Source organism: Castellaniella denitrificans (genome assembly GCF_042653765.1).
Lineage (GTDB): Bacteria > Pseudomonadota > Gammaproteobacteria > Burkholderiales > Burkholderiaceae_B > Castellaniella > Castellaniella denitrificans.
Genome location: NZ_JBHSEZ010000006.1, coordinates 167,096 through 221,377, shown reverse-complemented (window position 1 = coordinate 221,377; position 54,282 = coordinate 167,096). Strand labels below are relative to the sequence as shown.

Genomic DNA, 54,282 nt, shown 5'->3' with positions numbered 1-54,282 from the left:
GGTTCGAAGGCCATCAGGGGCGGGCTCCTTCGGATTCGGTCCGGGACGGGCCCTGGAAGTCCGGGGCGAAGTCGTCCACGGCGATCACGCGGTCGCGCAGCGCGTTGCGCGCGCGGATGCGGTCCAGCTCGTCGTCGGTGATGCCGCCGGCCGCGTGGATGGCCTCGGCCATGTCGCGCACGTTGGCGCGCGGGTCGGCGGCCGGTACCCGGCCGGCCTTTTCGAATTCGCGCATGCGGGTCTCGATGGCCTGCGTCTCCAGCACGGCGGCGAAGGCGGCCTCGATGGCGCCGACGGGTTCGTCCGGATCCCGGGGAACGTAAGTGCCCTGCGTCAGGCGGTCGCGCGCGCCGCCGGGCTGGCTGATCGCGTCGGCCACGGCCGCGGAGAGCCGGTCGGACGGCGCGGCGAACGGCCGGCCCCAGGGGAACAGCAGTGCGCGCAAGGCCCAGGCCAGGGGGCGGTTGGGGAAGTTGGCCAGCACGCCGGCGAAGGCGTCCTGGGCGCGGCAGAACGCGTCCTGGATCGCCCAATGCGCCAGCGGCGCGTCGGCGGCCTGGCGGCCTTCGTCCTGGTAGCGCTTCAGCGTGGCGGAGATCAGGTAGAGCTGCGACAGGATGTCGCCCAGGCGGGCGGAGATCGATTCGCGCCGCTTCAGCGAGCCGCCCAGTGTCAGCATGGAGACGTCGGCCAGGGTGGCGAAGGCCGCCGAGAAGCGCGTCAGCTGCTGGTAGTAGCGGGCCATTTCCGGGGCCACGGCGGTGTCGGGGCGGGCCAGCAGGGCGTTCGTGAAGCCGTGGCCGACGGCGCGCAGCGCATTGGCCGCGGTGTGGCGCGCGTGGCCCCAGAAGGCGCGGTCGAAGTCCGGCAGCCCCTGTTCGGGATCGGCGGCCTGGGCGGCGCGCATCTCGTCCAGCACGTAGGGATGGCAGCGGATCGCCCCTTGGCCGAAGATGATCAGGCTGCGCGTGAGGATGTTGGCGCCCTCGACCGTGATGCCCACCGGGATCTGCTGGTAGGCGCGGCCCAGGAAGTTCTGCGGTCCCAGGCAGATGCCCTTGCCGCCGATGACGTCCATGCCGTCGTTGACCACGATGCGGCCGCGTTCGGTGACGTGGTATTTGACGATGGCCGAGACCACGGCGGGCTTTTCGCCCAGGTCCACGGCGCCGGCCGTCATGACGCGGGCCGCGTCCATCAGGTAGGTGTGGCCGCCGATGCGCGCCAGGGCCTCGGCGATGCCCTCGAACTTGTGGATGCGGGTGCGGAACTGGTCGCGCACGACGGTGTAGGCGCCCACGGCGCGCGCGGTGAGCTTGGCCATGCCGGTATAGGACGAGGGCAGCGAGATCGAGCGCCCCGCCGCCAGGCATTCCATCAGCATGCGCCAGCCCTGGCCGGCCATGGCCGGCCCGCCGATGATGAAGTCCAGCGGCATGAACACGTCCCGCCCGCGCGTGGGGCCGTTCATGAACATGGCGTCCAGCGGGAAATGGCGGCGGCCGGTTTCCACGCCGGGGTGGTCGGACGGCACCAGGGCGCAGGTGATCCCCAGGTCGGGCGTGTCGCCCAGCAGGCCGTCGGGGTCGTACAGGCGGAAGGCCAGGCCCAGGAGGGTGCAGACGGGGCCCAGCGTGATGTAGCGCTTGTCCCAGGTGACGCGCATGCCCAGGACTTCGCGGCCCTGCCATTCGCCGGTGCACACGATGCCGTGGTCGGGGATGGCGGCGGCGTCCGAGCCGGCCCAGGGGCTGGTCAGGGCGAAGGCCGGGATGTCCTCGCCGCGTGCCAGGCGCGGCAGGTAGTGGTTCTTCTGTTCGTCGGTGCCGTAGTGCAGCAGCAGTTCGGCCGGCCCCAGGGAATTGGGCACCATGACGGTGACCGACAGTGCGGAGCAGCGCGTGGACAGCTTGGCGACCACGGCGGAATGCGCCAGCGCCGAGAAGCCCAGTCCGCCGTATTCCTTCGGGATGATCATGCCGAAGAATCGGTGGGTCTTGATGTATTCCCAGGCGTCGGCGGGGATGTCCAGATCCCGCCGGGTGACCTGCCAGTCGTTCACCATCGCGCAGACGGTCTCGACCTCATTGTCGAGGAAGTCCTGTTCGGCATCGGTCAGGCGCGGGGCGGGGATGGCATGCAGGGCGCGCGCGCTGGGGCGGCCGCGGAAGAGTTCGCCTTCCCACCAGACGGTGCCCGCTTCCAGGGCCTCGCGTTCGGTGTCCGACATGCGCGGCAGGATGCGGCGGAAGGTCCGATACAGGGGGCGGCTGAGGTGCCGGATGCGCAGATCGCGGCTGGACAGCACGAAGACGGCGGCCCCCAGCAGCAGGACGAGAATGATCAGCAGGAACGTCATGAGGGGGCTCCCGGTAGTGGCGCGCCGGTCGACAGCGGGGCGCGCAGGCCGCCCAGCAGGAAGGCCATCAGGCGGCCGAGCAGGGCCTGGGCGTCGATGTTGCTGGTGTCGCCGGGCAGGTTCATGGCCCGGCTGGAGCTTTCGGCGCCCATGATGGCGTAGGCCGTGGCGCCCAGCATGAAGTGGAAGCGCCAGACGATCTCGGCTTCCGGCACGCCCGGCAGCGAGGCCAGCAGCGCGCGGGTGAAGCGGTGCGCGACCGCCGAGCGTTCGGCGGCGAACAGGGCGCTGATGGCGCCGTTCGGGTCGGACATGGTGCTGGACTGCAGCGGCATGAAGGCGCGCCGTTCGGCGCCAGCGCTGCAGGCGTGGCGCACCAGGGGGCCGAAGTAGGCCTCGACGATGGCGGAAGGCTTGAGGGGCTGGCCGCCGGCCTTGGCCTCGAGGTCGTCCAGGATGCGCAGGCGTTCGTCGTTCAGCGCGTCCAGGCGGCGCTGGAACACGGCTTCGACCAGGGCGTCCTTGGAGCCGAAGTGGTAGTTCACGGCGGACAGGTTCACCCCCGCCGCCTGCGTGATCTGGCGCATGGACGTGTTGTCGTGCCCGTGCTCGGCGAACAGGCGTTCGGCGGCATCGAGGATGGCATCGCGGGTGAGGGTGGAGCGGGAGGTGGCCATGGATTAATTCAAACGTTTGTTTTAAAACTATACACAAGCTGCCTGGATTGGGTATCCGTGTTACCCCTTAGAACACTGGGAAGCAGATGTGCGCCGGTGATTGTTTCTTGGGGAAATGCCGCGTCCAGGATACACTTTCAAGGATTCGTTTCCATAAGTTCCTAAAGGGTGCGCGATGGCTTCCGTGCGACAGCTGCTGGTGATTTCGTCCCTGGTCATCGCCTGCATCCTCGCCGGCATGCTGGCGATGGGCACCAGCCTGATGGAGCGCCGGCTCGACGCCCAGTTGCAGACCGACGGCGAAAACGCCGCCGCCACGCTGGCCCTGCTGGTCGGCGCCCAGCCCGACGCCGCCGCCCGCGCGCGGGTGCTGGACGCGGCCTTCCAGCAGGGGCGCTTCGCCGACCTGGGCTTCACGCCCGATGATCCGGCGGCCCCCGTCTTCCAGTCCCGCCGCCCGGGGCGGTCCGCCGGGGATGCGCCGGACTGGTTCGACGCCCTGGCCGACATCCAGCCCCACCCGGCTTCCCGGCAGGTGGCTGGCGCCGGTTCGCTGCGACTGACCCTGGATCCGGGGCCCGCGCGCGACGCGCTCTGGACGCACGTGCTGCAATGGACCTGGCTGGCCCTGGGGCTGGCGGCTTTCTGGGCCTTGTTCGTCATCGCGCTGTCGGCCCGGGTGCGGCGCGAGCTGTCCGCCGCGGCGGTGGAAGCGCCCGAAATCAAGATCAAGCGCACCGAGCCGGTCGAGGACGCCGAGCTCATGGACGACGTCCGCGAACGCGTCGCGCCCACCATGGACGAGCAGATGGCGCGCATCGAGCGGCTGGAGATCGAGCTCAACCGCGATCCGGTGACCGGCCTGGCCAACCGCAGCTATTTCCTCAACGAGCTCAAGCGCATGCTGCGCGACGATTCCCGCCAGGGCGCGGTCAGCGGCTACGTGCTGCTGGTGCGCAGCCGCGACATGGCGCGCCTGCAGAACCAGACCGAACGCCAGGAACTGGACGACTGGCTGCGGCTGCTGGGGCGGCGCATCATCGAGCTGCTGAACGAGACCCCGCAGGCGCGGGCGCTGCCCGCCCGGCTGACCGGCAGCGACTTCGTGGTGCTGTTTCCCGTGGGCGGCGGCCCCGAGGTCATGCGCCCGGTGCAGAGACTGCGCGAGCTGCTCGAGACCCTGCGGGTCAAGCTCGACAGCCACAACCTGTCGCGCTGGGCCTACGCCCTGACGGACTACACCGTGCAGTGCACTCCCAAGGAAGTCCTGACGCGTCTGGACCAGGCCCTGATGTGCGCCGAGAGCGCCGGCCACGAGGAAATCGAATTCCTGTCCTACGCCGACCACGAGGACGGCGAGCTGCTCATGGGCGAGGCGTCCTGGCGCACCCTGATCTCCCAGGCGCTGGACCACGACCGCCTGTCGCTGGACGTGCGCCGCGTCCGGTACGAGGGCGACGACATCGCCGATCGCTACGAGGCCGCGCTGGCCCTGCAGGAGGACGACCCCGACCAGCCGCTCATGTCCGGCTTCCTGTTCATGCCGGCCGCCGCGCGCCTGGGCCTGTCCCCGGCCTGCGACATGCGCGCGCTGTGCCTGGCGCTGAACTGGCTGGGCGAGCACGACGGCGTCCTGGTCATCCGCATGTCGATCGCCTCGATCCTGGACACGCAGTACCTGGACGAGATCCGCCAGATCTGCGGCAACGCCGATCCCGAACTGCTGCACCGCCTGGTGGTGGAACTGGACGCCTACGGACTGAGCCGCCACCTGGAAGCCTTCCGGGCCTTCGCACGGGGCGTCATCGAGGCCGGCATGCACGTCGGGCTGCGCGGCCTGGACCAGCAGCCAGACGCCCTGCGCCAGATCCACGAGGTCGATTTCGCCTATGTGAAGCTGGGCGGAAATTTCGTGCGCGAACTGCTGGCCAGCCCGGGCGGCGTGCAGATGATGGTGGCCGTCACCGAGACCGCGATCGGCATGGGCATGCGCGTCTACGTGGACGACGCGGAGGATCCGGGCACGCGCCGGATGGTGATGGAGTACGGCGCCCTGCCGCGCGCCGCGTGACGCTTGTCTGTTTTTTGTGGAAAGGGCTTGCAAAGCCCCCATCGGCATCCTATAATGGCCGTCTTGCCCTATAGGGTGCGGTTTGCCATAGGCCATGCTTTGCGCGTGGCTATATGTGGTTTGCGGCCGGATCCTGGCTTGGGGCAATGGAAGTTATCGAATTTCAACCCAGGGCGTACTTGGCCAACCCAATTGGCGAACCCAAGCGGCTGTCAAGTATGCCTGACGGGACCAAAACTGGCTGCGTGGCCGGGGATTCATGCCCTGGGCTTCGTTGTTAAGTTGGAACAGGAAAAATCATGATCCAAATGCAGACCACGCTGGACGTGGCCGACAACACGGGTGCGCGTTCTGTGATGTGCATCAAGGTGTTGGGCGGCTCCAAGCGCCGTTATGCCGCCATCGGCGACGTCATCAAGGTGTCCGTCAAGGAAGCGGCCCCCCGCGGGCGCGTCAAGAAGGGCGAAATCTACAACGCCGTGGTGGTGCGTACCGCCAAGGGCGTCCGCCGCAAGGACGGCTCGCTGATCCGCTTCGGCGGCAATGCGGCCGTGTTGCTCAACGCCAAGCTCGAGCCCATCGGCACGCGCATCTTCGGACCGGTCACGCGCGAACTGCGCACCGAGAAGTTCATGAAGATCGTGTCCCTGGCGCCCGAAGTGCTGTAAGGAGCCGATCATGCAAAACATTCGCAAAGGCGACGAAGTCATCGTGCTGTCCGGCCGCGACCGCAGCCGCCGGGGCACCGTGGTGGCCCGCGTCGACGCCGACCACGTGCTGGTCGAAGGCATCAACGTCGTGAAGAAGCACGCCAAGGGCAATCCCATGGCGGGCACGCCCGGCGGCATCGTCGACAAGACCCTGCCCATCCACATCTCGAACGTGGCGATCTACAACCCCGAAACCGGCAAGGGCGACCGCGTCGGCGTCAAGGTCGTGGACGGCGCCAAGGTTCGCATTTTCCGCTCCAACGGCGCCGTCGTTGGCGCGAAGGCATAAGGGGCGCGCACAAAATGGCTCGTTTACAAGATTTCTACCGCTCCAAGGTCGCTGCCGACCTGCAGGCGAAATTCGGCTACCAGTCGGTGATGCAGGTTCCCCGCATCACCAAGATCACCCTGAACATGGGCGTGTCCGAAGCCGTCGCCGACAAGAAGGTCATCGAGAACGCCGTGGGCGACATGACCAAGATCGCCGGCCAGAAGCCCGTGGTCACCAAGACCCGCAAGGCCATCGCCGGCTTCAAGATCCGCGAGGACTACCCGATCGGCTGCATGGTCACCCTGCGCGGCCAGCGCATGTACGAATTCCTGGATCGCCTGATCTCGATCGCCCTGCCCCGCGTGCGCGACTTCCGCGGCGTGTCGGGTCGCGCCTTCGATGGTCGCGGCAATTACAACATCGGTGTGAAAGAACAGATCATCTTCCCGGAAATCGAGTACGACAAGATCGATGCCGTGCGCGGGATGAACATCAGCATCACCACCACCGCAAAGACCGACGAGGAAGCCAAGGCGCTGTTGAGCGCATTCAGCTTCCCCTTCCGCAACTAAGGGGCTGACGTGGCAAAACTTTCCCTCATCAATCGCGACATCAAGCGCGCCAAGCTGGCCGAGAAGTTCGCCGCCAAGCGCGCCGCGCTGAAGGCGATCATCGCCGACCAGTCGAAAACCGACGAAGAACGCTATCAGGCTCGCCTGGCGCTGCAACAGCTGCCGCGCAATGCCAACCCCACCCGCCAGCGCAACCGCTGCGTGGTGACGGGCCGCCCCCGCGGCGTGTTCAGCAAGTTCGGGCTGACCCGCCACAAACTGCGTGAAATGACCATGCGCGGCGAAGTGCCTGGCATGACCAAGGCCAGCTGGTAGGAGAATCACACATGAGCATGAGCGATCCCATCGCCGATATGCTGACCCGCGTGCGCAACGCGCAGATGGTCAACAAGACGTCGGTTTCCATGCCCTCCTCCAAGCTGAAGGCGGCCATTGCCGCCGTGCTGAAGGACGAAGGCTACATCGAGGATTTCCGTATCGGCGGCGAACAAGCCAAGCCGGTGCTGGAAATCACCCTGAAATACTATGCCGGCCGCCCGGTGATCGAGCGCATCGACCGCGTCTCGCGTCCCGGCCTGCGCATCTACAAGAGCAGCACCGCCATTCCCCAGGTCATGAACGGCCTGGGCGTGGCGATCGTCTCGACCCCCCGTGGCGTCATGACGGACCGCAAGGCCCGCGCCAACGGCGTCGGCGGCGAAGTGCTCTGCTACGTGGCATAAGGAGCTCAACATGTCGCGTATCGCCAAATACCCCGTCGCGCTGCCGAAAGGCGTCGAAGCCACCATCAGCGCCGGGCAGATCGTCGTCAAGGGCCCGCTGGGCACCCTGACCCAGGCCCTGGACGGCAACGTCCGGGTTTCCCAGGAAGACGGCCAGCTCACCTTCGCCGTCGCCAACGATTCCCGCCAGGCCAATGCCATGTCGGGCACCGTGCGCGCGCTGGTGAACAACATGGTCACGGGCGTCAGCACCGGCTTCGAACGCCGCCTGACCCTGGTCGGCGTGGGCTTCCGCGCGCAACTCCAGGGCAATGCCCTGAAGCTGCAGCTGGGCTTCTCGCACGACATCCTGCACGACATCCCCCAAGGGATCAAGATCGAGTGCCCCAGCCAGACCGAAATCGTGGTCAAGGGCTCCGACAAGCAGGTCGTCGGCCAGGTCGCCGCCGAAATCCGCGCCTACCGCGAACCCGAACCCTACAAGGGCAAGGGCGTGCGCTATGCGGATGAACGCGTGATCCTGAAAGAAACCAAGAAGAAGTAAGCACGCAGGCAAGGACGAATCATGGACAAGAAAACTTCCCGTTTGCGTCGTGCCGCGGCCACCCGCCGCAAGATTCACGAACTGCGTGTGCATCGCCTGGCGGTGCATCGCACGAATCTGCACATCTACGCCAACATCATTTCGCCGGAAGGCGACCGCGTGCTCGTCAGCGCCTCGACGCTCGAGCCCGAGGTCCGCAAGGAACTCGCCAGCCAGAAGGCCAACGGGGGCAACGCCGCCGCCGCCAGCCTGGTCGGCAAGCGCGTGGCCGAGAAAGCCAAGGCTGCCGGCATCGAACTCGTCGCCTTCGACCGTTCGGGCTTCCGTTACCATGGCCGCGTCAAGGCGCTGGCCGAAGCCGCGCGTGAAGCCGGCTTGAAGTTCTAAGGGAATCACATGGCTAAAGCACAAGGCAAGCACGCCCCGGAGCAAGAGCGCGACGATGGCATGCGTGAAAAGATGATCGCGGTCAACCGCGTCAGCAAGGTCGTCAAGGGCGGCCGCACCATGAGCTTCGCCGCGCTGACCGTGGTCGGCGACGGCGACGGCCGCATTGGCATGGGCAAGGGCAAGGCCCGCGAAGTGCCGGTCGCCGTCCAGAAGGCCATGGAACAGGCCCGCCGCGGCCTGCTCAAGGTGGCCCTGAAGAACGGCACGCTGCATCACACTGTGGTCGGCAAGCACGGCGCCTCGACGGTGCTGATCTCGCCCGCCGCCGAAGGGACCGGCGTGATCGCCGGCGGCCCGATGCGCGCGATCTTCGAAGTCATGGGCGTGCGCAACGTCGTGGCCAAGAGCCTCGGTTCGAGCAACCCGTACAACATGGTCCGTGCGACCCTCAACGGCCTGCGCGCCTGCTCCACGCCCGCGGAAATCGCGGCCAAGCGCGGCAAGACGGTCGAAGAGATCCTGGGGTAAGACATGGCACAGAAGCAAATCAAAGTCACGCTCGTGCGCTCTGTCATCGGCACGCACAAGTCCCACCGCGCCACCGTGCGCGGCCTGGGTCTGGGCAAGGTGAACAGCAGCCGCGTCCTGGTCGATACGCCCGAGGTGCGTGGGATGATCCGCAAGGTGGATTATCTGGTCACCGTCTCGGAAGCCTAAAGGAATTCAGATGTCCGTCACTCAACTGAACACGCTCGCCCCCGCCGAAGGCGCCAAGCGCCCCCGCCGCCGCGTGGGCCGAGGCATCGGTTCCGGCCTGGGCAAGACCGCCGGCCGCGGCCACAAGGGCCAGAAGTCCCGCGCGGGCGGTTTCCACAAGGTCGGTTTCGAAGGCGGCCAGATGCCGCTGCAGCGCCGCCTGCCCAAGCGCGGCTTCACGCCGATGGGCCGCCACCTGTTCGCCGAAATCCGTCTGTCGGATCTCCAGGCGCTGCCGGTCGACGAGATCGACCTGCAGGTCCTGAAGGCCGCCGGCCTGGTGGGCGATCTGGTCCGCACCGTCAAGGTCATCAAGACCGGCGAACTGTCCCGCAAGGTCACGCTGCGCGGAATCAATGCGACGGCCGGCGCTCGCGCCGCGATCGAAGCGGCCGGCGGATCGCTGGCGTAAGGGGCGGCTGTGGCCAAAGCTCAGGCACATAAGCCCAGCGCGGGATACGGCGACCTCAAGCGCCGTATCCTGTTCCTCGTGCTCGCCCTGATCGTCTATCGCCTGGGGACCCACATCCCTGTGCCCGGTATCAATCCGGACGCGCTCGCCGACCTGTTCCAGCAGAACCAGGGCGGCATCCTGGGCCTGTTCAACATGTTCTCCGGCGGCGCCCTGGAGCGCTTCTCCGTGCTGGCGCTGGGGATCATGCCGTACATCTCGGCGTCCATCATCATGCAGCTGCTGGCGGTGGTCGTGCCCTCGCTGGAAGCCATCAAGAAGGAAGGCCAGTCCGGCCAGCGCAAGATCACCCAGTACACCCGCTACGGCACGGTGTTCCTGGCGACCTTCCAGGCGATCGGCATCTCGGTGGCGCTGGAATCCCAGCCCGGCCTGGTCATCGATCCGGGCCTGCTGTTCCGCTTCACCACGATCGTGACGCTGGTCACCGGCAGCATGTTCATCATGTGGCTGGGCGAGCAGATCACCGAGCGCGGCCTGGGCAACGGCATCTCGCTGCTGATCTTCGCCGGGATCGTCGCCGGCCTGCCCGGCGCGCTGGGCGGCATGCTGGACCTGGTGCGCACGGACTCGATGTCCATCCTGTCGGCGCTGTTCATCCTGGCCCTGGTGGTCGCGGTGACCTATTTCGTGGTCTTCGTCGAACGCGGCCAGCGCCGCATCACGGTGAACTACGCCAAGCGCCAGGTGGGCAACAAGCTCTACGGCGGCCAGTCCTCGCACCTGCCGCTGAAGCTGAACATGTCCGGCGTGATCCCGCCGATCTTCGCCTCGTCGATCATCCTGCTGCCCGCGACGGTCACCAGCTGGTTCTCCAGCAACCCGAACATGCGCTGGCTGGGCGATCTGGCGGCGGCCCTGTCGCCGCAGCAGCCGCTGTACGTGACGCTGTATTCCGGCCTGATCATCTTCTTCTGCTTCTTCTACACGGCGCTGGTGTTCAACAGCCGCGAGACGGCGGACAACCTGAAGAAGAGCGGCGCCTTCGTGCCCGGGATCCGTCCCGGCGAGCAGACCGCCCGCTACATCGACAAGATCCTCATGCGGCTGACGCTGTCGGGCGCGATCTATGTCACGCTGGTCTGCCTGCTGCCCGAACTGATGCAGATGCGCTGGAACGTGCCCTTCTACTTCGGTGGCACGTCCCTGCTGATCATCGTCGTCGTCGCGATGGATTTCATGGCGCAGGCGCAGGCTTACATGATGTCCCAACAGTACGACTCGTTGCTCCGAAAGGCGAACTTCAAGGGCGCCGCGGGCTTACCCATGCGCTGAACAACATGTCCAAGGACGACGTCATCCAGATGCAAGGGGAGGTCATCGAAAACCTTCCCAACGCAACGTTCCGCGTCAAGCTGGAAAATGGCCACATGGTGCTGGGCCACATTTCGGGCAAGATGCGTATGCACTACATCCGGATCCTTCCGGGTGACAAGGTCACAGTGGAGCTCACGCCCTATGACCTGTCGCGCGCCAGGATTGTTTTCCGCTCCAAATAAGGTAGCGGCCGGTCAAGAACCAGGAGATCACCATGAAGGTAATGGCATCGGTAAAGCGGATCTGCCGCAACTGCAAAATCATCAAACGTCACGGCGTGGTGCGCGTCATCTGCACCGACCCGCGTCACAAGCAACGCCAAGGCTAAGGCCGGGCATAACGGATTTCACGAGGAACAGTCATGGCCCGTATTGCTGGCATCAATATTCCGCCGCACCAACACGCCGAGATCGGTCTGACCGCCATCTTCGGCATCGGCCGCACCCGCGCCCGCAAGATTTGCGAAGCGACCGGCATCGAGTACTCGAAGAAGATCAAGGATCTGACCGACGAGGAACTGGAAAAGATCCGTGAACAGATCAACGGCTACACGATCGAAGGCGACCTGCGCCGCGAAGTGCAGCTGTCGATCAAGCGTCTGATCGACCTGGGCACGTACCGTGGCATGCGCCACAAGCGCGGTCTGCCGGTGCGCGGCCAGCGCACCCGCACCAACGCGCGCACCCGCAAGGGCCCGCGTCGCGCCGCAGCGTCCCTGAAGAAATAACCTGAGGAAAGAACATGGCGAAAGCTCAGAGCGGCGCCTCGCGCGTCCGCAAGAAAGTCAAGAAGAACGTGTCCGACGGGATTGCCCACGTCCACGCGTCCTTCAACAACACCATCATCACCATCACCGACCGTCAGGGCAACGCCCTGTCGTGGGCGACCTCCGGCGGCGCCGGTTTCAAGGGTTCGCGCAAGTCGACGCCGTTCGCCGCCCAGGTGGCCGCCGAATCCGCCGGCCGGGTGGCCCAGGAATACGGCATCAAGACGCTGGAAGTCCGCATCAAGGGCCCCGGCCCCGGCCGCGAATCCTCCGTGCGCGCCCTGAATGCTCTGGGGATCAAGATCTCCAGCATTTCGGACATCACGCCGGTGCCGCACAACGGCTGCCGTCCGCCCAAGCGTCGTCGTATCTAAGGGGAACATCTTGGCTCGTTACACTGGACCCAAATGCAAGCTTTCGCGTCGCGAAGGCACCGACCTGTTCCTGAAGAGCGCCCGCCGTTCGCTGGACTCCAAGTGCAAGCTCGAATCCAAGCCCGGCCAGCACGGCCGCATCTCGGGTTCGCGCACGTCGGATTTCGGCCTGCAGCTGCGTGAAAAGCAGAAGCTCAAGCGCATGTACGGCGTGCTGGAAAAGCAGTTCCGCAAGTACTTCGCCGAAGCCGAGCGCCGCCGTGGCAACACCGGCGAAACGCTGATCCAGCTGCTCGAATCGCGCCTGGACAACGTCGTCTACCGCATGGGCTTCGGTTCCACCCGCGCCGAAGCGCGCCAGCTGGTGAACCACCGCGCCATCGAACTGAACGGCCACACCGCCGACATCGCTTCGATGCTGGTCAAGGCCGGCGACGTGGTCGCCGTGCGCGAAAAGGCGAAGAACCAGTCCCGCATCAAGGAAGCCCTGGAACTGGCGACCGGCAACGGCCTGCCCCAGTGGGTCGAGGTCGACGCCGGCAAGCTGTCGGGCGTGTTCAAGCAGGCCCCGGATCGCGCCGACGTCGCCCACGACGTCAACGAATCCATGGTCGTGGAACTGTATTCCCGCTGATCCCCCGGGATCGGCGGCATGCGCCGCCCGCCGTCCCTCGGGGCGGCGGTTGCCGGAACCGGCCCGCGGGCCGGGGCGTCCGGCGGTTTTCCTGGAAGGGACGAGCGTCCCTTCCTTCTTGTTTTCCGTCAGCCTTATCGGTGTAACGAGCCGAGGGTATTGAAAAGGAACATCCATGTCCGCACAAGGTTTTCTGAAACCCCGCACCATCTCCGTCGAAACCCTGGGCGCCCATCACGCCAAGGTCGTGATGGAGCCCTTCGAGCGCGGCTACGGCCACACGCTGGGCAACGCCCTGCGCCGCATCCTGCTGTCCTCCATGGCGGGCTACGCCCCCACCGAAGTCCAGATCAGCGGGGTCGTGCACGAATACTCCACGATCGCCGGGGTGCGCGAGGACGTCGTCGACATCCTCCTGAACCTCAAGGGCGTGGTGTTCAAGCTCCACAACCGCGACGAAGTCACGCTGCAGCTCAACAAGCAAGGTCCCGGCGAAGTCCGCGCCCGCGACATCGAACTGCCGCACGACGTCGAGATCATCAACCCGGATCACCTGATCGCCACCCTGACGGACAACGGCCGCCTGGAAATGCAGGTCAAGGTCGAGCAGGGCCGCGGCTACGTGCCGGGCAATGTGCGCGCCCTGGTCGACGACCGTTCGGCCACCATCGGCCAGATCGTGCTGGACGCTTCCTTCAGCCCCGTGCGCCGCGTCAGCTACGCCGTGGAAAATGCCCGCGTCGAGCAGCGTACCGACCTGGACAAGCTGGTGCTGGACGTGCAGACCAACGGCGTCATCAGCCCGGAAGAAGCCGTGCGCCAGTCGGCCCGCATCCTGATGGACCAGATCTCCGTGTTCGTGTCGCTGGCCGACAAGGACGCCGGCCAGCTGACCACCAGCCTGCCGGTGGGCGGCCAGTCGGCCCCGATCGATCCGGTGCTGCTGCGCCCGGTCGACGACCTGGAGCTGACGGTGCGTTCGGCCAACTGCCTGAAGGCCGAGAACATCTACTACATCGGCGATCTGATCCAGCGCACGGAAAACGAGCTGCTCAAGACCCCGAACCTGGGTCGCAAGTCGCTCAACGAGATCAAGGAAGTCCTGGCCGCGCGCGGCCTGACCCTGGGCATGAAGCTGGAAAACTGGCCGCCCGTCGGCCTCGAGCGTCCCTGATCGCAGCACCGGCGCGCGGGAGGCCATCCAGGCCGTGCGCGTGCTAATATCCCGCCCTGGCCGTTTCGGCGGCCGGGATCCAACCCCACCCGGGCCGCGGCTCGTCCGATAGAAGATCCGGGTTCCATAGATTCAAAAGGAAATCGAAATGCGCCATCGTCACGGCCTTCGCAAACTGAACCGCACCAGCAGCCACCGTCTGGCCATGTTCCGCAACATGGCGGTGTCCCTGCTGACCCACGAAGCCATCAAGACCACCCTGCCCAAGGCCAAGGAACTGCGTCGCGTGGTCGAGCCCCTGATCACCCTGGGCAAGAACCCCACGCTGGCCAACCGCCGCCTGGCCTTCGCCCGCCTGCGCGACCGCGACGTCGTCACCAAGCTGTTCAACGACATCGGACCGCGCTTCGCCGCGCGCAACGGCGGCTACACCCGCGTGCTGAAGATGGGTTTCCGCCAGGGCGACAACGCCCCCATGGCCTACATGGAACTGGTCGACCGTCCGGAAGCCGAAGCGCCGGCCGGCGAATAAGCGCTCCGGCACGCCGCCTTCCGGGCGGCGGCGCGACGCGGCGGGCCCCTCGGGGCCCGTTTTGCATTGCGGCCCGCCAGGACGCCGCGCGGCCCGCCCGTCCCCGGGCATGACGGGGATCAATGCGCCCGGGCATGCGGCGCCGCCGGATGCCGCGTCCGGCGCGCGCCGCGGGTACAATGAGCCCAATACCCACACTGCCCGAAAGCCATGAAAGATCAGACACCTGGCGGCGATCCCGCCCTGGTCGTGCGCCAGGCCGGCGCACCGACCGACACCGTGGTGGTGCTCAGCACGGCGCCCGACGAACTGCTGGCCAAGCGCATCGCGCACGTGCTGGTCGAGGAGTCGCTGGTGGCCTGTGCCCAGGTGGGGCCGGCCATCGTCTCCATGTACCTGTGGCAGGGGGAGCTCGAAGGCACGGACGAGGTCCAGCTCCTGTTCAAGACCACGGCGGACACGCTGCCCGCGCTGTACGAGCGGCTGTGCGTGCTGCACCCCTACGAGATCCCCGAGTTCATGGTGCTGGGCGTGCCGGCGGGCAGCCGCGCCTACCTGGATTGGGTCGCCCAGTCCACCCGGGCCGCCATCCAGGCCGCCACCCGGGACGCCTGACGCGCGCCGCCGTCTCCGCATTCAAGTTCGAGGAAGCCGTTGATGCCGCATCCGTCGGTCCTTAACCCATGCCTGCTCGCGCGCGCGCGCGGCCTGCCGCGCCGGGCCGCGGCCCTGCTGGGCATTCTGCTGCTGGCGCTGTGCGGGCTGCTGGGTTCGGCCCGGGCGGCCGACGACTTCCTGGAACCCGAGCGGGCCTTCGCCGACACGGCGGCCATGGCCGATCCCCTGACCCTGGACATCCACTGGGAGATCGCGCCGGGCTATTACATGTACCAGGACCGCTTCGAGGTGCGCATCGAGGACGCCCAGGGGCGGCTGCTGGTGTTCCGACGCTCCGACCTGACCCCGGAGGACGCCGAGACGCGCGCGCCGGCCTGGGGCGATGCCCTGCGCTTGCCGCACGGGCAGGTCAAGTACGACCCCACGTTCGAGAAGGACATGGAGGTCTTCCACGGGGGCGTGACGCTGCGGGCGGCCCTGCGGCCCGGCGCCGAGGGACCCTTGCAGGTCGCCGTCACCGGCCAGGGCTGCGCCGACGAGGGCCTGTGCTACCCGCCCATGACGAAGACCTTCGTCCTGCAGGCCGACGGCGGCGGCTACCGCGCGGTCGGCGAGCAGGTCCGCGACCGGGTGCCGCCGCCGCGCGACGAGACGCCCGCCTCCGCCGCCCCGGGCCGGACACCCGGCGGGGCCACCGGCCTGTCGGCGGCCCTGCGCGGCGGCGACGGGGCCGGGCCGGTTGCGTCGGGTTCGGCCCCGGCTTCGGCCGCGTCCGTTTCCTCGCCCGCGGCCGGCGGGCCGGACGGAGAATCCTGGCTGGACCTGGGCGACGTAGGCATGGCGGCCTGGCTGCACCAGGCGCCGTTGTGGCAGATCCTGGCGCTGAGCCTGGCGCTGGGCGCCCTGCTGTCCCTGACGCCTTGCGTGCTGCCCATGGTGCCCATCCTGCTGGCCGTGATTTCGGGCGGTGGCGCCGCGGTCGGCCGGGCGCGCGGCCTGGGGCTGGCGGCGATCTACGTGCTGGGCATGTCCCTGGTCTACACCGCGCTGGGCGTGGCGGCCGGCCTGCTGGGCGCCGGCCTGGCGGCCTGGCTGCAATCGCCCTGGGTGCTGGGCACCTTCGCCGTGCTGCTGGCGCTGTTCGCCCTGGCGATGCTGGACGTCTTCACTCTGCAGGCCCCGGTGGGCCTGCAGTCGGCCATGCAGGAACGCCTGCGGCGCCTGCCGGGCGGCCATGCGGGCGGTGTGTTCGTGATGGGCCTGCTGTCGGCCCTGATCGTCGGGCCGTGCGTGGCCGCGCCGCTGGCCGGCGTCCTGCTGTTCATCTCGCAGACCGGCGACGTGGTGGTGGGCGGCGCCGCGCTGTTCGCCCTGGCCTGGGGCGAAGGCCTGCTGCTGCTGGCCGTGGGCGCGGGCGCCGGCGCCCTGATGCCGCGCGCCGGGGCCTGGATGACGCCGCTGAAGGCGGGCTTCGGCCTGCTGCTGCTGGCCACCGCCTGGTGGATGGCGCGGCCGCTGCTGGCCGACGGGCTGTACGTCGGCGGCTGGGTGCTGCTGGCGCTGTGGGCCGCCCTGCTGGCCTGGTCGGCCGCCGCGCCGGGCAAGGGCGAGGCCGGGCCGCTGCGGCTGCTGACGCGCGCCCTGGCCCTGATGCTGGCCTTGTGGGGGCTGGCGCAGGGCGCCGGGCTGCTGGCGGGCGGGCGCGACATGCTGCGTCCCCTGGCGCCGTTCAGCGCCGGCATGGCCGGTACGGGCGGCGCGGCCGTGGCCGCCGCCGATCCCGCCGCCATCCGCGCCCGTTTCACGCGCGTGTCGTCCCTGGCGGACCTGGATGCGCGGCTGGCGGCCGCCGACCGGCCCGTGATGCTGGATTTCTACGCCGACTGGTGCGTGTCCTGCCTGGAGATGGAGAAATTCACCTTCAGCGATCCGGCCGTGGCCGAGCGCATGGGCCGCATGCTGCTGCTGCAGGCGGACGTGACCCGCATGACGGACGAGGACCGCGCCCTGCTGGCGCGCTTCGACCTGTTCGGCCCGCCGGGCATCCTGTTCTTCGACGCCCGCGGACGGATCATTCCCGAGGCCCGGGTGGTGGGGTTCCGGAAGGCGGATGCCTTCCGCAAGGTGCAGGACCGGGTGCTGGGCCAGGAAGGGGCGTGAGGGGTTGAAAAGCCCGCCCGGCGCAGCCGGCCCGCGATGGTGGCCGGCGGGCCCCGCGTGCTACACTCCCGGCGTCATCGGGGAGTAGCCGCTCTTCTCCCGAAGAGGCCGACGTCAACATGCTTGACCCACGGGTCATGGCGCCGGCAGTTCTCGAACCTGGCAAGACCTTTGACCACGACGCTTCCGACTTGGCCGGGGGCGCGTCGTGGTCGATCGTCCGCATCCGGCCAGGGAACTTTCATGGAATCTCTCCTCGTCTCGACCGGGGTCGTCGCGCTCGCTGAAATCGGTGACAAGACCCAGCTTCTGGCCTTCATCCTCGCGGCCCGCTTCAAGAAGCCCGTGCCGATCATCCTCGGCATCTTCGCCGCGACGATCGTGAACCACGGACTGGCGGGCGCCCTGGGCGCCTGGATCACCGGCGCCGTGAGCCCCGGGATTCTGCGCTGGGTGCTTGGCGCGTCATTCATCGGCATGGCGGTCTGGACCATGATCCCGGACAAGATCGAAGAGGAGGAAACCCAGGTGGCCAGGCGTTTCGGCGTCTTTGGCGCCACGCTGATCACCTTCTTCCTGGCCGAGATGGGCGACAAGACGCAGGTCGCGACCGTTGCGATGGCCGCCCACTACGCATCGCCCCTGCTGGTGGTGATCGGCACGACCCTCGGCATGCTCATCGCCGACGTGCCCGCGGTGTTCGTCGGTGACAAGCTGGCCAGCAGGATTCCGATGAAACTGGTGCACTCGATCGCGGCGGGCGTTTTCGCCGTGCTGGGCGTGGCCACCTTGCTGGGCGCGGGCGCCGGACTGGGTCTTTGAGCCGGTTCCTTCGAAGGAGGGCGGGGGAGATGGGCGCCTACGCGCCGGTGCCGTCCTGCGTGCGGTCATCGCTCGCCTGGACCGCCGTTTCCGCGGCGTCGGCCTCGTCCTCGGGCGCCGGCTTGCGCTTTTCGATGGCGGCGGCGGCCAGGATGCCGATTTCGTACAGCAGGCACAGCGGCGCGGCCAGCAGGATCTGGCTGAGCACGTCGGGCGGCGTCACCACGGCGGCCAGCACGAAGGCGCCGACGACCACGTAGCCGCGCACTTCGCGCAGTTTCTTCACCGTGACCATGCCGGTCTTGACCAGCAGGATGACCGCGATCGGGACCTCGAAGGTCACGCCGAAGGCGATGAACATGGTGAGCACGAAATTGACGTAGGCCTCGATGTCCGGCGCCGGGGTGATGGATTGCGGCGCGAAGTGGGCGATGAAGTTGAAGACCGTGTGGAAGACCACGAAATAGCAGAACGCCATGCCCAGCAGGAACAGCAGGGTGCTGGAGATGATCAGGGGCAGCGCCAGGCGCTGTTCGTGGCGGTACAGGCCCGGGGCGACGAAGGCCCAGGCCTGGTACAGGACCACCGGCAGGGCCAGCACGAAGGACGCCAGCAGGGTGACCTTGATCGGCACCATGAAGGGTGTGATGACGCCGGTGGCGATCATGCGCGTGCCCTGGGGCAGCGAAGCCAGCATGGGCTGGGCCAGGATGTCGTAGATCATCGACGGTCCCGGATAGATGAACAGCACGATGAAGATGCCCAGCACGGCCATCACGGCCCGCAGCAGGCGCGTGCGCAGTTCGATCAGGTGGGAGATGAACGTGTCCTGGGACGAGGCGTCGGAAGCGTCTGTCATGCCGTGCTTCAGTGGCTGGTATCGGTGGGGGCCGGCGCGGTCTGGCGAACGGGCGCGGGTTCGGGGGCGGGCTGTCCGGCCGGTTCCGGCGCCGTGATCGCGGGCGGCGCGCCGGCGTCGCGGCCGGCCGGGGCGGCGTCGGGTGTCGCGGCCGGCGGCAGCGGATCGAGCGCCTGGCGGGCCTGGTCCAGGGTGTCCTTGATGGCCTGCGAGGGCTGGGTGACGGCGGCCTTCAGGTCGTCCACCGAGGAGGTCATGGAAGACTGCACGGAACGGGCGGCGTCTTCCATCTGGTGTTTGATGTCGCCGATTTCCTTCAGGTCCATTTCCTTCTGGATGTCGGACTTGACCTCGTTGACGTAGCGCTGGGCGCGGCCGAGCAAATGCCCGACCGTGCGGGCGACCTTGGGCAGGCGTTCGGGGCCGATGACGATCAGCGCGATCACGCCGATCAGCATCAGTTCGCTGAAGCTGACATCAAACATGGCGGGTCCGGGGCGCGGCGGTCGGGATCAGGCGTCGGTCTTTTCGCGGGCCTGGACGTCCACCGTGTCGGCGTCGCGGGTCTGCTGGGTGACGGCCGGCGTGGCGGCGGATTCGTCCTGGGCATCCTTCATGCCCTTCTTGAAGCCCTTGACGGCGCCGCCGAGGTCTTCGCCGATGTTGCGCAGTTTCTTCGTGCCGAAGATCAGGGCGACGATGACCAGAACGATCAGCCAGTGCCAGATGCTGAAGCTACCCATGAGAACTCCTTAGGCGGCGGGGGCCGCGCGGTTTGACCAGGGGCGTTCGCCCCCCAGGATGTGGAAATGCAGGTGATCGATTTCCTGGCCGCCTTCGGTGCCGGTGTTGGACACCAGGCGGAAGCCTCCGGCGGGCATGGGATTGCAGCCGTTGGCGAAGGCGATCTTGGGCGCCAGGCGCAGCATGCGGGCCAGCCAGCCGTCGTCGTCGGCGCCGATGTCGGCCAGCGAGGCCACGTGGTGCTTCGGGATCAGCAGCAGATGCACGGGAGCCGCCGGGTTGATGTCGTGGAATGCGAGGAATTCGTCGTCTTCGTGGACAATGCGGGCAGGGATCTCGTGCCGGGCGATTTTACAGAACAGGCAATCGTGGCTCATGAGGATCTACGAGGCGGGGTCGGATATCGACCCGATCAATCCCGTATGTTGCCACATTTTCGTGGGAGCCGGTTTGACCGGGAGGGATGAGATCGGGCATGAAACGGTCCTGGCGCGGTTGAATGAGCCACACAAGGCCCTAGTCCTTCGGGCGGGACGCCTTTTCCTCCAGCCCCGACAGGCCCTCGCGGCGGGCCAGCTCGGCCAGCACGTCCTCGGGGCGCAGGTCGAAGTGCGTCAGGGCGACCAGGCAGTGGAACCACAGGTCGGCGGTCTCGGCGACGATGCGCTCGCGGACGCCGTCCTTGGCGGCCATGACCAGTTCGGTGGCTTCCTCGCCGATCTTCTTCAGGAAGGCGTCCGGACCGCGCGACAGCAGCTTGGCGGTGTAGGACGTTTGCGGATCGCCGCCGCGGTCGGGCCGGCGCGTCGCCAGGGTGTCGGCCAGCCGGGCCAGGGTATCGGCGGTGGAGGGAGTCGTCATGAGGAGGGATCCGTGATCGAAAGAAGTCCGGGCCGGGCACGGCCGGCCCGCAGCGCATGCGTTCAGTGGCCGTGCGGGTGGCCGTAGATGGACTCGGGGTCCTTCAGCACCGGATCCTGGGCGACCCAGGCCGGCCGGGCGCCGCCCAGGTCCAGGCCGCGGTAGAAGCAGCGCGCGCGCCCGGTATGGCAGGCGATGCCGCCGACCTGGGTGATCTTGAGCAGCAGCACGTCGCCGTCGCAGTCCAGGCGGATGTCGTGGACCTGCTGGACGTGGCCGGATTCCTCGCCCTTGCGCCACAGGCGCGCGCGCGAGCGCGAGAAATACACGGCGCGCCCGGTGCGCACGGTTTCGCGGACGGCTTCGGCGTTCATCCAGGCCATCATCAGCACGGTGCCGGTCTGCGCGTCCTGGGCGATGGCGGGGATCAGGCCCTGGTCGTCGAAGCGCAGGGCGTCCAGCCAGTCCTCCGCCGCGCCGGGGGCGGGTTGCGCGGGCGCCGTCATGCGGCCACCCGCGCGGGAGCGGGCCGCACCGGGATGCCCTGGGCGGCCAGGTAGGCCTTGGCTTCGGCCAGGGTGTGCTGGCCGAAGTGGAAGATGCTGGCGGCCAGCACGGCGCTGGCGTGGCCCAGGGTGACGCCGTCGGCCAGGTGCTGCAGGGTGCCGACGCCGCCCGAGGCGATCACCGGCACCGGCACGGCGTCCGAGACCGTCCGGGTCAGTTCCAGGTCGAAGCCGGATTTGGTGCCGTCGCGGTCCATGCTGGTCAGCAGCAGTTCGCCGGCGCCCAGGTCGGCCATGCGGCACGCCCACTGCACGGCGTCCAGGCCGGTGGCGCGGCGGCCGCCGTGGGTGAAGATTTCCCAGCGCGGCGCCTCGTCCGCGCCGGAGACGCGGCGGGCGTCGAGCGCCACGACGATGCATTGCGAGCCGTGGTGGCGGGCGGCCTCGGCCACGAGTTCGGGGCGGGCGACCGCCGCGCTGTTGATCGAGACCTTGTCGGCACCCGCGTCCAGCAGGCGCTGCACGTCGGCCACCTGGCGCACGCCGCCGCCGACCGTCAGGGGGATGAAGACCTGGCGCGCCACGGCTTCGATGATGGGCAGGATCAGGTCGCGGTCGTCGGACGTGGCCGTGATGTCCAGGAAGGTGATCTCGTCGGCGCCCTGCTCGTCGTAGCGGCGGGCGATCTCCACCGGGTCGCCGGCGTCGGTCAGGTTGACGAAGTTCACGCCCTTGACTACCCGCCCGGCGTTGACGTCCAGGCAGGGGATGATGCGGCGGCACAGGCCGGACAGGCCCGGCGCGCCGGCTGGCGTGTCGGACCGGATCATGCGTCGGCGTCCTGGCCGCCCGGGGCTTCGTCCGGAGGGCCGACCAGCTCGTCGGCGAGGGCCTGGGCGGCGGCGAAGTCCAGGGTGCCTTCGTACAGGCTGCGGCCCAGGATGGCGCCGTCGACGCCTTCGTGAGCCACGTCGCACAGGGCGCGGATGTCGTCCAGCGAGGCGACGCCGCCCGAGGCGATGACGGGGATGCGGACGTGCTGCGCCAGGCGCACGGTGGCTTCGATGTTGACGCCCGAGAGCATGCCGTCGCGGCCGATGTCGGTGTAGATGATGGACTCGCAGCCGTAGTCCTCGAATTTCCGGGCCAGGTCCAGCACGTCGTGGCGGGTCAGCTTCGACCAGCCGTCGGTGGCGATCTTGCCGTCGCGCGCGTCCAGGCCGACGATGATGTGGCCGGGGAAGGCAGAGCAGGCGTCGCTGAGGAAGCCGGGGTCCTTGACCGCCGCCGTGCCGATGATGACGTAGGAGATGCCGTTGTCCAGGTAGTATTCGACCGTGTCCAGGTCGCGGATGCCGCCGCCGATCTGCACGGGGATGGCGTCGTCGACGGTGTCCACGATGGCCTGGATGGCGGCGCGGTTGCGCGGCTTGCCGGCCACGGCGCCGTTCAGGTCCACCAGGTGCAGGCGGCGTGCGCCCTGGGCGGCCCATTGGGCGGCCATGGCGGCGGGGTCTTCGGAAAACACGGTGGCCTTGTCCAGGTCGCCCTGGCGCAGGCGCACGCAATGCCCGTCTTTGAGGTCGATGGCGGGGATGAGCAGCATGGTCGTCGTGGTCGGTGCGGAAAGGGAGCGGTGCCGGGAGCCGGGCGGCTCAGGGCTGCCAGCGGGTGAAGTTGCGGTACATCCGCAGCCCTGGGGCTGCGCTCTTTTCTGGGTGAAACTGTACGGCAAAAATATTGCCGTCCGCAATGGCGCAGCAGAACGGCAGGCCGTGGTGGCTGATCCCGGCCGTGAGCTGCGGGTCGGCGGGCTCGGCGTAGTAGCTGTGGACGAAGTAGAACGGCGTGTCCTGGGCGATGCCGTCCCAGAGCGGGTGGGCGCGGGTCTGGGTGACGGCGTTCCAGCCCATGTGGGGAACCTTCAGCCGCGCGCCGCCGTCGACGGCATGGTCGAAGGCCGGTCCCTGGAAGCGGCGCACGCGGCCGGCGAACAGGCCCAGGCCGGGGGTGTCGCCCTCGTCGCTGGCCTCGAACAGCATCTGCTCGCCCACGCACACGCCCAGCAGCGGTTTTTCGCGGGCGGCCCGCAGCACCGCGTCGCGCAGGCCGGACGTGTCCAGCGTGCGCATGCAGTCGGGCATGGCGCCCTGGCCCGGGAACACGATGCGGTCGGCGGCGTGGATCTCGTCGGCGTGGCGGGCGATGCGGATGTCGTGGTCGGGGGCGGCGGCTTGCAGGGCGCGGGCGACGGAATGGAAGTTGCCCATGCCGTAGTCGACGATGGCGATGCGGGTCACGATGCGGGAGTCCTGGGGCGGTCTATGAATCTGCGGTGGATCTGCGGCACTGGGAACGGGGCGGCGGCGCGCCCTAGAGCGAGCCCTTGGTCGAGGGGATGGCGCCGCCGGCGCGCGAGTCGACCTCGGCGGCCATGCGCAGCGCGCGGCCGAAGGCCTTGAAGATGGTCTCGCACTGGTGGTGGGCGTTTTCCCCGCGCAGATTGTCGATGTGCACGGTCGCCAGGGCGTGGTTGACGAAGCCCTGGAAGAATTCGCGCGCCAGGTCGACGTCGAAGGCGCCGATGCGCGCCCGGGCGTAGTCCACGTGGTAGAACAGGCCGGGGCGCCCGGACAGGTCCACCACCACGCGCGACAGGGATTCGTCCAGCGGCACGTAGGCGTGGCCGTAGCGGCGCAGGCCGGCCTTGTCGCCCGCCGCGGCGGCGAAGGCCTGGCCCAGGGTGATGCCGACGTCTTCCACGCTGTGGTGGTCGTCGATGTGGGTGTCGCCGTCACAGTGGATGTCCAGGTCGAACAGGCCGTGGCGGGCGATCTGGTCCAGCATGTGGTCCAGGAAGGGCACGCCGGTGTTCAGGCTGCGGGTGCCGGTGCCGTCCAGGTTCAGGCTGACGCGGATGCGGGTTTCCTGGGTGTTGCGTTCGATGGTGGCGGTGCGCATGGGCGATGGGCGGGTCGGTCGGGGTGGAGCCGCGCGGCGCCGGTGGGGCCGCGCGGGCGGATTCAGGGCTGCGCGTCCAGGCGCAGCGAGGCGCTGGCGGCGTGGGCGTGCAGGCCTTCGCCGGTGGCCAGGGTGGCGGCGATGCGGCCCAGGGTCTGGGCGCCGGCGCGCGAGACCTGGATCAGGCTGCTGCGCTTCTGGAAATCATACACGCCCAGCGGCGAAGAGAAACGCGCGGTGCGCGCGGTGGGCAGGACGTGGTTCGGCCCGGCGCAGTAGTCGCCCAGGGATTCGGAGCTATAGGCCCCCAGGAAGATCGCGCCGGCGTGGCGGACCAGGGGCAGCAGGGCCTGCGGGTCGCGGACCGAGATTTCCAGGTGTTCCGGCGCGATGCGGTTGACGATGTCGCAGGCCTGTTCGAGGCTGTCGGTGCGGATCAGCGCGCCCCGGTTGGCCAGGCTGACGCGCAGGATGTCGGCGCGCGGCTGGGACGGCAGCAGGCGTTCGATGGCGGCCTGGACGGCGTCCAGGTAGCCGCCGTCCGGGCACAGCAGGATGGCCTGGGCGAGTTCGTCGTGCTCGGCCTGGGAGAACAGGTCGATGGCCAGCCATTCGGCCGGCGTGGAGCCGTCGGCCAGGATCAGGATTTCGGACGGGCCGGCGATCATGTCGATGCCCACCGTGCCGAACACGCGGCGCTTGGCCGCCGCGACGTAGGCGTTGCCCGGGCCGACGATCTTGTCCACGGCGGGCAGCGTGCGCGTGCCGTAGGCCAGGCCGCCCACGGCCTGGGCCCCGCCGATGGCGAACACGCGGTCCGCCCCGCCCAGCGCGGCGGCGGCCAGCACCATGGGGTTGCGCGCGCCGCCGGGCGTGGGCGTGACCATGATGAGTTCGGGCACGCCGGCGACCTTGGCCGGGATGGCGTTCATCAGCACCGAGGACGGGTAGGCGGCCTTGCCGCCCGGCACGTACAGGCCGACGCGGTCCAGCGGGGTGACCTGCTGGCCCAGCATCGTGCCGTCGGGCTCGGTGTAGGTCCAGGTTTCGGCGCGCTGGTGCTCGTGGTAGCGGCGCACGCGGTCGGCCGCGGCCTCCAGCGCCGCGCGCTGGTCGGCGGGCAGGCCGTCCAGGGCCGCCAGCCAGTCTGCGCGGGGGATTTCCAGGGCTTCGAGACGGTCGGCGTGGACGCGGTCGAAGCGCGCCGTGTAATCCAGGATGGCCGCGTCGCCGCGCGCCTGCACGTCGCGCAGGATGTCGCGCACGGCGGTCTCGATGGCCTCGTCCTGGGAGGCGTCGTAGGCCAGCAGCCGGGCCAGCGCCGCGTCGAAATCGGGAGAACGGGCATCCAGGCGGTGAATCAGGGACATGATGGAAATCGGGTCGGAATCGGGGGGGCGGTGCGCGGGCCGTTCGCGGCGGCCGCGCCGGGTCTATCTTAGCCGGAATTCCCGCCGTCCGAGCGGAGGGCGGACGTGGGCGGTGGCCGCGCGGGTCCCGGCGGCCTTCAGGCCATCGCGACCGAGGCCCGGGCGAAGGCGGCCAGGAAGGGCTGCAGGCGCTCGCCCTTCATCTTGAGCGCGGCCTGGTTGACGATCAGGCGCGAGGAGATCTGGCGGATTTCCTCGACCTCGACCAGCCGGTTGGCGCGCAGCGTGCCGCCCGAGGACACCAGGTCGACGATGGCGTCGGCCAGGCCCACCAGCGGTGCCAGTTCCATCGAGCCGTAGAGCTTGATGATGTCTACGTGCACGCCCTTGGCGGCGAAGTGCTCGCGCGCGGCGCGCACGTACTTGGTGGCGATGCGCAGGCGCGAGCCCTGGCGCACGGCGGCCTGGTAGTCGAAGCCTTCGGGGGCGGCCACGCACAGGCGGCAGCGGGCGATGTTCAGGTCGATGGGCTGGTACAGCCCGCCGGGGTGCTGCGCCATGTGTTCGTGCAGCACGTCCTTGCCGGCGATGCCGAAGTCGGCCGCGCCGTACTGGACGTAGGTGGGCACGTCCGAGGCGCGCACGATGATGATGCGCAGTTCGTCCGAGTCCGTGGGCAGGATCAGCTTGCGCGAGGATTCCGGGTTTTCCGGCACGCCCACGCCGGCGGCGGCCAGCAGCGGCAGGGTTTCTTCGAAGATGCGGCCTTTGGACAGGGCCAGGGTCAGGGGGGATTGAGCCATGTCGTCTTATTGGATGCGTTGGATGTCCGCGCCCAGCGCCTGGAGCTTGTGTTCCATGCGTTCGTAGCCGCGGTCCAGGTGGTAGATGCGTTCCACCGTGGTCTGGCCGCTGGCCGCCAGGCCGGCGATCACCAGGCTGGCCGAGGCGCGCAGGTCGGTGGCCATGACGGTGGCCCCCAGCAGTCGTTCGACGCCCTGGACCACGGCGGTGTGGCCGTCGATCTCGATGTCCGCGCCCATGCGGTGCAGTTCCTGCACGTGCATGTAGCGGTTCTCGAAGATGTTCTCGGTGATGACGGCGGTGCCTTCGGCCAGGGTGTTCAGGGCCATCAGCTGGGCCTGCATGTCGGTCGGGAAGCCCGGGTATTCGCTGGTGCGAAAGCCCGTCGCGCGCGGCCGGCCGGCCATGCGGGCGCGTATCCAGTCCGGCCCGGTGGTGATTTCCAGCCCGGCGTCGCGCAGCTTGTCCAGCACCGCGCCCAGCGTGTCGGGGGCCGCGTGGCGCAGGGTGATGTCGCCGCCCGTGGCCGCCACGGCGCACAGGAAGGTGCCGGCCTCGATGCGGTCGGGCACGATGCGGTGGGCGGCGCCGCGCAGGCGCTCCACGCCCTCGATGACGATGCGGTCGGTGCCGTGGCCCTCGATGTGCGCGCCCATGGCGATCAGGACTTTCGCCAGGTCGACGACTTCCGGCTCGCAGGCGGCGTTTTCCAGCACGGTGCGGCCTTCGGCCAGGGCGGCGGCCATCATCAGGTTTTCCGTGCCGGTCACGGTGACCATGTCGGTCAGGATGCTGGCGCCGCGCAGGCGTTCGGCCTCGGCCACGACGAAGCCGTGCTCGATGCGGATGCGCGCGCCCATGGCGGCCAGGCCCTTGATGTGCTGGTCCACCGGCCGCTGGCCGATGGCGCAGCCGCCCGGCAGGCTGACCCGGGCGCGGCCGAAGCGCGCCACCAGCGGTCCCAGCACCAGGATGGAGGCCCGCATGGTCTTGACCAGTTCGTAGGGGGCTTCCTGGCTGGACACCTGGTCGGCCTGGAGGGTGACACGGTTCTCGTTGCCGCGTTCCGCGCGCACGCCCATGCGCTGCAGCAGGGTCAGGGTGGTGCCGATGTCGCGCAGGTCCGGGACGTTGTCCAGCTCCAGCGGTTCGGCGGTCAGCAGCGCCGCGCAGAGGATCGGCAGGGCGGCGTTCTTGGCCCCCGAGATGGCCACTTCGCCTTGCAGGGGTCGGCCGCCCTGGATCAGCAGCTTATCCATTGTTCTTCGCGGTCTCGTATTCGGCCGGCGTCAGGGTGCGCATCGACAGGGCGTGGATTTCCGCGCGCATGCGCTCGCCCAGGGCCTGGTAGACCACCTGGTGGCGGGCCAGCGTGCGCTTGCCTTCGAAGACGGAACTGACGATCAGGGCCTCGAAGTGGGCGCCGTCGCCGTAGACTTCGAGGTGCTCGCAGGGCAGGTTGTCGGCGATGTACTGGCGGACGTGGTCGGGGGTGGGAGACATGGTTCAGCTCCGTAATTTGTAGCCGCGCGCCAGCAGGCGCAGGGCGAACAGGCTCAGGGCCACGGCGACGGCCAGCACGATGGCCAGGCCGCGCCAGGGGGAAATGTCGGACGCCGCGAAGAATCCGTAGCGGAAGCCGTCGATCATGTAGAAGACCGGATTCCAGCGCGAGACTTCCTGCCAGAAGGGCGGCAGGCTGTGGATCGAGTAGAACACACCCGACAGGAAGGTGGCGGGCATGATCAGGAAGTTCTGGAAAGCCGCCAGCTGGTCGAATTTTTCCGACCACAGGCCGGCGATCAGGCCCAGCACGCCCAGGATCCAGCACGACAGCACCGCGAAGACCAGCAGCCACAGGGGGGCCGCGACCGGCAGGCGCGTGAAGAACAGCGCCACCAGCCAGACACAGGCGCCCACGGTCAGCCCGCGCGCGACCGCCGCCAGGATGTAGGCGGCGAAGATCTGGCGGTGGGAGAACGGCGGCAGCAGCACGAAGATCAGGTTGCCGGTGATGCGGCTCTGGATCAGGGACGAGGACGGATTGGCGAAGCTGTTCTGCAGCATGCTCATCATCATCAGCCCGGGGATCAGGAAGGCGGTGTAGGAGATCGCGTCGTACACCCGGACGCGGTCCTCCAGCACGTGGGAGAAGATCAGCAGGTACAGCAGCGCCGTCACCACCGGGGCGGCGATGGTCTGCAGGCCGACCTTCCAGAAGCGCATCAGTTCCTTGTGCAGCAGGGTCGGGAAGCCCGAGCCCATCGCGGGGCGGGCCTGGGAGACGGGGCGGATCACAGCTCGGCCTCCAGCACGGAGTCGTCGTGCATGATGCGCACGAAGGCGTCTTCCAGGTCGGCGCCGCCGACCCGCGCCATCAGCGCCTGGGTGGTGTCCAGCGCCACGACCTGGCCTGATTTCAGCATCGCCACGCGCCCGCACAGGGATTCGGCTTCTTCCAGGTAGTGGGTGGTGAGCAGGATCGTGTGGCCGGCCTGGTTCAGGCGCGTGATGAAGTCCCACAGCGTGCGGCGCAGGTCCACGTCCACCCCGGCGGTGGGTTCGTCCAGGATGATCACGGGCGGACGGTGCACCAGGGCCTGCGCCACCAGCACGCGGCGCTTCATGCCGCCCGACAGTTCGCGCATGTTGGCCTCGGCCTTGTCCAGCAATCCCAGGTTGTCCAGGATCTCGTCGATCCAGTCGTCGTTGTCGCGCAGGCCGAAGTACCCCGACTGCAGCCGCAGGGTCTCGCGCACGGTGAAGAAGGGGTCGTAGACGATTTCCTGGGGCACGACGCCCAGCGACTGGCGCGCGCGGCGGAAGTCGCCGACCACGTCGTGGCCACAGACCCGGGCGCTGCCCCGGGTGGCGCGGGCCAGTCCGGCCAGGATGGAGATCAGCGTGGTCTTGCCCGCCCCGTTGGGGCCCAGCAGGCCGAAGAATTCGCCGTGCTCGACCGTCAGGTTGACGTCGCGCAGGGCCTGGAAGCCCGCGGACGCGGGGCGGCCGCTCAGGCGGTCGCGCCAGGATCGCTGGCGCGGGGCATAGACTTTGGAGACGTGTTGCAGATCGAGGGCGGGCATGGGCAGGCAATGCGCCCTGGAATGGGCGCCATCAGACATTATAAGCGGTCGTGGCCGCCGGACAGGGCGGCCCCGCCCTTCATGCCCGCGCGCGGGCGTGTTTGGAACACGACCACCGCGCGTTCAGCTTGAAATCACTGCTTCGCGTTCAGCGCCTTGATCAGTCCGTCGATCCCGTTGCTGCCGATCTCGGAGGCGAACTGGTTGCGGTAGTTCTGGATCAGCCAGATGCCTTCCACGTTCAGATCGTAGACCTTCCAGCCCGCGTCCGTCCGTTCCAGCCGGTAGTCCACCCCGATCGCCGCGCTGTTCGGCTGCGAGATCGTCGTGCGCACCACCGCGTCGTCCGCCTGCGGATCGCCCCGGAACGGCAGCAGCGAGATCGTCGTGTCCGACGTCACCCGCGTGAACGCCCCGCTGTAGGTGCGGATCAGCGTTCCCGTGAACGCCTGGATCAGCGCGTCCTGCTGGGCCGTGGAAGCCTGGCGCCAGTAGCGCCCCGCCGCCAGGCGCGTCGTCTTGTTCATGTCCACGTACGGCATCGCGTAGCGGCGCACCAGGTCCGCGATGTGGCCCGGATCGCCTCGCAGCGCCTGGGGATCGGCCTTCACCGCGTCCAGCATGTTGTTGGCCACGGCTTCGAGGAAATCGTTCGGCGCGGCCTTGGGATCGACCGCGCGCTCGGCCGCGCCGGCGGATGCCGCGGACAGGCCCAGGACCGCGCCCAGCAGGCACAGGCCGCCCGTCCGGCGCAGGATCTTCAGGAAGGCAGGAAAACTCATCGTCGTCTCCATAATGGCGCCCGCCCGCTCGGGGCGGGCGGGTCGATGCCCGGGCCGGACGCGACCCCGGGCGGGTTCAGTTCGCCGGCGCCGCGTCCGGATCTTCGTAGACCGGCAGGGCCTGGTCGGCCGACGGCGGGGCCGAGCGGTCCAGGTCGTCCGCGGTCGAGGCGCGGCCGCTGCGCAGGCGGCTGTCCAGCATGGCCTTGCGGCGCTGCAGGTAGGCGTCGCGGATGAAGCTGTACTTGTCGAGCGCGATCTGGTCCACCAGGCGGTCGGCTTCCAGCAGGTTGGCGCGCGTGTCCACGACGAACAGGCCCAGCAGCGAGTTGCGCACCGGCACGTTGTCGATGGCGAACACCGCGCTGGTGGGCGAGACCGGCGACGCCAGGGAAATGGCCCAGGCGGAGCCGTCGCGCACCGTGCTGGAGCCCAGGAACGGCAGCACCACGTACGGGCCGGAGCCGAAGCCCCACACGCCCAGCGTCATGCCGAAATCGTTGGGGATCTTGCGCGCCCCGTGCATCGAGGCGACGTCGATGCAGCCGCCCAGGCCCGCCGTGCTGTTGAACAGCACCCGGCCGAAGGTATCCACGAAATCGCGGCCGCGTCCCTGCAGCAGGCTGTTGATGCCCGACCAGGCGTCGGCCAGGTTGCCGAAGATGTTGTGGATGCAGGTGCGCACCGGGCGTGGGGTGACGGTTTCATAGCCCGTGGCGATGGGCTTGAGCACGGCGCGGTCCACCGTGTCGTTGAAGCGGTACATGCCGCGGTTGTAGGATTCCCAGGGATCGTTGGGCGAGGGGTGCGGCACCTGGGCGCAGCCGGCCATCAGGGCGGCTGTCGCCAGGGCCAGCCCGGTACGGGCCGTGAGGCGCCGGGAACGCGGTGTCGCCGTCGTCGGGGCGGTGGAATTCATGTCGTGTCTCGTGCGGTCGGTGTCGGGGCGACGTCAAGGTGTCGCACATTGTAAAGGGTGCCGGTCAATGGCCGGTGGCCGGCGCGGCGGCGCCTCCGGCGCCCGTGCCTCGCGCCGAGCCTTCCTTTTCGGCCGAGTTGTAGAGGAACTTGCTGATCAGGTCCTCCAGCACCACGGCGGACTGCGTGAATTCGATCGTGCCGCCGTCGGCCAGGTTCTTGTCGTCGCCCCCAGGGGTCAGGCCGACGTACTGCTCGCCCAGCAGGCCCGAGGTCAGGATCGAGGCCGAGGAATCCTTCGGGAAGGCGTAGGGCTGCTCCATGTCCAGCGTGACCGTGGCCTGGAAGCGCTGGTTGTCGAAGCCGATGGAGGCGACCCGCCCGACCACCACGCCGCTGCTTTTCACGGGCGCGCGGACCTTCAGCCCGCCGACGTTGTCGAAATAGGCGTGCACCTGATAGGTGGGGGCGAAGGAAAAGGAGCTCATGTTGCCGGCGCGCAGCGCCAGGAACGCCAGGGCGACCAGGCCCAGCAGGATGAACAGGCCTACCCAGAAATCGGTTTTTTCACGTGTCATGAATTCGTTCCGCAGGTTTCGGTTGGCGAACAGGCCCTAGTGGGCGAACATCAGCGCCGTCAGCAGGAAATCCAGCCCCAGCACCGCCAGGGCGCCGCTGACCACGGTGCGGGTGGTGGCGCGCGAGACGCCCTCGGGGGTGGCGCGCGCCGTCCAGCCCTGGTAGAGGGCGATCAGGGTCACGACGACGCCGAAGACCAGGCTCTTGATGACGCCGTTGAGCACGTCGTCGATGACGTCCACCCCGCCTTGCATCTGCGACCAGAACGCGCCCGGGTCGATGCCGATCAGGATCACGCCCACGAACCAGCCGCCCAGGATGCCGACCATGGAAAAGACCGCCGCCAGGACCGGCATGGCGATCACCCCGCCCCAGAAGCGCGGCGCCAGGACGCGGCGGATCGGGTCCACGGCCATGACCTCCATGGCCGAGATCTGCTCGCCGGCCTTCATCAGGCCGATTTCCGCCGTCAGCGACGTGCCGGCCCGCCCCGCGAACAGCAGCGCCGTCACCACCGGCCCCAGTTCGCGCGTCAGCGACAGGGCCACCAGCAGGCCCAGGGCCTCTTCCGAGCCGTAGCGGTTCAGCGTGTAGTAGCCCTGCAGGCCCAGCACGAAGCCCACGAACAGGCCCGAGACCCCGATGATCAGCAGGGAGTGGTTGCCGATGAAGTGGACCTGCTGGGCCGTCAGGCGCGGGCGGCGCAGCACCACGCCGCTGCGCGCCAGGATGGCCCCGAGCAGGCGCGCGAAGGCGCCCAGGCCGGTGATCATGGCCGCGAAGCCGTGTCCCAGCGCGGCGATGCGGCTCGCGAACGCGTTCATATCGCCCCCTTGGCGCGGCCCTGCGTGCTCATGCGGCCCTCCGGGCGGCCAGCCAGCGTTCGAAGGCCGGCGTCAGGGGATAGTGGAAGCCGATCGGTCCGTCGGGACGGCCCTGGAGGAATTGCTGCAGGTATTCGTCCTGCGAGGCGGACAGTTCCGCCGGCGTGCCCCGGGCGATCTGCCGGCCCTGGCCGATCAGGTAGACTTGGTCCGCGATGGCGAACGATTCCTCCACGTCGTGCGTGATCAGGATCGACGCGCAGCCCAGCTGGTTCGTCATCGTGCGGATCAGCTGCGCCGTGATGCCCAGGGAAATCGGGTCCAGCCCCGCGAATGGTTCGTCGTACAGGATGAGTTCCGGTTCCAGCACGATCGCCCGCGCCAGCGCCACGCGCCGCGCCATCCCGCCGGAAACCTCCGAGATCCGCAGATGCGCCGCGTGCCGCAGTCCCACCGCCTGGAGCTTGTCCAGCACCCGTTCCAGGATCTGCTGCTCGGAAATGCGGGTGTGCTCGCGCAGCGGAAAGGCCACGTTCTCGAAGACGTTCAGGTCGGTGAACAGCGCCCCGCTCTGGAACAGCACGCCCATCCGCTGGCGCACGGCGCGCAGCGGCTCGCCGTCCAGGTGGGCCATGTCCTGGCCGAACACGCGGATCTGCCCCGCCTGCGCCGGCAGCTGGCCGGTCACGGCCCGCAGCAGCGTCGTCTTGCCCGAGCCCGAACCGCCCATCATGGCCACGACCTGGCCGGGCATGACCCGCAGGTCGATGCCGCGCAGCACGGTGAAGTCGCCGTAGCCGAGCGAAACGCCATCGAAGGTGACAAGGGGATCGGAGGAGGTGTCGGTCATTGGAAGGGGGGCGGACGCCTGTCTTTGGGATTGATTGTACCCGGCTTGCCGCCACGCACGTTCCCTGGCGCCCGCCCGCCTCGGCGGGATCGGGGCCTCAGCGAGGCAGGACCGAAGACCCCATCAGATACTCGTCCACCGAGCGCGCGCACTGCCGCCCCTCGCGGATCGCCCACACCACCAGCGACTGCCCGCGCCGCATGTCCCCCGCGGCGAACACCTTCGCCCGGGAACTGCAGTAATCGTCGGTGTTCGCCCGCGCGTTCCCGCGGCCGTCCACCTCCACGCCGAACGCGTCCAGCACCGAACGCACCGGCGACACGAAGCCCATCGCCAGCAGCACCAGGTCCGCCTGGATCTCGAATTGCGAATCCTTCACCTCGCGCATCTTCATCTGGCCCGTCGCCTTGTCCTTCAGCCACTCCAGGCGCGTCGCGACCAGTTTTTCCACCTTGCCGCCCTTGCCCTCGAAAGCCTGGGTGCCCACCGCCCAGTCGCGCTGGCAGCCTTCCTCGTGCGAGGACGAGGTGCGCAGGCGGATCGGCCAGTAGGGCCAGGTCAGCAGCTTGTCCTCTTCCTCCGGGGGGCGGAACATCAGCTCGAACTGCGTCACCGACGCCGCCCCCTGGCGGTTGCTCGTCCCCACGCAGTCCGACCCCGTGTCGCCGCCGCCGATCACCACCACGTGCTTGCCTTTCGCGCTGATCGGCTTGGCGATCCGGTCGCCGTGGTTGATCTTGTTCTGCTGGCGCAGGAAGTCCATGGCGAAATGCACCCCGCGCAGATCGCGGCCCGGCACCGGCAGGTCGCGCGGCTGCTCGGATCCGCCCGTCAGCACCACCGCGTCGTGCTGCGCCAGCAGCTCGTCGGGCGTCACCACCGTCAGGCCGTCTTCCGCGTGTTCCGCGCGGCCCACGTAGGTCGAGGGGAAGAATTCCACCCCCTCGGCCTCCATCTGCGCCAGGCGCCGGTCGATGTGCGACTTTTCCAGCTTGAAGTCCGGAATCCCGTAGCGCAGCAGTCCGCCGATGCGATTGCTCTTTTCATAGACCGACACGCTGTGCCCGGCGCGCGCCAGCTGCTGCGCGCAGGCCAGGCCGGCCGGCCCGGAGCCGACGATGGCGACCCGCTTGCCCGTCTTGCGCGCGGGCGGCTGGGGCACCACCCAGCCTTCCTGCCAGCCGCGCTCGATGATCGTGTGCTCGATCGACTTGATGCCGACGGCTGTGTCGTTCAGGTTCAGCGTACAGGCCGCCTCGCAGGGCGCGGGGCAGATGCGGCCGGTGAACTCCGGGAAATTGTTGGTCGACAGCAGCACGTCGAGCGCGCGCTTCCAGTCCTGGCGGTAGACCAGGTCGTTCCAGTCCGGAATGATGTTGTTGACCGGGCAGCCGTGCGTGCAGAACGGCACCCCGCAGTCCATGCAGCGCGCGCCCTGGATGCGGGCCTGCTCGTCGGTCAGCGGCGAGACGAATTCCTTCCAGTGGCGCAGGCGGGATTCCGGCGCCTCGTAGGCCGGCTTGACCCGCGCGAATTCCATGAAGCCAGTGATTTTTCCCATGATGCGATGTTCCTTCAGGCGGCCTGGGCCTGGGTCTGGGCCGCCTGCCACAGTTCGCCCAGGGCGCGGCGGTATTCGATCGGAGTGACCTTGACGAAGGCGCGGCGCGCCTGGTTCCAGTCTTCCAGGATTTCCCGGGCGCGGAAGCTGCCGGTGTGGCGGAAATGGTTTTCCACCAGGCGGCGCACGATCGTCTCGTCGGTTTCGCGCGCGCCGTTGCGCTCCAGGCTGTGCCAGAACTGCGGCTCGCCGGCCTGCCGCTGGGCCTCGTCGGTCTCCATCGGGTCCAGGTGCACCATGCCGGTGTTGCAGCGGCGCGCGAAGACCTGCTCCGGATCCCAGACGTAGGCGATCCCGCCGGACATGCCGGCCGCGAAATTGCGGCCCGTCTCGCCCAGCACCACCACGGTGCCGCCCGTCATGTATTCGCAGCCGTGGTCGCCCGTGCCTTCGACGACGGCCGCGGCGCCCGAATTGCGCACCGCGAAGCGTTCGCCGGCCACGCCGTTGAAATAGGCCTCGCCGCCGGTGGCGCCGTACAGCACCGTGTTGCCGGCGATGATGTGGTCGGGGCCGAAGCCGCGGAAATCGTTGGGCGAGCGCAGGATCAGGCGGCCGCCCGACAGGCCCTTGCCGACGTAGTCGTTGGCCTCGCCCACCAGGTCCAGGGTCACGCCGTGGGCCAGGAAGGCGCCGAAGCTCTGCCCGGCCGCGCCGTTGCACTGGATGTGGATGGTGTCGTCGGGCAGTCCTTCATGGCCGTAGCGGCGCGCCACCTCGCCCGACAGCATCGCGCCGATGGTGCGGTTGCGGTTGCGCACCGGGGTGATGAAGGACACTTTCTCGCCGCGTTCCAGCGCCGCCTTGCTGCGCTCGATCAGCTGGTGGTCCAGCGCGTGCGACAGGCCGTGGTCCTGGGATTGCGCGTGGCGCACCGGGTCCTCGGTGGGCACCTGGTGGAAGATCCGGCCGAAGTCCAGCCCGCGCGCCTTCCAGTGCTCGATGCCCTTGCGCATGTCGAGCAGGTCGACGCGGCCGATCAGCTCGTCGAAGGTGCGGATGCCCAGCTGGGCCATGATCTCGCGCACTTCCTCGGCCACGAAGAAGAAATAATTGACGACGTATTCGGGCTTGCCGTTGAACTTCTTGCGCAGTTCGGGATCCTGGGTGGCGACCCCCGTCGGGCAGGTGTTCAGGTGGCACTTGCGCATCATGACGCAGCCTTCGACGATCAGCGGCGCCGTGGCGAAGCCGACCTCGTCGGCCCCCAGCATGGCGGCGATGGCCACGTCGCGGCCGGTCTTCATCTGGCCGTCGGCCTGCACGCGGATGCGGCTGCGCAGGCGGTTCAGCACCAGGGTCTGCTGCGTCTCGGCCAGGCCCAGTTCCCAGGGGATGCCGGCGTGCTTGATCGAGGACACGGGCGAGGCGCCCGTGCCGCCGTCATGGCCGGCGATGACCACGTGGTCGGCCTTGGCCTTGGCCACGCCGGTGGCCACCGTGCCCACGCCGACCTCCGCCACCAGCTTCACCGAGATCGAGGCGCGCTCGTTGACGTTCTTCAGGTCGTGGATCAGCTGCGCCAGGTCCTCGATCGAATAGATGTCGTGGTGCGGCGGGGGCGAGATCAGGCCCACGCCCGGCACCGAATAGCGCAGCTGGGCGATGTAGTCCGTGACCTTGTGGCCCGGCAGCTGCCCGCCTTCGCCGGGCTTGGCGCCCTGGGCCATCTTGATCTGGATCTGGTCGGCGCTGCACAGGTATTCGGCCGTGACGCCGAAGCGCCCCGAGGCCACCTGCTTGATGCGCGAGCGCAGCGAATCGCCGGCCGCCAGCGGGATGTCGGCGACGATGCGGTCCTGGCCCAGGACGGACGCGATGGTGTCGCCCTTCCTCACCGTGGGCTTGCCGGCCCGCATCTCGGCGCGGTAGCGCAGCGCGTCCTCGCCGCCCTCGCCGGTGTTGGACTTGCCGCCGATGCGGTTCATGGCCACGGCCAGGGTGGCGTGCGCCTCGGTGGAGATCGAGCCTAGCGACATGGCGCCGGTGGCGAAGCGCTTGACGATTTCCTTGGCGGGTTCGACCTCCGACAGGGGGATGGCCTTGGCCGGATCGACGCGGAACTCGAACAGGCCGCGCAGCGTCATGTGGCGGCGCGACTGGTCGTTGATGAGCTGGGCGTATTCCTTGAAGGTCGAATAATTGTTGGCGCGCGTGGCGTGCTGCAGCTTGGCGATCGAGTCCGGCGTCCACAGGTGCTGTTCGCCGCGGATGCGGAAGGCGTATTCGCCGCCCTCGTCCAGCGCGCCGGCCAGCACCGGATCGGCGCTGAAGGCCGCCTGGTGGGTGCGCAGGGCTTCCTCCGCCACCTGGAAGATGTCGATGCCCGAGATGTTGCTGGGCGTGCCGGTGAAGTATTTCTTCACCAGGCTGTCGTGCAGGCCCACCGCCTCGAAGATCTGCGCGCCGGTGTAGGACATGTAGGTCGAGATGCCCATCTTGGACATGACCTTCTTCAGTCCCTTGCCGATCGCCTTGATGTAGTTCTCGGTGGCCTTGGCGGCGTCGGTGAGCGCCGCCGGGGAGCCGGGCTCCGCATGGGGGCCCACCCCCGCGGCGAGGGTCTCCAGCGCCAGCCAGGGATGCACGGCCTCGGCGCCGTAGCCGCCCAGCAGCGCGAAATGGTGCGTCTCGCGCGCCGAGCCGGTTTCCACGATCAGGCCGGTGCGGGTGCGCAGGCCGGCGCGGATCAGGTGCTGGTGGATGGCCGACGTGGCCAGCAGCGCGGGGATCGCGACGTGATCCGCGTCCACGCGGCGGTCGCTGAGCAGCAGGATGTTGTCGCCGCTCAGCACCGCGTCGGCCGCGGTCGCGCACAGCGAGGCCAGGCAGGCCTCGATGCCCTCGCGGCCCCAGGCCACCGGGTAGACGATGTCCAGTTCGCAGCAGCGGAACTTGTCGCCGGTCTGGCGGCTGATGTGGCGCAGCTGGGCCATGGCGGCCCGGTCCAGCACCGGCTGGCTGATCTCCAGGCGCAGCGGCGGGTTGACGTTGTTGATGTCCAGCAGGTTGGGCTTGGGTCCGATGAAGGACACCAGCGACATGACCATCTGCTCGCGGATCGGGTCGATCGGCGGGTTGGTCACCTGGGCGAACATCTGGCGGAAATAGTTGTAGAAGGGCTTGGGCCGGTCCGACAGCACGGTCAGCGGCGCGTCGTTGCCCATGGAGCCGATGGCTTCCTCGCCGTTCTTCGCCATCGGTTCCAGGATGAACTTGAAGTCCTCCTGGGTCCAGCCGAAGGCCTGCTGGCGGTCCAGCAGGCTGGCGGAGGGCTCGGGCAGGTCGTCGGCCTTCAGGGCGGGCAGGTCGTCCAGCTTCAGGCGCAGGCGCTCGATCCACTGCGGGTAGGGGTGCGCGTTGGCCAGCTGGGACTTGATTTCCTCGTCCTCGATGATGCGGCCCTGCTGCAGGTCGATCAGCAGCATGCGGCCGGGCTGCAGGCGCCATTTCTTGACGATGCGGTGCTCGGGGATCGGCAGCGTGCCGGCCTCGGACGCCAGGATCACCATGTTGTCGTCGGTGATCAGGTAGCGCGCCGGGCGCAGGCCGTTGCGGTCCAGCGTGGCGCCGATCTGGCGCCCGTCGGTGAAGGCCACGGCGGCGGGACCGTCCCAGGGCTCCATCAGGGCGGCGTGGTATTCGTAGAAGGCGCGCCGCGACTCGTCCATGTCGGCGTGCTGCTCCCAGGCCTCCGGGATCATGATCATCATGGCGTGGGCCAGGGAATAGCCCGACATGACCAGCAGTTCCAGGCAGTTGTCGAAGGTGGCGGTGTCGGACTGGCCTTCGTAGACGATGGGATAGAGCTTGCCCAGGTCCTCGCCCAGCACGGCCGAGCTCATCGCGCCTTCGCGGGCGCGCAGCCAGTTGAAGTTGCCCTTGACGGTGTTGATCTCGCCGTTGTGGGCGATCATGCGGTAGGGGTGCGCGAGCGGCCAGGCCGGGAAGGTGTTGGTGGAGAAGCGCTGGTGCACCAGGGCCAGGGCCGAGACGGCGCGGGTGTCGGCCAGGTCGCGGTAGTACAGGCCCACCTGGTTGGCCAGCAGCAGGCCCTTGTAGACCACGGTGCGCACCGAGATCGAGGGCACGAAGTATTCCTGGCCGTGCGCGAGCTGCATGCGCTGGATGGCGTGGCTGGCGGTCTTGCGGATGACGTAGAGTTTGCGCTCCAGGGCGTCGGGCACCATGATGTCGTGCCCGCGGCCGATGAAGAGCTGGCGGATGACGGGTTCGCAGGCCCGCACGGCGGGCGACATCTTCATGTCGCGGTCGACGGGGACGTCGCGCCAGCCGAGCACGACCTGTCCCTCGTCGCGCACGGCGCGTTCGAGCTCGCGCTCGCAGGCCAGGCGCGAGGCGGTTTCCTTGGGCAGGAACACCATGGCGACGCCGTAGTCGTCGGGCTGCGGCAGGGTGACGCCCTGGGCGGCCATTTCCTCGCGGTAGAGCTGGTCGGGGATCTGGATGAGGATGCCCGCGCCGTCGCCCATGAGCTCGTCGGCGCCGACGGCGCCCCGGTGATCGAGGTTTTCCAGGATCTTGAGGGCCTGCTGGATGACGGCGTGGCTCTTGTGGCCCTTGATGTGGGCGACGAAGCCGACGCCGCAGGCGTCGTGCTCTTGTTCGGGGCGGTACAGACCCTGGGCGGCCGGCAGGCCGGGGGGACAGGAGGCGGGGTGGGTCATGATGGGACTCGCGAGGCGGAACACGGGTGCCGTTCCGAACGGCAGAAGGTGGAAATTACCGCTCCAAGTCCTTGGTGACAATAGGATTTTCTTTTGATGTGTCCCTATTTATAGATGGCATTTCATCGATGTTTGATATATAGGGACATATCAAGTCGAATGAAAAATAGGTATTGTCGTGGACAGCTGGTTTTCAGGATCCAGGGAAAACCCCGATGGAAGGGTGGCGGATTTTTTTGCCGCCGGGCCGTCCCAAGGCAAAAAGCACCCCCTTGGGGGGCAGCAAGCCGAAGGCGCGGCGCAAGACGCAGGTTCACCTATCCAGCGTCGCGCCGCCGTCCACCCGCAGATCGTGCAGGGTGATGTGGCTGGCCTGGTCGGAGAGCAGGAACAGGACGGCGTGGGCGATTTCGTCGGGGGCGGCGATCTTGGCCAGGGGGATGCCCAGGCGCCAGCGGGCGGGGTCGCCGGCGATGACGGCTTCGCGCGAGCTGCCCAGCGCCCACATGGCCTGCTGCATGGCGGTGTCGGTGGAGCCGGGCGAAACGATGTTGACCCGGATGCCGTGCGGGGCCAGCTCCAGGCCCAGGCAGCGGGCGAGCTGGGTGGCGGCGGCCTTGGAGGCGGCGTAGGCGGCCATGCCGGCGCGCGGCGTGGTGGCGGCGTTGGAGCTGACGGCGACGATGGCGCCGTCGCGGCGTTCGCGCAGGCGGCGGGCGACGGCGCGGCAGACGTGGAAGACGCCGGTGGCGTTGACGTCGAAGCAGTGCGCCCATTGGGCGTCGTCCAGGTCGGCGACGTCGCCCATTTCCAGGACGCCGGCGACGCTGGCCAGGCCGTGGAGCGGTCCCAGGGCGGCCTCGGCCTGGGCGACGACGTGTTCGACCCGCGCGGCGTCGCGCACGTCCAGGGGGGCGGTCCACAGGCGGCCGGACAGGTCGGTGCCGCCGGAGGCGGCGTCCGCCGCATGCGCATGCAGGCGTTGCAGGCCGGCTTCGTCGAGGTCGACGGCGGAGACGCGGGCGCCCCGGGCGAGCAGCTGCCGGGCGACGGCGGCGCCGATGCCGCTGGCGGCGCCGGTGACGAGGATGTGGCGGTCCGGGAAGTCGTCCTGGCGGTGCGCGGCCGGGTCGGTGTCGGGCAGGGCGTTCATGATGCGTGGGTCTCGCGGGTGGAGGGGATTGCGGCGTCCCGCGCCAGGGCGTTGAAGATCTCGTCCAGGGTCAGGCTCACGCCGCAGCGGCGCGCGACGTGGGTGATGGCCATCCGATGGTCTTCCAGGCTGAAGTCGGCGCAGGCGTCGATGGCCAGGAAGGGCTGGACGTCCTGCATGAAGGCTTCCAGCGCGGTGGCCAGGCAGCCGATGTGGGCGTAGACGCCGGTGATGATGAGCTGGTCGCGGTCCTGGGCGCGCAGCCGTTCCCGCAGGTCGGAGCGCTGGAAGGCGCTGTAGCGCCACTTGGTCAGTACGGTATCTCCCGGACGCGGGCTCAGCGCCGCGACGATGCGCGCGCCGTCGCGGTGTTCCGGCGCGGTCAGGCCCGGCCCCCAGAAGTCGTTCAGCAGCGCCCGGTCGGCCTCGGGCTGCACGGGCGGCTGGGCGGTGTAGAACACGGGGATGCCGAGGTCGCGGCAGCGATCTCGCAGGTGGACGATGGCGGTGATCAGGTCGGGGATCGGCGCCTGCGTCACATCGTACTTGCTCAGGAAATAGTCCTGCATGTCGTGGATCAGCAGGGCGGCGCGGCGCGCGTCGGGACGCCAGCCCACGCGGTTGCTCGCGGGCTCGTGGGGCATGGCATAGGACGGCAGGGAGGGGATGCTCATGAAACGAAACTCCGGAAGGGGCGGGCTGGCGGCTTTAAAGAAGCCCCAGCGCGTCCAGGACGGTGCGCAGCTTGTTGCCGGTTTCCTGGTATTCGAGCTCGGGGACCGAGCCGGGGACGATGCCCGCGCCGGCCGAGAGGGTGAGCCGGCGGCCGCTGGCCTGGGCGCAGCGGATGGCGACCGCCCAGGCGCCGTCGCCGGCCGCGTCGCACCAGCCGACGGCCCCGGCGAAGTAGCCGCGCTCGAAGGGCTCGAGCCCCGCGATGGCGCGCCGGGCGTCCGCCGTGGGCAGGCCGCAGACGGCCGGGGTGGGGTGCAGGGCGATGGCGAGGTCCAGGGCGCTGATGGCGGGATCGGCCAGCTCGCCCTCGATCAGGGTGCCCAGGTGCCAGAGCCGGGCGGTCGAGGTCAGGCCGGGCCGCGCGGGGATGTCCAGCGTGCGGCACAGGGGCCGCAGCGCGGCTTCGATGGCCTCGACCACGACGGCGTGCTCCAGCCGGTCCTTGGGCGAGTCCAGCAGCGCCTGGGCGATGCGGGCGTCCTCGGCGGCGTCGGGATGGCGCGCGGCCGTGCCCGCCAGGGGATGCACGCGCACCCGGCGGCCTTCCCGGCGCACCAGCAGTTCGGGGCTGGCGCCCAGGAAATAGTCCTGTCCGGTCCCGGACACGGGCAGCGCGTAGGTGTGGCCGTGCGGGCTGGCCCGCCACAACCGCGCCAGGACTTCGGGCAGGTCCAGGGGGCGGTCCAGTTCCAGTTCCAGGGTGCGGGACAGCACCAGCTTGCGCAGGCCGTCGCCGCGGCCGAGCCGTTCGAGCGCCGCGCCCACGCTGCGCTCGTACCCGGCCTGGTCGGGGTGTTCCCGGCGCCGGAGGATGGCGCCGCGCCGCGCGGGCGGCAGGTCGTGCGGCGCGGCGATGCGCCGCAGCGTCCGGGGCACGCGCAGCAGGGCCGGCGCCGGACCGTCCGGATCGTAGGGCAGCAGGCCCAGCAGCAGGGCGCGCGCGCCGTCCGCGTCCGGCGCATCCGTTCCCGTTCCGGCGCGCATCTCGGCCGCTTGCGCGAGCAGGCGGGCGGCGCAGGCGCCCACGTCCTCTCGGGGAGCGGCCTGCAGCAGGCAGCCCTGGCCATGGAACCCCAGGCCCTGCGCGGTGAACAGGCTGTCGCCCGGCTGGAAGCCGGCCAGGGCGCCGGTGCGCGGATCCGGGGGCGTGCGGGCAAGCATGTCCATGATCAGCGGCGGACCTCGATGCGCACCAGGCGGTCGCCACGCGGGTCGTCCTTGCTCTTTTTCACCAGCACCCAGGCATCGCCCCGCGGATCCAGGGCGATGTGGTTCGGGGCGGATCCGGTGTCCACCTGGGCCTGGATCACGCCGTGTTCGTCCACGACGGTGACGGTGCCCGCGCCGCGGTTGGCGACGTAGGCCAGGCGGTGGACCGGATCGAAGGCGACGTTCAGGGCGCCGGCACCGGTCGCCAGGTGTTGCAGGACCCGGCCGTCCCGGGCGTCCAGCACCGTCAGGTCGCCGGATTTCTGGGCCGCCACGTAGATCCGCTGCGCCTGGCCGTCCACGGCGATGCCGGAGGCGCCCTGGGCGCCGGGCACGGTGTAGCGGGCGGCCTGCCGGCCGGTGGCCGTGTCGATGGCGAAGACTTCGGCCGTGTTCAGGCTGACGGTGTACAGGCGCTGATGGTCGGCGTCCAGCGTCAGGCTCATCGGCTTGGGCGCTTCGCCAGCGCCGGTGAGCGTGATGCCGGGCAGCGGTTGCAGCGTGGCGCTGTCGAACACGTGGATGACGTTGGAGGCTGGCGAGGAGACGTAGGCGCGGTTGTGCGCGGCGTCGACCAGCACGTCGCGCGCGTGCGGCGTCACGTCGTCGGGGAACTGCTTGACCAGGGACAGGTCCGACTCCCGGTAGACGGCGACCGAGCCGCTGCGGGTGTTCGTGGTCCAGATCTGGCTGCGGGCGTCGTCCACCGTCAGGCCGTAGACGGCCTCCACCTGGCCATCCGTGCGGCTGGCCTGCAGGGCCGGGACGACGGAGGCGACGACGCGCAGGCTGGATGGATCGATGGCGAGCAGGCGCGATTCCTTCACCGGCGGGCGGCCGATGGCCGAGGTCACGAACAGGCGCTGCGCGCGCGCGCTGTAGGCGCCCTGGTAGACGCCCGGGGGCATGTCGACGGCCGTCGCCGCGACGGACCAGGTCGGCGCGGCGGCGGCCGGGGCCGCGGGCGCGGATTGCCGCGTGTCCGGGCCCGTGGCCGCGCAGCCGGCGGCCAGGGCCAGGGCGGCGCCGGCCAGCAGGGCGCGGGCGCCGCGCCGCAGCGCCGGGTGGGAAGTGGGATGCGTGTTCATGCGGGTTCCTCGTGCGATTGGATGACGGTGGAAAAGAGGTTCATGCGGTTGCGGCGACCGGCGCCGGGCGGTCGGCCGTCCGCAGGCAGGCGTCCAGAATGGGCGCGATGCAGGCCGTCGCGGCGGCGCCCGGCAGGCCGGCATGGGTGCTGTCCACCGCATGGCAGGTCAGCGTGCCGACGTGCGGCCGCCACATGCGCGGATCCAGGCCGGAGTCGGCGTGGTCCAGGGCGGCCTGGAAGTGCAGCGCCGCGCCTTCGTAGCGCGCGTGCCGGTGGCCGCGCACCAGGCGGTTGGTGTGGCCGACGGTCTCGAAGACCGCGTCCAGCCGCGTGTCGGACAGTTCGCCCAGCGGATGGCCCTGGGCGCGCAGGAATTCGACGACGCCGCGCCGGTTCAGGCGTTCCGGCGGCAGGGCGTGCGGATCGGCGCCGGCGATGTGCAGCAGCGCCTTGTACAGGTCCTCGGGGGCGGGCTCGGGACGGTCCCGCCAGGCCTCGCAGGGATAGGCGTCCAGCAGGGCGACCACGCCCACGGACCGGCCGCGCGCCTGGAGCTCGGCGGCCACGGCCTGGGCCAGGATGCCGCCCACGGACCAGCCGGCCAAGTGGTACGGGCCTTCGGCCTGCAGCGCCAGCACCCGGTCGGCATAGTTGCGCGCCATGTCGGCCAGGCTGTCGGCGGGCGCGCCGCCGTCCAGGGCCAGGGCGGGCGCCTGCAGGCCGTGGACCGTGCGCGGCGTGGGCAGGGCGCGGGCCAGCGTGCCGTAGCACCAGGACAGGCCGCCGGCCGGGTGGATGCAGAACAGCGCCGGGCGGCCGGCGGCCTCGCGCAGGGTCACGACGGGACCGAAGCCGGCCTGCGCGGCGCTCTCCGCGCGTCCGCCCTCGTCCTCCAGGTGGGCGGCCAGGCGGGCCACCGTGGGGTATTGGAAGACCGTGCCTAGCGAGAGGTCGTGGCCGTCGCGCAGCGCCAGGGCCAGGCGCGCCGCCAGCAGCGAATGCCCGCCCAGGGCGAAGAAATCATCGTCCGCACCCGGCAGCTCCGGCAGCCCCAGCACGGCGCGGAAGGCCTCGGCCACCCGGCGTTCGGCGGCGGTGCGCGGGGGGCGGGACGTCTCCGGTCCGGACAGTTCGGGGGCGGGCAGCGCCTTGCGGTCGAGCTTGCCGTTGGCCGTGACCGGCAGCGCCGCCAGCGGCACCCAGGCGGTCGGCACCATGTAGTCCGGCAGGCGGCCGGCCATGTGGGCCGCCAGGGCGTCGCGGTCGAAGGGGCGGCCGGGCTCGGGTACCACGTAGGCCGCCAGCAGCGTCTGGCCGGGCCGGTCCTCGCGGGCCAGGACGGCCGCCTGGGCGACGTCCGGGTGGGACGCCAGCACGGCTTCGATTTCGCCCAGCTCGATGCGCTGGCCGCGCAGCTTGACCTGATGGTCCAGGCGGCCCAGGTAGACCACGGCACCGTCCTCGCGCCGCGCGGCCAGGTCGCCGGTGGCGTACAGCCGGTCGTCCGGCAGGCCGGCCGGGGCCGGGACGAAGCGTTCGGCCGTCAGGTCGGGCCGGCCCAGGTAGCCGGTCGCCAGCTGGCGGCCACCCAGGTACAGCTGGCCGGGCGTGCCGGGCGGCACGGGCCGCAGCCGGTCGTCCAGCACGTGCAGCCGGGTGTTCCAGACCGGCCAGCCGATGGGGACGGGCTGGCTGTCGTCGTCCGCGCCGGCCGGCCAGTGGGACACGTCCACGGCGGCCTCGGTCGGGCCGTACAGGTTGTGCAGTTCCGCCCGGATCGTGCGGTGGAAGCGGTCGCGCAGCGCGGCGGACAGGGCCTCGCCGCTGCAGAACACCAGGCGGGCCTCCAGGCCCCGGGCGGCGGGCTCGTCCAGCACGGCGGCCAGCATGGACGGCACGAAGTGCATCACGGTGATGCGCCGTTCGCGCACCAGCCGGCACAGCCAGGCCGGGTCGCGGTGCGCGTCGGGCGGGGCGACCACCAGGCGGGCGCCGCTCAGGAAGGGCAGGAACAGTTCCCAGACGGACACGTCGAAGGTCGCCGGGGTCTTCTGCAGGATGCGGTCGTCCGGTCCGATGGCGTAGTGCGCGCGCATCCATTCCAGCCGGTTGACGATGGCCGCGTGGGGCACGATGGCGCCCTTGGGCGCGCCGGTCGAGCCGGAGGTGTAGATGACGTAGGCGGGGTCTTCGGGGCCGGCGCCGGCCGCCGCCTCGTCCGCCGTGGAGGCGTCGAGGTCCGCTGGACCGGACCCTGTGTCCGCGTCGCCCAGCGTGTCCGCCGCCAGCGGCCGGGTGTCCAGTCCCTCGCACAGCGCGGCGGGGCCGATCAGGACGCGGGCGCGGGCATCGCCCAGGATGCCGCGCAGGCGCGCGGCCGGCTGGCGCGGGTCCAGGGGCAGGTAGGCCGCGCCGCTGCGCAGGATCGCCAGCATGCACAGCACGCGCCGCGCCGAGCGCGGCAGGGCCACGGCCGCCAGGGCGCCGGGGCCCGCGCCCAGGGCGCGCAGGCGCCGCGCCGCGCGCGCCGTCCAGGCGTCGATGTCGGCATAGGTCCAGGCGCCCGCTTCGTCTTCCAGGCCGACGCGGCCGGGCTCGGCGCGCAGCCGGTCGCGGATGCGCGTCCAGAGCGTGCCGGCGGGCACGGCATGGTCGGTGCGGTTGGGCGCCAGCGCCCAGCGTTCGTGCTCGTCCGCCGTCAGGGTGGGCACGCCGGCGAGGCGGGGGGCGGCCAGGGCGGCCTCCAGGAAGGCCGTCAGGCGCCGCAGGTGGGCATGGACCTGGTCCGGGGCGTACAGGGCGGGATTGGCCTCCAGTTCGATGCGCAGGCCGCCGCCGTCGGGCGCCGCCCGGAAGCCGATGGTCAGGTCCTCGACCGGGCCGGTGCACAGCACGGCCTGCGAGGCGTCCAGCCCGGCGGCCGCGTAGGGCGCGTCGAAGGGCAGGATGTTCAGGATCGGGCCGTGCAGGCGCGGCAGGCCGCCCGGCAGCGCCAGGTCGCGGCGCAGGTGCTCGGCGCGGTAGCGGCTGTGGCGCCGCAGGCCGCGCAGCGATCGGGCGGCGTCCCGCAGCGTGTCGGCCAGCGGGGCGTCCTCGTCCGGAGTCCAGGCCCAGGGCAGCACGTTCATCACGGTCGCCACGGCCCGGGCGCTCCTGCTGCCCAGGCGGCCCATGGCGGGCACCCCCGTCACGCATTCGGACGGCCCCAGGTGGCGCGCCACGTAGGCGGCGCCCAGGGCGGTGAGGATGTCGGGCCAGCCGATTTCGGTGGCGGCCTCCAGTGCCCGCAGCGACTCGACCAGCGTGGCGGGCGCCTCGTGCTCCATGCGCAGGCAGTCATGGGCGCTCAGCGCCGACCCGGCGGCCAGGCTGGCGGCGGGCACGTGGCCCGCGCATTGCGCCAGCCAGAATTCACGGGCCTGCGCGCGCTTCGGATCGGCGCGCCAGGCGCGGTCCTCGTCCCAGACCGGCGCCAGCGGCGCCAGCGGCGGCTCGCGGTCGGCGGCGCCTTCGCCCAGCGCCCGGTAGAGGCGGATGGCGCGGCCCTCGATCAGGGCCATGCCGTAGCCATCGGCGGCCAGGTGGTGCACGCGCTGGTACCACAGCGCCAGCGCCGGACCGCACAGGAACAGGACCTGGCGCGACAGGGGATCGCGCACGGGATCGACGGGCCGCCGCAGGTCGCCCCGGATCCAGTCGTCCGCCCGCGCGTGCGCCTGCGTTTCCGGCAGGTGGCGCAAGTCGCGGATTTCCAGGCGCGGCGCGCGTGCGGGGTCGATGCATTGCGCCGGGCCGTCGGGGCGGCCCTCGAAGCGCAGGGACAGGGATTCGGCCTCGGCCAGCGCCTGGTTCACGGCCCGCTCGAAGCGCGGCACGTCCAGCGGACCGCGCAGCGTGGTGCGGTGCGCCGGGTTGAAGATCGGATTGGCCGGGTCCAGGCGCTGGGCGTACCACAGGCCTTCCTGGGCCTCGGTCAGCGGAGCCCAGGCCGGATCGGCGGCGGGCATGGCCTGGGCCATCCCGCCGGCGGCCGTCCGGTCGGGTTGCTGGTTCATGCCTCGCGCGCCAGGCCGCGCGCCACGATCGCCCACCAGTGCGCCAGGGTGGCGTCGGCGGCCAGATCGGCGAATTCCAGCCGCGCGCCGGCCTCGCGCCATTGCGCGGCCAGCTTCATCAGGCGCATGGAATCCAGGCCCAGGTCCATCAGGTTGTCGTCGTCCCGGATGTCGTCGGGCGATTCGTGCAGCATGCGGGCGATGTCGGCGCGCATGGATTCGAGGCTGAGGGCGGTCATGTCGGTGCTTCGTGTCGGTGAAAGTCGGGCGCCGGGCTCACTGCGCGGCGCGTTCCTGCTGTTCCTGTTCCAGCAATTGGGCGCGCAACTGGGCGCGCAGGGCCTTGCGGCTGATCTTCAGGGCGGCGGTGGATGCGAATGCGTCCACGAACACGATCTGGTCGGGGACCTTGAAGTCGGCGATGCCGCGCGTGCGGATCCAGCGCTTCAGGTCCGCCGGGCGCGGCCGCTCGCCCTTGGGGATGATGAAGGCGCAGCTGCGCTCGCCCAGGTATTCGTCCGGCACGGACACCACGGCGGCGTCGAAGACCCGCGGGTGCGACAGCAGGTGGTCCTCGATCTCCTCGGCGGAGATCTTTTCGCCGGCGCGGTTGATGTGGTCGCCCGCGCGGCCCTGGACCTCCAGGTAGCCTTCGGGGGTCATGCGCACCACGTCGCCGGTGCGGTAGTAGCCGTCCTCGGTGAAGGAGCGCGCGTTGGCCGACGGATTGTCGTGATAGGCGCGGATCGTGTAGGGGCCGCGCGTCAGCAGGTGGCCCGCCTGGCCCGGCGCGACCGGCCGGCCCTCGTCGTCGAGGATCAGGATCTCGTCGTCGGGGCTGATGGGACGGCCCTGGGTGTGGATGATGAGCTCTTCCGGGTCGTCCAGGCGGGTGTAGTTCACCAGCCCTTCGGCCATGCCGAAGACCTGCTGCAGCGTGGCGCCCAGGGTGGGGCGTACGCGGCGGGCGATCTCGGCCGACAGCTTGGCGCCGCCCACCTGGATGGCGCGCAGGCTGCCCAGGTCGCGTCCCGAGGCGGGCGCGCGGTCCAGCCATTGCAGCAGCAGCGGCGGCACCAGGCTGGTGACCGTGACGTGTTCGCGCTCGACCAGGGCGAAGCACGATTCCGGATCGGGCGAGGGGGCGAGCACCACGCGGCCGCCCGCGTACAGCGTGCCCAGGAAGCCCGGCGAGCTCATGGGGAAGTTGTGCGCGATCGGCAGCGCGCCCAGGAAGACGGTGTCCGCGTCCAGCCCGCAGATGCGGGCGGATTCGCGCAGGGTGTAGATGTAGTCGTCGTGCGTGCGCGGGATCAGCTTGGACAGCCCCGTGCTGCCGCCGGAGATCTGCAGAAAGGCGACGTCCCCGCCTTGCGAGACGCTGGCCGGGACGGCGGCGCCGTTCGTGGCGTAGAGCGCGTCCAGGCGCGGGAACGGATCGGCCGGGACGGCCGCGTCTTGCGCCGTGGCGCCGGCGGGCGCGGCGATCCAGACATGTGCGACGCGCGGCTGGCGGTCCTGGAGTTCGCGCGCCAGCGCCGTGTAGTCGAAGCCGGCGTGCGCGGCGGCGGCCACGTAGGCGCGCGCGCCCGATCCCCGGGCGAAGTGCTCGATTTCCGTGATGCGGTGCGCGGGCAGGGCGTAGACCGGGATCAGGCCGGCGCGGAACAGGCCCATCACCACGGCGATGAAGTCGGGGATGTTGGGCAGGTGCACCAGCACGCGGTCGCCCTGGCGCAGCCCGGCTTGCAGGAATCCGGCCGCCAGGGCGCTGGCGCGGCGATCCAGCTCGGCGTAGGTCCAGCGCTGGTCGCCGCCCACCACGGCCAGGCGGTCGGGGTGGGCCGTGGCGCGTTCGCGCAGCCAGGTGCCGAAGGTTTCATTGCGCCAGTGGCCGGCCGCCCGGTAGCGGGCGGCGAATTCGTCGGGCCAGACCTGGACGGGACGGGGCGGTTCGGCGGCGGCGCCGTCGGCGGGGCTGGGGGCGGGTGGGATGGATGCCATCGTCATGGTTCAGGCGTCAACATTCTGAGCATGATAATGAGAATGATTATAGTCTATGCCGTCAGCTTTGTTCGTCGACCCAGTCGGCCAGCGCCAGCGTCCGCAGCGTCCAGGCGCCGGGGGATGGCGCATCGTGAGGCGCGGGGCCGCGCGCGGACGCGGAAGGCATGGCCGGCGCCATGCCCGGCAGGCACAGGGCGGCGCAGTGCTCCGGGGATGCCCACAGCAGCCGCACCCACAGGCCCTCGGCTTCGGGCAGGCCCGAGACCGGCGTCCAGTCGGCCTCTTGGGCATCCGCCAGCCGCAGCGCCCCGGGCTCGGCCGCCAGTCCCAGGCCGCAGGCCTTGAGGACGGCTTCGCGGCGGACCCACTGGGCGCAGAAGGCCAGGGGATCGGGCGCGGTTGCGGATGCGCCGGGAACCGGGTCCGGCGGCGGACCGCCGGCGACCAGCCGCCACAGGTTCGCGTCCACGCTGTCCGGGCAGTGCTCCACGTCCACGCCCAGCGGGCGCGGTCCGATGCCCGCCAGGACGAGGTCGCCGCTGTGCGCGATGTTGAAATGCCAGGCGGGGGGCTGGCGCGCGCCGGACTCGGGCGCGCCGCCGCCCGGACCGCCGCTCCTCAGCACCGGCTTGCCGCGCGGTCCCGCGTCCAGATGGACGTCCTCGGGCGCCAGATCCAGGCGCCGGCCCAGCAGGCGGCGGACCAGGGCGCGGCCGATCAGGCTGCGCAGGCGGTCGTCGGGGCGGCGCAGGCGGGTGATCCAGCGCCATTCTTCTTCGGGCAGGTCCCGGCGCAGGTGCGCGGCGCCGGCTTCGTCCGGCAGTCCCCTGGACAGGACCAACTGGTATGGGGCGGGGGTATCCGGAGCGCTCATGGATTCGTCCTGGCAGAGGAAGGCGCCGTCCGGGGCGCGTCAGGCGGCGGCGAGCGCCACCGCCCGCCGCGCGCTGGCCCGCAGCGCGTCGCCGTGGTGGATGCCGTCCAGGCGTTCCAGCGTACAGTCCAGCCAGGGGACGTCCGCCAGGCTGCGGCGCAGCGCCTCCAGCCGGGGCAGGGTCGGGACGCCGTCGGCCGGCCGGCGCGGATGCGCGGGATCGAGGGGCCGGGGATACCAGCGCTCGTCCGTGCCGGCCATGAGCGTCAGCCGGATCCGGGGCGCCGCCGGATGCGGGCGGGGCGCGGACGCGCCCACATCCGGTCCGACCCGTGGGGTGTCGAGGCCGGAGGGCAGCGCGCGCGGCAGTCCGTCGAGCAAGGCCTCGATCCGTCCGTCGTGCCACCAGAGCGAGGGGCTGGCGCAGATCGTATGGGCGAATCGGCCGGGGTGCCGGACCAGCGCGTAGAGCGCGCACAGGCCGCCGTAGGAATGGCCGTACAGGCTCAGGCGGGCCGGATCCAGGGGCGCCTGGGCCTCCGCCCAGTCCAGCATGGGCCCGAGCAGTGCGTCCAGGAACGCGTCCGCCCCGCCGCACTGCCATTCGGGCCGGCGTGGATCGGGCCAGTGGCCGCCGTCCGGCGCGGGCGGCGTGAAATCCAGCGCGCGCCGCGCCAGGGCCTGCGCTTGGGAACCGGCCTGGGCCGGCACGCCCTGCCTGGCCAGCCGGGGCAGGACGGGGCCGTGCTTGCCGCCGTGGCCCGGGATCAGCACGGCGCAGGCCGTGCCGCCTTCGGGCGGCGGGTCCAGGGGCCAGACCCAGTCCCCGTCCAGCAGGACCAGCAGCGGCCAGCCGCCGTGGGGCGGCCGGCCGGCCGGGACGTGCAGGCGCAGGCGGCGCGCATCGGGCGTGCCCGCGGCCAGCGCGGTTTCCCGCAGGCTCATCGGGCGGGCCCGGCCCCAGGCTTCAGGTCGACCAGATAGGTGCCTTCCAGGGGGACGGCCAGGAACCGTTCGTTGATTTCGCGCAGCGTCGCGGCCGGGTCCACGTCGGCGAAGCGGTCCGGGTGGATCCAGTGGGCCAGGGCCTCGATGAAGACCACGTGCAGCGGCGAATCGTTGAAGGCGTGCCAGATGCCGTGGCTGTTGCCCGAGCGTACCGCGGGCAGCGCGCCCAGGCGGTTGGATTCGATCACTCGTTCCAGGCTGGCGCGGGCGTCGATTTCGCTCACGCCCGCGCCGATCGCCAGGCCCGTGCCTTTTTGCGAACCGGTGCCCGTGGCGACGTAGACCTGGGGCGCGCGCGCGTTGATGTATTCGAAGTTCAGCTTGCCCGTGGCGCTTTTCAGCACGTCGGCGCCGATGTTGTGGCCGCCCGCGTACGTGATCATCTCGTTGAAGGTGCCCGTGCCCGGCGAGCTGCAGCAATCCGTGGTGCCCGCGTGCGCGTGGACGAAGACCGGCGGGCGCCGGTCCGCGGGCAGGTCCGCCAGCCGTTCGGCGACGGCGCGCATGTGCCGCTGGTAGAAGTCGATGAAGGCCTCGGTGCGTTCTGGCTGGCCGATGGCCTGCCCCAGGGCGCGCAGGCTGGGCACGGTGTTTTCCATCGGCCGGATGAAGAAGTCGATCACGATCACCGGCACGCCGGCGGCCTCCAGACGGCCGATCAGCGGCGATTCGCCGGCGGGCTGGCCGGGCCGCAGGCCGGCGAACGAGGCGGTCATGACCACCAGGTCGGGGCGCAGGGCCAGCGTGCGTTCCACCGAGAACGAATCCGGCGTGTGGCGGCCCACGACCGGCACCTGCGCCAGGGCGGGAAAGCGCTTCAGGGCGGCCTGGTAGTCCGGTGCGAACGAAGTCCGCAGCTCGTCGGACCAGCCCGCCAGCAGGGCGGCCGGGTCCGGCGCCAGCAGGGACAGCACCTGGAAATGCCGGGCCTGCGCCAGCACGATGCGGTGCGCGGGCGCGGGCAGGGTGACCTGGCGGCCCAGGATGTCGGTGACCTGGATGGGAGTGGCCGTCGCCGCGCCGGTCAGGCAGGCCAGGACCAGAGGCAGGGCGCGTAGGAAATTCAGGAGGCGGGGCATGGTTCTCATCTCGGGAGAGGCTCAGGAGGCCGGGGCGCAGAGCCCGTCGATCAGCACGTGGGACAACCCGCGCGAGCAGGTTTCGACGCGGGCGTCGACATGGTAGACATCGGCCAGGGATTCGGCCGTGACGACCTGGTCCGGCCGGCCATGGCCGACCAGTTCCCCTTCGCGGATGAGCAGGGCCTCGTCGCTGCGCTGCAGGGCGATGTTCAGGTCGTGCAGCACGATCAGCGTGGTCAGGCCGTGCTCGCGGGTTTCCTGGGCCAGCAGGTCCATCACGTGGCACTGGAAGTTCAGGTCCAGGGCCGACAGGGGTTCGTCCAGCAGCAGCAGGCGCGGCGTGCGGATCAGCGCCTGGGCCAGGCCCACCAGTTGCTTCTGGCCGCCGGAGAGCTGGTCCAGGTAGTGCATGGCCAGGTGCTCGATGCCCAGGCGCCCGAGCACGTCCAGGATGCGCTGCGGGCTCGCGTCCTGCGCGCGCGGATCCAGGTCCGAGGCGCGCGCGGCCACCATCACGGATTCGAAGACCCGCAGGTGCACGGCCGCCGGCAAGGATTGCGGCAGGTAGACCACGCGCTGCGCGCGGCGTTCGAATGACAGCTTCGTCAGGTCCTGGCCGTCCAGCATCACCTGGCCGTTCGTGACCTTCAGCAGGCCGGCCAGGGCCTTGAGCAGCGTCGACTTGCCGCTGCCGTTGGGCCCCAGCAGGGACACCACCTGGCCGGGCAGCAGCGGTCCGGCGGACAGACCGCGGATGATGGGGCGGCGGCCGTAGGCGACCGACAGGTCCTGGATCTGCAGCATGGTTATTTCCGCATGGCTACTTCATTTGGCGGCGCAGCACGACCGCCAGGAAGAACGGCACCCCGACCAGCGAGGTGACGATGCCCACCGGCACGATGATGCCGGGCACGATGTTCTTGGAGGCGATCGAGGCCAGCGACAGGATCGTCCCGCCCACCAGGGCGCTGCCCGGCAGGTAGAAGCGGTGGTCCTCGCCGAACAGCCGGCGCGCGATGTGCGGGGCGATCAGCCCGACGAAGCCGATGGTGCCGACGAAGGACACGGCCAGCGCGGCCAGCACGCTGATGCGCACCAGCGCCGTCAGCCGCAGGCGCGGCACGTCGATGCCGAAGCTCGCGGCGCGGTCCTCGCCCAGGCGCAGCGCGGTCAGCTTCCAGGTGTCGCGCAGCGACAGCGGCAGCAGCGCGGCGAAGACCAGCAACAGGATGCCGACCTTCGGCCAGGAGGAGCGCGCCAGGCTGCCCATGGTCCAGAACACCAGGCCCTGCAGGGCCTCGGCGCTGGCGACGAACTGCACCAGCGACACCGCCGCGTTGAAGGAGAACACCAGCGCGATGCCGAACAGCACCAGCCCGGACGTGCTCATCGAGCCCCAGCGCGCCACCGCGTCCAGCAGCAGCGCCGAGACCAGCGCGAAGACGAAGGCGTTGGCGGCGATGGTCCAGGATTGCGGCACGCCCGGCAGCGACAGGCCCAGCACGATGGCCAGCGAGGCCCCGAATGCCGCCGCCGAGGAAATCCCCAGGGTGAAGGGGCTGGCCAGCGGATTGTTCAGGATGGTCTGCATTTCCCCGCCCGCCAGGCCCAGGGCCAGTCCCACCGCCACCGCCATCAGGGCGTAGGGCAGGCGGATGTCCCAGACGATGACGCG

At 70.0% G+C, this 54,282-nt stretch carries 60 protein-coding genes and 1 riboswitch (2 of these 61 only partly in view); of the genes, 22 read left to right on the top strand and 38 right to left on the bottom strand.

Annotated elements, in window-relative coordinates:
- The 3 genes in view from ACFO27_RS09690 to ACFO27_RS09680 are tightly spaced (each overlapping or abutting the next) and all read right to left on the bottom strand, a layout consistent with a single transcriptional unit that may run on beyond the window.
- On the bottom strand, positions 1–14 hold the 5' end (the start) of the coding sequence (locus tag ACFO27_RS09690) for an acetyl-CoA C-acetyltransferase (protein WP_376817161.1). Its footprint begins 1,279 nt before the window's first position; only the first 14 of its 1,293 coding nucleotides appear in the window; it begins with the start codon at positions 12–14; its stop codon lies beyond the left edge, outside the window.
- Entirely contained in the window at positions 14–2,359 is a 2,346-nt protein-coding gene (locus ACFO27_RS09685) for an acyl-CoA dehydrogenase (protein WP_376817160.1), read from the bottom strand. Before ACFO27_RS09685 ends, ACFO27_RS09690 begins: the two co-directional genes overlap by 1 nt.
- A complete protein-coding gene (locus ACFO27_RS09680; protein ID WP_376817159.1) occupies positions 2,356–3,036 on the bottom strand; it encodes a TetR/AcrR family transcriptional regulator in 681 nt (226 codons plus the stop codon). The genes ACFO27_RS09685 and ACFO27_RS09680 overlap by 4 nt, the downstream gene beginning before the upstream one ends.
- 175 nt (positions 3,037–3,211) lie before the next feature.
- On the opposite strand from ACFO27_RS09680, the gene ACFO27_RS09675 reads away from it, so the two are divergent.
- The 22 genes from ACFO27_RS09675 to ACFO27_RS09570 all read left to right on the top strand — a co-directional run bounded on the left by ACFO27_RS09675 (position 3,212) and on the right by ACFO27_RS09570 (position 17,941).
- Positions 3,212–5,107 carry an EAL domain-containing protein gene (locus ACFO27_RS09675; RefSeq protein ID WP_376817158.1) on the top strand — a complete coding sequence of 632 codons (1,896 nt, stop codon included), beginning with the start codon at positions 3,212–3,214 and terminating at the stop codon, positions 5,105–5,107.
- Positions 5,108–5,406: 299 nt separating this feature from the next.
- The gene (gene rplN / locus ACFO27_RS09670; RefSeq protein WP_043678954.1) at positions 5,407–5,775 is read left to right on the top strand and encodes a 50S ribosomal protein L14; all 369 of its coding nucleotides are present in this window, start codon (positions 5,407–5,409) and stop codon (positions 5,773–5,775) included.
- Between the two features lie 10 nt (positions 5,776–5,785).
- Positions 5,786–6,106, top strand: a complete 321-nt coding sequence (gene rplX, locus ACFO27_RS09665; RefSeq protein WP_376817157.1) for a 50S ribosomal protein L24 — start codon at positions 5,786–5,788, stop codon at positions 6,104–6,106.
- A gap of 14 nt (positions 6,107–6,120) precedes the next feature.
- Positions 6,121–6,660, top strand: a complete 540-nt coding sequence (gene rplE / locus ACFO27_RS09660; protein WP_323024031.1) for a 50S ribosomal protein L5 — start codon at positions 6,121–6,123, stop codon at positions 6,658–6,660.
- A 9-nt stretch (positions 6,661–6,669) separates the two neighbouring features.
- Positions 6,670–6,975, top strand: coding sequence for a 30S ribosomal protein S14 (gene rpsN / locus ACFO27_RS09655; protein ID WP_323024032.1), 306 nt, complete (start codon positions 6,670–6,672; stop codon positions 6,973–6,975).
- A gap of 11 nt (positions 6,976–6,986) precedes the next feature.
- Positions 6,987–7,382, top strand: a complete 396-nt coding sequence (gene rpsH / locus ACFO27_RS09650; RefSeq protein ID WP_323024033.1) for a 30S ribosomal protein S8 — start codon at positions 6,987–6,989, stop codon at positions 7,380–7,382.
- Positions 7,383–7,392: 10 nt separating this feature from the next.
- Positions 7,393–7,926 carry a 50S ribosomal protein L6 gene (gene rplF, locus ACFO27_RS09645; RefSeq protein ID WP_376817156.1) on the top strand — a complete coding sequence of 178 codons (534 nt, stop codon included), beginning with the start codon at positions 7,393–7,395 and terminating at the stop codon, positions 7,924–7,926.
- A 21-nt stretch (positions 7,927–7,947) separates the two neighbouring features.
- A complete protein-coding gene (gene rplR / locus ACFO27_RS09640; RefSeq protein ID WP_043678937.1) occupies positions 7,948–8,313 on the top strand; it encodes a 50S ribosomal protein L18 in 366 nt (121 codons plus the stop codon).
- 9 nt (positions 8,314–8,322) lie between these two features.
- The gene (gene rpsE / locus ACFO27_RS09635; RefSeq protein WP_325125219.1) at positions 8,323–8,844 is read left to right on the top strand and encodes a 30S ribosomal protein S5; all 522 of its coding nucleotides are present in this window, start codon (positions 8,323–8,325) and stop codon (positions 8,842–8,844) included.
- Positions 8,845–8,847: 3 nt separating this feature from the next.
- A complete protein-coding gene (rpmD, locus tag ACFO27_RS09630) occupies positions 8,848–9,033 on the top strand; it encodes a 50S ribosomal protein L30 (RefSeq protein ID WP_043678932.1) in 186 nt (61 codons plus the stop codon).
- A gap of 10 nt (positions 9,034–9,043) precedes the next feature.
- Positions 9,044–9,484, top strand: coding sequence for a 50S ribosomal protein L15 (gene rplO, locus ACFO27_RS09625; protein WP_376817155.1), 441 nt, complete (start codon positions 9,044–9,046; stop codon positions 9,482–9,484).
- A gap of 9 nt (positions 9,485–9,493) precedes the next feature.
- Positions 9,494–10,819 carry a preprotein translocase subunit SecY gene (secY, locus tag ACFO27_RS09620; protein ID WP_323024037.1) on the top strand — a complete coding sequence of 442 codons (1,326 nt, stop codon included), beginning with the start codon at positions 9,494–9,496 and terminating at the stop codon, positions 10,817–10,819.
- A gap of 5 nt (positions 10,820–10,824) precedes the next feature.
- On the top strand, positions 10,825–11,043 hold the full coding sequence (gene infA, locus ACFO27_RS09615; protein WP_043678924.1) for a translation initiation factor IF-1: 219 nt from the start codon (positions 10,825–10,827) through the stop codon (positions 11,041–11,043).
- 32 nt (positions 11,044–11,075) lie between these two features.
- A complete protein-coding gene (gene rpmJ / locus ACFO27_RS09610; protein WP_003805360.1) occupies positions 11,076–11,189 on the top strand; it encodes a 50S ribosomal protein L36 in 114 nt (37 codons plus the stop codon).
- A 33-nt stretch (positions 11,190–11,222) separates the two neighbouring features.
- Positions 11,223–11,588, top strand: coding sequence for a 30S ribosomal protein S13 (gene rpsM, locus ACFO27_RS09605; protein ID WP_043678921.1), 366 nt, complete (start codon positions 11,223–11,225; stop codon positions 11,586–11,588).
- A gap of 14 nt (positions 11,589–11,602) precedes the next feature.
- Positions 11,603–12,001, top strand: coding sequence for a 30S ribosomal protein S11 (rpsK, locus tag ACFO27_RS09600; RefSeq protein ID WP_269356042.1), 399 nt, complete (start codon positions 11,603–11,605; stop codon positions 11,999–12,001).
- A 10-nt stretch (positions 12,002–12,011) separates the two neighbouring features.
- On the top strand, positions 12,012–12,635 hold the full coding sequence (rpsD, locus tag ACFO27_RS09595) for a 30S ribosomal protein S4 (protein WP_376817154.1): 624 nt from the start codon (positions 12,012–12,014) through the stop codon (positions 12,633–12,635).
- Between the two features lie 175 nt (positions 12,636–12,810).
- Positions 12,811–13,809 carry a DNA-directed RNA polymerase subunit alpha gene (locus tag ACFO27_RS09590; protein WP_323024039.1) on the top strand — a complete coding sequence of 333 codons (999 nt, stop codon included), beginning with the start codon at positions 12,811–12,813 and terminating at the stop codon, positions 13,807–13,809.
- 148 nt (positions 13,810–13,957) lie between these two features.
- Complete coding sequence (rplQ, locus tag ACFO27_RS09585) at positions 13,958–14,341, top strand: 50S ribosomal protein L17 (RefSeq protein WP_376817153.1); 384 nt, start codon at positions 13,958–13,960, stop codon at positions 14,339–14,341.
- Positions 14,342–14,551: 210 nt separating this feature from the next.
- The gene (gene cutA / locus ACFO27_RS09580; protein WP_376817152.1) at positions 14,552–14,956 is read left to right on the top strand and encodes a divalent-cation tolerance protein CutA; all 405 of its coding nucleotides are present in this window, start codon (positions 14,552–14,554) and stop codon (positions 14,954–14,956) included.
- Between the two features lie 42 nt (positions 14,957–14,998).
- Positions 14,999–17,119 (top strand): protein-disulfide reductase DsbD, encoded by a 2,121-nt coding sequence (gene dsbD / locus ACFO27_RS09575; protein WP_376817151.1) that lies wholly within the window; start codon positions 14,999–15,001, stop codon positions 17,117–17,119.
- Between the two features lie 67 nt (positions 17,120–17,186).
- Positions 17,187–17,360, top strand: a riboswitch (yybP-ykoY riboswitch).
- Positions 17,361–17,362: 2 nt separating this feature from the next.
- Positions 17,363–17,941, top strand: coding sequence for a TMEM165/GDT1 family protein (locus ACFO27_RS09570; protein WP_376817150.1), 579 nt, complete (start codon positions 17,363–17,365; stop codon positions 17,939–17,941).
- A 37-nt stretch (positions 17,942–17,978) separates the two neighbouring features.
- Here ACFO27_RS09570 and tatC read toward each other — a convergent pair whose 3' ends face one another.
- The 35 genes from tatC to ACFO27_RS09395 form a co-directional block, all read right to left on the bottom strand.
- Entirely contained in the window at positions 17,979–18,800 is an 822-nt protein-coding gene (gene tatC / locus ACFO27_RS09565) for a twin-arginine translocase subunit TatC (RefSeq protein WP_376817149.1), read from the bottom strand.
- 8 nt (positions 18,801–18,808) lie between these two features.
- Positions 18,809–19,285, bottom strand: a complete 477-nt coding sequence (tatB, locus tag ACFO27_RS09560) for a Sec-independent protein translocase protein TatB (RefSeq protein ID WP_376817148.1) — start codon at positions 19,283–19,285, stop codon at positions 18,809–18,811.
- Between the two features lie 27 nt (positions 19,286–19,312).
- Entirely contained in the window at positions 19,313–19,543 is a 231-nt protein-coding gene (gene tatA / locus ACFO27_RS09555) for a Sec-independent protein translocase subunit TatA (RefSeq protein WP_376817147.1), read from the bottom strand.
- A 9-nt stretch (positions 19,544–19,552) separates the two neighbouring features.
- Positions 19,553–19,921 (bottom strand): histidine triad nucleotide-binding protein, encoded by a 369-nt coding sequence (locus tag ACFO27_RS09550; protein ID WP_376817146.1) that lies wholly within the window; start codon positions 19,919–19,921, stop codon positions 19,553–19,555.
- 139 nt (positions 19,922–20,060) lie between these two features.
- Positions 20,061–20,405: a phosphoribosyl-ATP diphosphatase gene (locus ACFO27_RS09545; protein ID WP_376817145.1), complete on the bottom strand. Its 345-nt coding sequence runs from the start codon at positions 20,403–20,405 to the stop codon at positions 20,061–20,063.
- A gap of 62 nt (positions 20,406–20,467) precedes the next feature.
- Positions 20,468–20,911 (bottom strand): phosphoribosyl-AMP cyclohydrolase, encoded by a 444-nt coding sequence (gene hisI / locus ACFO27_RS09540; RefSeq protein WP_376817144.1) that lies wholly within the window; start codon positions 20,909–20,911, stop codon positions 20,468–20,470.
- Positions 20,908–21,741, bottom strand: coding sequence for an imidazole glycerol phosphate synthase subunit HisF (hisF, locus tag ACFO27_RS09535; protein ID WP_376817143.1), 834 nt, complete (start codon positions 21,739–21,741; stop codon positions 20,908–20,910). The genes hisI and hisF overlap by 4 nt, the downstream gene beginning before the upstream one ends.
- Positions 21,738–22,517 carry a 1-(5-phosphoribosyl)-5-[(5-phosphoribosylamino)methylideneamino]imidazole-4-carboxamide isomerase gene (gene hisA / locus ACFO27_RS09530; protein ID WP_376817142.1) on the bottom strand — a complete coding sequence of 260 codons (780 nt, stop codon included), beginning with the start codon at positions 22,515–22,517 and terminating at the stop codon, positions 21,738–21,740. Before hisA ends, hisF begins: the two co-directional genes overlap by 4 nt.
- A 49-nt stretch (positions 22,518–22,566) precedes the next feature.
- Positions 22,567–23,211, bottom strand: coding sequence for an imidazole glycerol phosphate synthase subunit HisH (hisH, locus tag ACFO27_RS09525; protein WP_376817141.1), 645 nt, complete (start codon positions 23,209–23,211; stop codon positions 22,567–22,569).
- Positions 23,212–23,284: 73 nt separating this feature from the next.
- Positions 23,285–23,872 (bottom strand): imidazoleglycerol-phosphate dehydratase HisB, encoded by a 588-nt coding sequence (gene hisB / locus ACFO27_RS09520; protein WP_376817140.1) that lies wholly within the window; start codon positions 23,870–23,872, stop codon positions 23,285–23,287.
- 62 nt (positions 23,873–23,934) lie between these two features.
- Positions 23,935–25,242 carry a histidinol dehydrogenase gene (gene hisD, locus ACFO27_RS09515; protein WP_376817139.1) on the bottom strand — a complete coding sequence of 436 codons (1,308 nt, stop codon included), beginning with the start codon at positions 25,240–25,242 and terminating at the stop codon, positions 23,935–23,937.
- A 137-nt stretch (positions 25,243–25,379) separates the two neighbouring features.
- Complete coding sequence (gene hisG, locus ACFO27_RS09510) at positions 25,380–26,045, bottom strand: ATP phosphoribosyltransferase (RefSeq protein ID WP_376817138.1); 666 nt, start codon at positions 26,043–26,045, stop codon at positions 25,380–25,382.
- 6 nt (positions 26,046–26,051) lie between these two features.
- On the bottom strand, positions 26,052–27,305 hold the full coding sequence (gene murA / locus ACFO27_RS09505; RefSeq protein ID WP_376817137.1) for a UDP-N-acetylglucosamine 1-carboxyvinyltransferase: 1,254 nt from the start codon (positions 27,303–27,305) through the stop codon (positions 26,052–26,054).
- Positions 27,298–27,549 (bottom strand): BolA family protein, encoded by a 252-nt coding sequence (locus ACFO27_RS09500; RefSeq protein WP_376817136.1) that lies wholly within the window; start codon positions 27,547–27,549, stop codon positions 27,298–27,300. Before ACFO27_RS09500 ends, murA begins: the two co-directional genes overlap by 8 nt.
- Positions 27,550–27,552: 3 nt before the next feature.
- Positions 27,553–28,311, bottom strand: a complete 759-nt coding sequence (locus ACFO27_RS09495) for an ABC transporter permease (RefSeq protein ID WP_376817184.1) — start codon at positions 28,309–28,311, stop codon at positions 27,553–27,555.
- A 29-nt stretch (positions 28,312–28,340) separates the two neighbouring features.
- A complete protein-coding gene (locus ACFO27_RS09490; protein WP_376817135.1) occupies positions 28,341–29,132 on the bottom strand; it encodes an ABC transporter ATP-binding protein in 792 nt (263 codons plus the stop codon).
- A gap of 134 nt (positions 29,133–29,266) precedes the next feature.
- A complete protein-coding gene (locus ACFO27_RS09485; RefSeq protein WP_376817134.1) occupies positions 29,267–29,914 on the bottom strand; it encodes an MlaC/ttg2D family ABC transporter substrate-binding protein in 648 nt (215 codons plus the stop codon).
- 76 nt (positions 29,915–29,990) lie between these two features.
- Entirely contained in the window at positions 29,991–30,833 is an 843-nt protein-coding gene (locus ACFO27_RS09480; protein WP_376817133.1) for an MlaA family lipoprotein, read from the bottom strand.
- Between the two features lie 64 nt (positions 30,834–30,897).
- Entirely contained in the window at positions 30,898–31,410 is a 513-nt protein-coding gene (gene mlaD / locus ACFO27_RS09475; RefSeq protein ID WP_376817132.1) for an outer membrane lipid asymmetry maintenance protein MlaD, read from the bottom strand.
- A gap of 36 nt (positions 31,411–31,446) precedes the next feature.
- Positions 31,447–32,235 (bottom strand): lipid asymmetry maintenance ABC transporter permease subunit MlaE, encoded by a 789-nt coding sequence (gene mlaE / locus ACFO27_RS09470; RefSeq protein ID WP_376817131.1) that lies wholly within the window; start codon positions 32,233–32,235, stop codon positions 31,447–31,449.
- Between the two features lie 28 nt (positions 32,236–32,263).
- Positions 32,264–33,085 carry an ABC transporter ATP-binding protein gene (locus ACFO27_RS09465; protein WP_376817130.1) on the bottom strand — a complete coding sequence of 274 codons (822 nt, stop codon included), beginning with the start codon at positions 33,083–33,085 and terminating at the stop codon, positions 32,264–32,266.
- Between the two features lie 97 nt (positions 33,086–33,182).
- Positions 33,183–34,646 carry a glutamate synthase subunit beta gene (locus ACFO27_RS09460; protein WP_376817129.1) on the bottom strand — a complete coding sequence of 488 codons (1,464 nt, stop codon included), beginning with the start codon at positions 34,644–34,646 and terminating at the stop codon, positions 33,183–33,185.
- Positions 34,647–34,660: 14 nt separating this feature from the next.
- Positions 34,661–39,394: a glutamate synthase-related protein gene (locus ACFO27_RS09455; RefSeq protein ID WP_376817128.1), complete on the bottom strand. Its 4,734-nt coding sequence runs from the start codon at positions 39,392–39,394 to the stop codon at positions 34,661–34,663.
- Positions 39,395–39,707: 313 nt separating this feature from the next.
- Complete coding sequence (locus ACFO27_RS09450) at positions 39,708–40,547, bottom strand: 2,3-dihydro-2,3-dihydroxybenzoate dehydrogenase (RefSeq protein WP_376817127.1); 840 nt, start codon at positions 40,545–40,547, stop codon at positions 39,708–39,710.
- A complete protein-coding gene (locus ACFO27_RS09445) occupies positions 40,544–41,221 on the bottom strand; it encodes an isochorismatase family protein (protein WP_376817126.1) in 678 nt (225 codons plus the stop codon). The genes ACFO27_RS09450 and ACFO27_RS09445 overlap by 4 nt, the downstream gene beginning before the upstream one ends.
- 34 nt (positions 41,222–41,255) lie before the next feature.
- A complete protein-coding gene (locus ACFO27_RS09440) occupies positions 41,256–42,449 on the bottom strand; it encodes an isochorismate synthase (RefSeq protein ID WP_376817125.1) in 1,194 nt (397 codons plus the stop codon).
- 2 nt (positions 42,450–42,451) lie between these two features.
- Positions 42,452–43,579 carry a YncE family protein gene (locus ACFO27_RS09435; RefSeq protein ID WP_376817124.1) on the bottom strand — a complete coding sequence of 376 codons (1,128 nt, stop codon included), beginning with the start codon at positions 43,577–43,579 and terminating at the stop codon, positions 42,452–42,454.
- A gap of 40 nt (positions 43,580–43,619) precedes the next feature.
- The gene (locus ACFO27_RS09430) at positions 43,620–47,636 is read right to left on the bottom strand and encodes an amino acid adenylation domain-containing protein (RefSeq protein WP_376817123.1); all 4,017 of its coding nucleotides are present in this window, start codon (positions 47,634–47,636) and stop codon (positions 43,620–43,622) included.
- Entirely contained in the window at positions 47,633–47,875 is a 243-nt protein-coding gene (locus ACFO27_RS09425; protein WP_376817122.1) for a phosphopantetheine-binding protein, read from the bottom strand. Before ACFO27_RS09425 ends, ACFO27_RS09430 begins: the two co-directional genes overlap by 4 nt.
- A 37-nt stretch (positions 47,876–47,912) precedes the next feature.
- Positions 47,913–49,646, bottom strand: a complete 1,734-nt coding sequence (locus ACFO27_RS09420) for a (2,3-dihydroxybenzoyl)adenylate synthase (protein ID WP_376817121.1) — start codon at positions 49,644–49,646, stop codon at positions 47,913–47,915.
- A gap of 55 nt (positions 49,647–49,701) precedes the next feature.
- A complete protein-coding gene (locus ACFO27_RS09415; protein ID WP_376817120.1) occupies positions 49,702–50,517 on the bottom strand; it encodes a 4'-phosphopantetheinyl transferase family protein in 816 nt (271 codons plus the stop codon).
- Positions 50,518–50,556: 39 nt separating this feature from the next.
- Entirely contained in the window at positions 50,557–51,462 is a 906-nt protein-coding gene (locus ACFO27_RS09410) for an alpha/beta hydrolase (RefSeq protein WP_376817119.1), read from the bottom strand.
- Entirely contained in the window at positions 51,459–52,604 is a 1,146-nt protein-coding gene (locus ACFO27_RS09405) for an ABC transporter substrate-binding protein (protein ID WP_376817118.1), read from the bottom strand. The genes ACFO27_RS09410 and ACFO27_RS09405 overlap by 4 nt, the downstream gene beginning before the upstream one ends.
- 21 nt (positions 52,605–52,625) lie before the next feature.
- The gene (locus ACFO27_RS09400; protein WP_376817117.1) at positions 52,626–53,411 is read right to left on the bottom strand and encodes an ABC transporter ATP-binding protein; all 786 of its coding nucleotides are present in this window, start codon (positions 53,409–53,411) and stop codon (positions 52,626–52,628) included.
- A gap of 16 nt (positions 53,412–53,427) precedes the next feature.
- Positions 53,428–54,282 carry the 3' portion of a FecCD family ABC transporter permease gene (locus tag ACFO27_RS09395; RefSeq protein ID WP_376817116.1) on the bottom strand. It continues 201 nt past the right edge of the window, so the window shows 855 of its 1,056 coding nt (coding positions 202–1,056); its start codon lies off the right edge, out of view — the gene reads right to left on this strand; it ends in the stop codon at positions 53,428–53,430.

Excerpts from the sequence above, each read along its gene's own strand:
- ACFO27_RS09685 (WP_376817160.1), bottom strand. The coding sequence starts at position 2,359 with ATGACGTTCCTGCTGATCATTCTCGTCCTGCTGCTGGGGGCCGCCGTC.
- ACFO27_RS09680 (WP_376817159.1), bottom strand. The coding sequence starts at position 3,036 with ATGGCCACCTCCCGCTCCACCCTCACCCGCGATGCCATCCTCGATGCC.
- ACFO27_RS09675 (WP_376817158.1), top strand. The coding sequence starts at position 3,212 with ATGGCTTCCGTGCGACAGCTGCTGGTGATTTCGTCCCTGGTCATCGCC.
- rplN (WP_043678954.1), top strand. The coding sequence starts at position 5,407 with ATGATCCAAATGCAGACCACGCTGGACGTGGCCGACAACACGGGTGCG.
- rplX (WP_376817157.1), top strand. The coding sequence starts at position 5,786 with ATGCAAAACATTCGCAAAGGCGACGAAGTCATCGTGCTGTCCGGCCGC.
- rplE (WP_323024031.1), top strand. The coding sequence starts at position 6,121 with ATGGCTCGTTTACAAGATTTCTACCGCTCCAAGGTCGCTGCCGACCTG.
- rpsH (WP_323024033.1), top strand. The coding sequence starts at position 6,987 with ATGAGCATGAGCGATCCCATCGCCGATATGCTGACCCGCGTGCGCAAC.
- rplF (WP_376817156.1), top strand. The coding sequence starts at position 7,393 with ATGTCGCGTATCGCCAAATACCCCGTCGCGCTGCCGAAAGGCGTCGAA.
- rplR (WP_043678937.1), top strand. The coding sequence starts at position 7,948 with ATGGACAAGAAAACTTCCCGTTTGCGTCGTGCCGCGGCCACCCGCCGC.
- rpsE (WP_325125219.1), top strand. The coding sequence starts at position 8,323 with ATGGCTAAAGCACAAGGCAAGCACGCCCCGGAGCAAGAGCGCGACGAT.
- rpmD (WP_043678932.1), top strand. The coding sequence starts at position 8,848 with ATGGCACAGAAGCAAATCAAAGTCACGCTCGTGCGCTCTGTCATCGGC.
- rplO (WP_376817155.1), top strand. The coding sequence starts at position 9,044 with ATGTCCGTCACTCAACTGAACACGCTCGCCCCCGCCGAAGGCGCCAAG.
- infA (WP_043678924.1), top strand. The coding sequence starts at position 10,825 with ATGTCCAAGGACGACGTCATCCAGATGCAAGGGGAGGTCATCGAAAAC.
- rpmJ (WP_003805360.1), top strand. The coding sequence starts at position 11,076 with ATGAAGGTAATGGCATCGGTAAAGCGGATCTGCCGCAACTGCAAAATC.
- rpsM (WP_043678921.1), top strand. The coding sequence starts at position 11,223 with ATGGCCCGTATTGCTGGCATCAATATTCCGCCGCACCAACACGCCGAG.
- rpsK (WP_269356042.1), top strand. The coding sequence starts at position 11,603 with ATGGCGAAAGCTCAGAGCGGCGCCTCGCGCGTCCGCAAGAAAGTCAAG.
- ACFO27_RS09590 (WP_323024039.1), top strand. The coding sequence starts at position 12,811 with ATGTCCGCACAAGGTTTTCTGAAACCCCGCACCATCTCCGTCGAAACC.
- rplQ (WP_376817153.1), top strand. The coding sequence starts at position 13,958 with ATGCGCCATCGTCACGGCCTTCGCAAACTGAACCGCACCAGCAGCCAC.
- cutA (WP_376817152.1), top strand. The coding sequence starts at position 14,552 with ATGAAAGATCAGACACCTGGCGGCGATCCCGCCCTGGTCGTGCGCCAG.
- dsbD (WP_376817151.1), top strand. The coding sequence starts at position 14,999 with ATGCCGCATCCGTCGGTCCTTAACCCATGCCTGCTCGCGCGCGCGCGC.
- ACFO27_RS09570 (WP_376817150.1), top strand. The coding sequence starts at position 17,363 with ATGGAATCTCTCCTCGTCTCGACCGGGGTCGTCGCGCTCGCTGAAATC.
- tatC (WP_376817149.1), bottom strand. The coding sequence starts at position 18,800 with ATGACAGACGCTTCCGACGCCTCGTCCCAGGACACGTTCATCTCCCAC.
- tatB (WP_376817148.1), bottom strand. The coding sequence starts at position 19,285 with ATGTTTGATGTCAGCTTCAGCGAACTGATGCTGATCGGCGTGATCGCG.
- tatA (WP_376817147.1), bottom strand. The coding sequence starts at position 19,543 with ATGGGTAGCTTCAGCATCTGGCACTGGCTGATCGTTCTGGTCATCGTC.
- ACFO27_RS09550 (WP_376817146.1), bottom strand. The coding sequence starts at position 19,921 with ATGAGCCACGATTGCCTGTTCTGTAAAATCGCCCGGCACGAGATCCCT.
- ACFO27_RS09545 (WP_376817145.1), bottom strand. The coding sequence starts at position 20,405 with ATGACGACTCCCTCCACCGCCGATACCCTGGCCCGGCTGGCCGACACC.
- hisI (WP_376817144.1), bottom strand. The coding sequence starts at position 20,911 with ATGACGGCGCCCGCGCAACCCGCCCCCGGCGCGGCGGAGGACTGGCTG.
- hisF (WP_376817143.1), bottom strand. The coding sequence starts at position 21,741 with ATGATCCGGTCCGACACGCCAGCCGGCGCGCCGGGCCTGTCCGGCCTG.
- hisA (WP_376817142.1), bottom strand. The coding sequence starts at position 22,517 with ATGCTGCTCATCCCCGCCATCGACCTCAAAGACGGGCATTGCGTGCGC.
- hisB (WP_376817140.1), bottom strand. The coding sequence starts at position 23,872 with ATGCGCACCGCCACCATCGAACGCAACACCCAGGAAACCCGCATCCGC.
- hisD (WP_376817139.1), bottom strand. The coding sequence starts at position 25,242 with ATGTCCCTGATTCACCGCCTGGATGCCCGTTCTCCCGATTTCGACGCG.
- hisG (WP_376817138.1), bottom strand. The coding sequence starts at position 26,045 with ATGGCTCAATCCCCCCTGACCCTGGCCCTGTCCAAAGGCCGCATCTTC.
- murA (WP_376817137.1), bottom strand. The coding sequence starts at position 27,305 with ATGGATAAGCTGCTGATCCAGGGCGGCCGACCCCTGCAAGGCGAAGTG.
- ACFO27_RS09500 (WP_376817136.1), bottom strand. The coding sequence starts at position 27,549 with ATGTCTCCCACCCCCGACCACGTCCGCCAGTACATCGCCGACAACCTG.
- ACFO27_RS09495 (WP_376817184.1), bottom strand. The coding sequence starts at position 28,311 with ATGGGCTCGGGCTTCCCGACCCTGCTGCACAAGGAACTGATGCGCTTC.
- ACFO27_RS09490 (WP_376817135.1), bottom strand. The coding sequence starts at position 29,132 with ATGCCCGCCCTCGATCTGCAACACGTCTCCAAAGTCTATGCCCCGCGC.
- ACFO27_RS09485 (WP_376817134.1), bottom strand. The coding sequence starts at position 29,914 with ATGAGTTTTCCTGCCTTCCTGAAGATCCTGCGCCGGACGGGCGGCCTG.
- ACFO27_RS09480 (WP_376817133.1), bottom strand. The coding sequence starts at position 30,833 with ATGAATTCCACCGCCCCGACGACGGCGACACCGCGTTCCCGGCGCCTC.
- mlaD (WP_376817132.1), bottom strand. The coding sequence starts at position 31,410 with ATGACACGTGAAAAAACCGATTTCTGGGTAGGCCTGTTCATCCTGCTG.
- mlaE (WP_376817131.1), bottom strand. The coding sequence starts at position 32,235 with ATGAACGCGTTCGCGAGCCGCATCGCCGCGCTGGGACACGGCTTCGCG.
- ACFO27_RS09465 (WP_376817130.1), bottom strand. The coding sequence starts at position 33,085 with ATGACCGACACCTCCTCCGATCCCCTTGTCACCTTCGATGGCGTTTCG.
- ACFO27_RS09460 (WP_376817129.1), bottom strand. The coding sequence starts at position 34,646 with ATGGGAAAAATCACTGGCTTCATGGAATTCGCGCGGGTCAAGCCGGCC.
- ACFO27_RS09455 (WP_376817128.1), bottom strand. The coding sequence starts at position 39,394 with ATGACCCACCCCGCCTCCTGTCCCCCCGGCCTGCCGGCCGCCCAGGGT.
- ACFO27_RS09450 (WP_376817127.1), bottom strand. The coding sequence starts at position 40,547 with ATGAACGCCCTGCCCGACACCGACCCGGCCGCGCACCGCCAGGACGAC.
- ACFO27_RS09445 (WP_376817126.1), bottom strand. The coding sequence starts at position 41,221 with ATGAGCATCCCCTCCCTGCCGTCCTATGCCATGCCCCACGAGCCCGCG.
- ACFO27_RS09440 (WP_376817125.1), bottom strand. The coding sequence starts at position 42,449 with ATGGACATGCTTGCCCGCACGCCCCCGGATCCGCGCACCGGCGCCCTG.
- ACFO27_RS09435 (WP_376817124.1), bottom strand. The coding sequence starts at position 43,579 with ATGAACACGCATCCCACTTCCCACCCGGCGCTGCGGCGCGGCGCCCGC.
- ACFO27_RS09430 (WP_376817123.1), bottom strand. The coding sequence starts at position 47,636 with ATGAACCAGCAACCCGACCGGACGGCCGCCGGCGGGATGGCCCAGGCC.
- ACFO27_RS09425 (WP_376817122.1), bottom strand. The coding sequence starts at position 47,875 with ATGACCGCCCTCAGCCTCGAATCCATGCGCGCCGACATCGCCCGCATG.
- ACFO27_RS09420 (WP_376817121.1), bottom strand. The coding sequence starts at position 49,646 with ATGACGATGGCATCCATCCCACCCGCCCCCAGCCCCGCCGACGGCGCC.
- ACFO27_RS09415 (WP_376817120.1), bottom strand. The coding sequence starts at position 50,517 with ATGAGCGCTCCGGATACCCCCGCCCCATACCAGTTGGTCCTGTCCAGG.
- ACFO27_RS09410 (WP_376817119.1), bottom strand. The coding sequence starts at position 51,462 with ATGAGCCTGCGGGAAACCGCGCTGGCCGCGGGCACGCCCGATGCGCGC.
- ACFO27_RS09405 (WP_376817118.1), bottom strand. The coding sequence starts at position 52,604 with ATGCCCCGCCTCCTGAATTTCCTACGCGCCCTGCCTCTGGTCCTGGCC.
- ACFO27_RS09400 (WP_376817117.1), bottom strand. The coding sequence starts at position 53,411 with ATGCTGCAGATCCAGGACCTGTCGGTCGCCTACGGCCGCCGCCCCATC.